Annotated in this window: 61 protein-coding genes, 1 tRNA gene and 1 other annotated feature (2 of these 63 only partly in view); of the genes, 24 read left to right on the top strand and 38 right to left on the bottom strand. The window is 58.8% G+C overall.

All coding sequences use genetic code 11. The annotated features are described in order from the left end of the window. From ACTG2J_RS04895 to dinB, 5 genes are all read right to left on the bottom strand, one after another. A protein-coding gene (locus ACTG2J_RS04895; protein ID WP_058052208.1) for a DUF423 domain-containing protein crosses the window boundary here: on the bottom strand, positions 1-231 show its 5' portion. It extends 156 nt beyond the left edge of the window; only the first 231 of its 387 coding nucleotides appear in the window; it begins with the start codon at positions 229-231; its stop codon lies beyond the left edge, outside the window. Between the two features lie 51 nt (positions 232-282). Continuing rightward, positions 283-912, bottom strand: a complete 630-nt coding sequence (locus ACTG2J_RS04890; RefSeq protein WP_204420409.1) for an alpha/beta family hydrolase — start codon at positions 910-912, stop codon at positions 283-285. Further along, positions 905-1,825 (bottom strand): transcriptional regulator GcvA, encoded by a 921-nt coding sequence (locus tag ACTG2J_RS04885; RefSeq protein ID WP_005338622.1) that lies wholly within the window; start codon positions 1,823-1,825, stop codon positions 905-907. The genes ACTG2J_RS04890 and ACTG2J_RS04885 overlap by 8 nt, the downstream gene beginning before the upstream one ends. A 284-nt stretch (positions 1,826-2,109) precedes the next feature. Beyond that, complete coding sequence (locus ACTG2J_RS04880) at positions 2,110-4,251, bottom strand: methyl-accepting chemotaxis protein (protein ID WP_204385168.1); 2,142 nt, start codon at positions 4,249-4,251, stop codon at positions 2,110-2,112. 66 nt (positions 4,252-4,317) lie between these two features. Beyond that, positions 4,318-5,373, bottom strand: a complete 1,056-nt coding sequence (gene dinB, locus ACTG2J_RS04875; RefSeq protein WP_113739002.1) for a DNA polymerase IV — start codon at positions 5,371-5,373, stop codon at positions 4,318-4,320. 131 nt (positions 5,374-5,504) lie between these two features. Between dinB and ACTG2J_RS04870 the strand changes: the two genes are divergently transcribed. After that, entirely contained in the window at positions 5,505-5,711 is a 207-nt protein-coding gene (locus ACTG2J_RS04870; protein ID WP_019445898.1) for a hypothetical protein, read from the top strand. Between the two features lie 110 nt (positions 5,712-5,821). Here the strand turns inward: ACTG2J_RS04870 and ACTG2J_RS04865 are convergent, their stop codons facing one another. Further along, positions 5,822-6,382, bottom strand: a complete 561-nt coding sequence (locus tag ACTG2J_RS04865; RefSeq protein WP_113739003.1) for a DJ-1 family glyoxalase III — start codon at positions 6,380-6,382, stop codon at positions 5,822-5,824. A gap of 37 nt (positions 6,383-6,419) precedes the next feature. After that, positions 6,420-7,373, bottom strand: coding sequence for a ketopantoate reductase family protein (locus ACTG2J_RS04860; RefSeq protein ID WP_113739004.1), 954 nt, complete (start codon positions 7,371-7,373; stop codon positions 6,420-6,422). A gap of 200 nt (positions 7,374-7,573) precedes the next feature. Between ACTG2J_RS04860 and ACTG2J_RS04855 the strand changes: the two genes are divergently transcribed. Continuing rightward, positions 7,574-8,056 (top strand): YajQ family cyclic di-GMP-binding protein, encoded by a 483-nt coding sequence (locus ACTG2J_RS04855; protein ID WP_047435500.1) that lies wholly within the window; start codon positions 7,574-7,576, stop codon positions 8,054-8,056. 107 nt (positions 8,057-8,163) lie between these two features. Here the strand turns inward: ACTG2J_RS04855 and ACTG2J_RS04850 are convergent, their stop codons facing one another. The 5 genes from ACTG2J_RS04850 to ACTG2J_RS04830 all read right to left on the bottom strand — a co-directional run bounded on the left by ACTG2J_RS04850 (position 8,164) and on the right by ACTG2J_RS04830 (position 13,028). After that, positions 8,164-8,994, bottom strand: a complete 831-nt coding sequence (locus ACTG2J_RS04850; protein WP_047435495.1) for a nucleoside-specific channel-forming Tsx family protein — start codon at positions 8,992-8,994, stop codon at positions 8,164-8,166. A 156-nt stretch (positions 8,995-9,150) separates the two neighbouring features. Further along, positions 9,151-10,530 carry an AmpG family muropeptide MFS transporter gene (locus ACTG2J_RS04845; protein WP_040068511.1) on the bottom strand — a complete coding sequence of 460 codons (1,380 nt, stop codon included), beginning with the start codon at positions 10,528-10,530 and terminating at the stop codon, positions 9,151-9,153. A gap of 172 nt (positions 10,531-10,702) precedes the next feature. Continuing rightward, a complete protein-coding gene (locus ACTG2J_RS04840; RefSeq protein WP_050547831.1) occupies positions 10,703-11,290 on the bottom strand; it encodes a peptidylprolyl isomerase in 588 nt (195 codons plus the stop codon). 2 nt (positions 11,291-11,292) lie between these two features. Beyond that, on the bottom strand, positions 11,293-11,877 hold the full coding sequence (locus ACTG2J_RS04835) for a YajG family lipoprotein (RefSeq protein WP_005349692.1): 585 nt from the start codon (positions 11,875-11,877) through the stop codon (positions 11,293-11,295). A 17-nt stretch (positions 11,878-11,894) separates the two neighbouring features. Beyond that, positions 11,895-13,028: a methyltransferase gene (locus ACTG2J_RS04830; protein ID WP_021230323.1), complete on the bottom strand. Its 1,134-nt coding sequence runs from the start codon at positions 13,026-13,028 to the stop codon at positions 11,895-11,897. Positions 13,029-13,232: 204 nt separating this feature from the next. Between ACTG2J_RS04830 and ACTG2J_RS04825 the strand changes: the two genes are divergently transcribed. The 9 genes from ACTG2J_RS04825 to nqrM all read left to right on the top strand — a co-directional run bounded on the left by ACTG2J_RS04825 (position 13,233) and on the right by nqrM (position 21,092). Further along, the gene (locus tag ACTG2J_RS04825) at positions 13,233-13,547 is read left to right on the top strand and encodes a BolA family protein (RefSeq protein ID WP_236352937.1); all 315 of its coding nucleotides are present in this window, start codon (positions 13,233-13,235) and stop codon (positions 13,545-13,547) included. 434 nt (positions 13,548-13,981) lie between these two features. Beyond that, positions 13,982-15,325 carry a Na(+)-translocating NADH-quinone reductase subunit A gene (locus ACTG2J_RS04820; RefSeq protein ID WP_041202293.1) on the top strand — a complete coding sequence of 448 codons (1,344 nt, stop codon included), beginning with the start codon at positions 13,982-13,984 and terminating at the stop codon, positions 15,323-15,325. Between the two features lie 3 nt (positions 15,326-15,328). Further along, positions 15,329-16,558 carry an NADH:ubiquinone reductase (Na(+)-transporting) subunit B gene (locus ACTG2J_RS04815; protein ID WP_005338642.1) on the top strand — a complete coding sequence of 410 codons (1,230 nt, stop codon included), beginning with the start codon at positions 15,329-15,331 and terminating at the stop codon, positions 16,556-16,558. After that, positions 16,548-17,336 (top strand): Na(+)-translocating NADH-quinone reductase subunit C, encoded by a 789-nt coding sequence (locus ACTG2J_RS04810; RefSeq protein ID WP_005338643.1) that lies wholly within the window; start codon positions 16,548-16,550, stop codon positions 17,334-17,336. The genes ACTG2J_RS04815 and ACTG2J_RS04810 overlap by 11 nt, the downstream gene beginning before the upstream one ends. Then, the gene (locus ACTG2J_RS04805) at positions 17,329-17,961 is read left to right on the top strand and encodes an NADH:ubiquinone reductase (Na(+)-transporting) subunit D (RefSeq protein ID WP_005338644.1); all 633 of its coding nucleotides are present in this window, start codon (positions 17,329-17,331) and stop codon (positions 17,959-17,961) included. Before ACTG2J_RS04810 ends, ACTG2J_RS04805 begins: the two co-directional genes overlap by 8 nt. Before the next feature lie 3 nt (positions 17,962-17,964). Further along, on the top strand, positions 17,965-18,561 hold the full coding sequence (gene nqrE, locus ACTG2J_RS04800) for an NADH:ubiquinone reductase (Na(+)-transporting) subunit E (protein ID WP_005338645.1): 597 nt from the start codon (positions 17,965-17,967) through the stop codon (positions 18,559-18,561). Between the two features lie 32 nt (positions 18,562-18,593). Continuing rightward, positions 18,594-19,817, top strand: a complete 1,224-nt coding sequence (gene nqrF, locus ACTG2J_RS04795; RefSeq protein WP_005338656.1) for an NADH:ubiquinone reductase (Na(+)-transporting) subunit F — start codon at positions 18,594-18,596, stop codon at positions 19,815-19,817. Positions 19,818-19,820: 3 nt separating this feature from the next. Next, positions 19,821-20,858 (top strand): FAD:protein FMN transferase ApbE, encoded by a 1,038-nt coding sequence (locus ACTG2J_RS04790; RefSeq protein ID WP_005338666.1) that lies wholly within the window; start codon positions 19,821-19,823, stop codon positions 20,856-20,858. Between the two features lie 9 nt (positions 20,859-20,867). Next, entirely contained in the window at positions 20,868-21,092 is a 225-nt protein-coding gene (gene nqrM / locus ACTG2J_RS04785; RefSeq protein ID WP_005338668.1) for a (Na+)-NQR maturation NqrM, read from the top strand. Positions 21,093-21,165: 73 nt separating this feature from the next. Here the strand turns inward: nqrM and ACTG2J_RS04780 are convergent, their stop codons facing one another. From ACTG2J_RS04780 to ACTG2J_RS04700, 17 genes are all read right to left on the bottom strand, one after another. Further along, the gene (locus ACTG2J_RS04780) at positions 21,166-21,705 is read right to left on the bottom strand and encodes a DUF3833 domain-containing protein (protein WP_439988941.1); all 540 of its coding nucleotides are present in this window, start codon (positions 21,703-21,705) and stop codon (positions 21,166-21,168) included. 14 nt (positions 21,706-21,719) lie between these two features. Then, complete coding sequence (locus tag ACTG2J_RS04775) at positions 21,720-22,262, bottom strand: chalcone isomerase family protein (RefSeq protein WP_439988942.1); 543 nt, start codon at positions 22,260-22,262, stop codon at positions 21,720-21,722. Beyond that, positions 22,219-22,440 carry a TIGR02450 family Trp-rich protein gene (locus tag ACTG2J_RS04770; protein WP_005338671.1) on the bottom strand — a complete coding sequence of 74 codons (222 nt, stop codon included), beginning with the start codon at positions 22,438-22,440 and terminating at the stop codon, positions 22,219-22,221. The genes ACTG2J_RS04775 and ACTG2J_RS04770 overlap by 44 nt, the downstream gene beginning before the upstream one ends. Continuing rightward, positions 22,437-22,913, bottom strand: a complete 477-nt coding sequence (locus ACTG2J_RS04765; RefSeq protein WP_159163039.1) for a DUF2878 domain-containing protein — start codon at positions 22,911-22,913, stop codon at positions 22,437-22,439. The genes ACTG2J_RS04770 and ACTG2J_RS04765 overlap by 4 nt, the downstream gene beginning before the upstream one ends. A 2-nt stretch (positions 22,914-22,915) precedes the next feature. After that, complete coding sequence (locus tag ACTG2J_RS04760) at positions 22,916-24,172, bottom strand: class I SAM-dependent methyltransferase (protein WP_439988943.1); 1,257 nt, start codon at positions 24,170-24,172, stop codon at positions 22,916-22,918. Continuing rightward, entirely contained in the window at positions 24,172-24,954 is a 783-nt protein-coding gene (locus ACTG2J_RS04755) for a DUF1365 domain-containing protein (RefSeq protein WP_113739010.1), read from the bottom strand. Before ACTG2J_RS04755 ends, ACTG2J_RS04760 begins: the two co-directional genes overlap by 1 nt. Further along, positions 24,951-26,210: an NAD(P)/FAD-dependent oxidoreductase gene (locus tag ACTG2J_RS04750; protein ID WP_252656038.1), complete on the bottom strand. Its 1,260-nt coding sequence runs from the start codon at positions 26,208-26,210 to the stop codon at positions 24,951-24,953. Before ACTG2J_RS04750 ends, ACTG2J_RS04755 begins: the two co-directional genes overlap by 4 nt. Then, complete coding sequence (locus ACTG2J_RS04745; RefSeq protein WP_252656040.1) at positions 26,207-26,941, bottom strand: SDR family NAD(P)-dependent oxidoreductase; 735 nt, start codon at positions 26,939-26,941, stop codon at positions 26,207-26,209. The genes ACTG2J_RS04750 and ACTG2J_RS04745 overlap by 4 nt, the downstream gene beginning before the upstream one ends. Then, on the bottom strand, positions 26,938-27,366 hold the full coding sequence (locus ACTG2J_RS04740) for a nuclear transport factor 2 family protein (RefSeq protein ID WP_005343652.1): 429 nt from the start codon (positions 27,364-27,366) through the stop codon (positions 26,938-26,940). The genes ACTG2J_RS04745 and ACTG2J_RS04740 overlap by 4 nt, the downstream gene beginning before the upstream one ends. Before the next feature lies 1 nt (position 27,367). Continuing rightward, the gene (phrB, locus tag ACTG2J_RS04735; RefSeq protein ID WP_252656042.1) at positions 27,368-28,789 is read right to left on the bottom strand and encodes a deoxyribodipyrimidine photo-lyase; all 1,422 of its coding nucleotides are present in this window, start codon (positions 28,787-28,789) and stop codon (positions 27,368-27,370) included. Next, positions 28,786-29,673: a MerR family transcriptional regulator gene (locus ACTG2J_RS04730; protein ID WP_252656044.1), complete on the bottom strand. Its 888-nt coding sequence runs from the start codon at positions 29,671-29,673 to the stop codon at positions 28,786-28,788. The genes phrB and ACTG2J_RS04730 overlap by 4 nt, the downstream gene beginning before the upstream one ends. Positions 29,674-29,742: 69 nt before the next feature. Continuing rightward, positions 29,743-30,690, bottom strand: a complete 948-nt coding sequence (locus tag ACTG2J_RS04725; protein WP_005343644.1) for a YbgA family protein — start codon at positions 30,688-30,690, stop codon at positions 29,743-29,745. Between the two features lie 180 nt (positions 30,691-30,870). After that, on the bottom strand, positions 30,871-31,512 hold the full coding sequence (locus tag ACTG2J_RS04720) for an autotransporter (protein ID WP_042080712.1): 642 nt from the start codon (positions 31,510-31,512) through the stop codon (positions 30,871-30,873). A 189-nt stretch (positions 31,513-31,701) separates the two neighbouring features. Next, positions 31,702-32,274, bottom strand: a complete 573-nt coding sequence (locus tag ACTG2J_RS04715) for a DUF3157 family protein (protein ID WP_252656046.1) — start codon at positions 32,272-32,274, stop codon at positions 31,702-31,704. A 106-nt stretch (positions 32,275-32,380) separates the two neighbouring features. After that, positions 32,381-33,217: a hypothetical protein gene (locus ACTG2J_RS04710; protein WP_042080710.1), complete on the bottom strand. Its 837-nt coding sequence runs from the start codon at positions 33,215-33,217 to the stop codon at positions 32,381-32,383. Between the two features lie 79 nt (positions 33,218-33,296). Next, a complete protein-coding gene (locus ACTG2J_RS04705) occupies positions 33,297-33,575 on the bottom strand; it encodes a DUF6482 family protein (RefSeq protein WP_005338699.1) in 279 nt (92 codons plus the stop codon). 18 nt (positions 33,576-33,593) lie between these two features. Next, complete coding sequence (locus ACTG2J_RS04700) at positions 33,594-34,205, bottom strand: HAD family hydrolase (RefSeq protein WP_252656048.1); 612 nt, start codon at positions 34,203-34,205, stop codon at positions 33,594-33,596. Between the two features lie 170 nt (positions 34,206-34,375). After that, positions 34,376-34,497, top strand: a sequence feature (Phe leader region). 38 nt (positions 34,498-34,535) lie between these two features. Here ACTG2J_RS04700 and pheA point away from each other — a divergent pair. After that, positions 34,536-35,708, top strand: a complete 1,173-nt coding sequence (pheA, locus tag ACTG2J_RS04695) for a prephenate dehydratase (protein ID WP_005338715.1) — start codon at positions 34,536-34,538, stop codon at positions 35,706-35,708. A gap of 77 nt (positions 35,709-35,785) precedes the next feature. On the opposite strand, the gene ACTG2J_RS04690 is transcribed toward pheA, so the two are convergent. Beyond that, positions 35,786-36,211: an LPP20 family lipoprotein gene (locus ACTG2J_RS04690; protein ID WP_005338717.1), complete on the bottom strand. Its 426-nt coding sequence runs from the start codon at positions 36,209-36,211 to the stop codon at positions 35,786-35,788. A 10-nt stretch (positions 36,212-36,221) separates the two neighbouring features. Next, positions 36,222-36,842 carry a FlgO family outer membrane protein gene (locus ACTG2J_RS04685; RefSeq protein ID WP_005338718.1) on the bottom strand — a complete coding sequence of 207 codons (621 nt, stop codon included), beginning with the start codon at positions 36,840-36,842 and terminating at the stop codon, positions 36,222-36,224. A gap of 201 nt (positions 36,843-37,043) precedes the next feature. On the opposite strand from ACTG2J_RS04685, the gene ACTG2J_RS04680 reads away from it, so the two are divergent. The 7 genes from ACTG2J_RS04680 to ACTG2J_RS04650 all read left to right on the top strand — a co-directional run bounded on the left by ACTG2J_RS04680 (position 37,044) and on the right by ACTG2J_RS04650 (position 44,785). Continuing rightward, on the top strand, positions 37,044-38,198 hold the full coding sequence (locus tag ACTG2J_RS04680) for a flagellar assembly protein FlgT (RefSeq protein ID WP_113739022.1): 1,155 nt from the start codon (positions 37,044-37,046) through the stop codon (positions 38,196-38,198). A gap of 50 nt (positions 38,199-38,248) precedes the next feature. Further along, positions 38,249-38,325 (top strand) — tRNA-Arg (locus tag ACTG2J_RS04675). A gap of 187 nt (positions 38,326-38,512) precedes the next feature. Further along, complete coding sequence (locus ACTG2J_RS04670) at positions 38,513-39,397, top strand: DMT family transporter (protein ID WP_439997248.1); 885 nt, start codon at positions 38,513-38,515, stop codon at positions 39,395-39,397. Positions 39,398-39,502: 105 nt separating this feature from the next. Then, positions 39,503-41,440, top strand: coding sequence for a methyl-accepting chemotaxis protein (locus ACTG2J_RS04665; protein WP_439997247.1), 1,938 nt, complete (start codon positions 39,503-39,505; stop codon positions 41,438-41,440). 500 nt (positions 41,441-41,940) lie between these two features. Then, on the top strand, positions 41,941-43,083 hold the full coding sequence (locus ACTG2J_RS04660; RefSeq protein WP_167564719.1) for a porin: 1,143 nt from the start codon (positions 41,941-41,943) through the stop codon (positions 43,081-43,083). 95 nt (positions 43,084-43,178) lie between these two features. Further along, positions 43,179-43,868 carry a YccT family protein gene (locus ACTG2J_RS04655; protein WP_167564720.1) on the top strand — a complete coding sequence of 230 codons (690 nt, stop codon included), beginning with the start codon at positions 43,179-43,181 and terminating at the stop codon, positions 43,866-43,868. Between the two features lie 89 nt (positions 43,869-43,957). Next, positions 43,958-44,785 carry an SDR family oxidoreductase gene (locus ACTG2J_RS04650; RefSeq protein ID WP_439997246.1) on the top strand — a complete coding sequence of 276 codons (828 nt, stop codon included), beginning with the start codon at positions 43,958-43,960 and terminating at the stop codon, positions 44,783-44,785. Between the two features lie 91 nt (positions 44,786-44,876). Here the strand turns inward: ACTG2J_RS04650 and ACTG2J_RS04645 are convergent, their stop codons facing one another. After that, positions 44,877-45,209: a DUF1904 family protein gene (locus ACTG2J_RS04645; RefSeq protein ID WP_439997245.1), complete on the bottom strand. Its 333-nt coding sequence runs from the start codon at positions 45,207-45,209 to the stop codon at positions 44,877-44,879. 87 nt (positions 45,210-45,296) lie between these two features. On the opposite strand from ACTG2J_RS04645, the gene ACTG2J_RS04640 reads away from it, so the two are divergent. The 4 genes from ACTG2J_RS04640 (at position 45,297) to ACTG2J_RS04625 (ending at position 48,886) form a co-directional block, all read left to right on the top strand. Further along, on the top strand, positions 45,297-46,184 hold the full coding sequence (locus ACTG2J_RS04640) for a TraB/GumN family protein (RefSeq protein ID WP_439997244.1): 888 nt from the start codon (positions 45,297-45,299) through the stop codon (positions 46,182-46,184). Positions 46,185-46,320: 136 nt separating this feature from the next. Further along, positions 46,321-46,500, top strand: coding sequence for a DUF3149 domain-containing protein (locus ACTG2J_RS04635; RefSeq protein ID WP_005338733.1), 180 nt, complete (start codon positions 46,321-46,323; stop codon positions 46,498-46,500). Positions 46,501-46,687: 187 nt separating this feature from the next. After that, complete coding sequence (gene smrA / locus ACTG2J_RS04630; protein ID WP_005338734.1) at positions 46,688-47,269, top strand: DNA endonuclease SmrA; 582 nt, start codon at positions 46,688-46,690, stop codon at positions 47,267-47,269. Positions 47,270-47,407: 138 nt separating this feature from the next. After that, complete coding sequence (locus tag ACTG2J_RS04625; protein WP_439988955.1) at positions 47,408-48,886, top strand: carboxypeptidase M32; 1,479 nt, start codon at positions 47,408-47,410, stop codon at positions 48,884-48,886. Positions 48,887-49,005: 119 nt separating this feature from the next. Here the strand turns inward: ACTG2J_RS04625 and ACTG2J_RS04620 are convergent, their stop codons facing one another. From ACTG2J_RS04620 to ACTG2J_RS04595, 6 genes are all read right to left on the bottom strand, one after another. After that, complete coding sequence (locus ACTG2J_RS04620; RefSeq protein ID WP_005338740.1) at positions 49,006-49,407, bottom strand: VOC family protein; 402 nt, start codon at positions 49,405-49,407, stop codon at positions 49,006-49,008. 94 nt (positions 49,408-49,501) lie between these two features. Continuing rightward, positions 49,502-51,133, bottom strand: a complete 1,632-nt coding sequence (locus ACTG2J_RS04615; RefSeq protein WP_439997243.1) for a DUF7305 domain-containing protein — start codon at positions 51,131-51,133, stop codon at positions 49,502-49,504. Continuing rightward, positions 51,130-51,690: a PilW family protein gene (locus tag ACTG2J_RS04610; protein ID WP_257687644.1), complete on the bottom strand. Its 561-nt coding sequence runs from the start codon at positions 51,688-51,690 to the stop codon at positions 51,130-51,132. Before ACTG2J_RS04610 ends, ACTG2J_RS04615 begins: the two co-directional genes overlap by 4 nt. Beyond that, entirely contained in the window at positions 51,684-52,076 is a 393-nt protein-coding gene (locus ACTG2J_RS04605) for a type IV pilus modification PilV family protein (RefSeq protein ID WP_005358533.1), read from the bottom strand. The genes ACTG2J_RS04610 and ACTG2J_RS04605 overlap by 7 nt, the downstream gene beginning before the upstream one ends. Beyond that, positions 52,073-52,492, bottom strand: a complete 420-nt coding sequence (locus ACTG2J_RS04600) for a GspH/FimT family pseudopilin (protein WP_005338751.1) — start codon at positions 52,490-52,492, stop codon at positions 52,073-52,075. The genes ACTG2J_RS04605 and ACTG2J_RS04600 overlap by 4 nt, the downstream gene beginning before the upstream one ends. Position 52,493: 1 nt before the next feature. After that, positions 52,494-52,883: a type IV pilin protein gene (locus ACTG2J_RS04595; protein ID WP_064341052.1), complete on the bottom strand. Its 390-nt coding sequence runs from the start codon at positions 52,881-52,883 to the stop codon at positions 52,494-52,496. Between the two features lie 411 nt (positions 52,884-53,294). On the opposite strand from ACTG2J_RS04595, the gene ACTG2J_RS04590 reads away from it, so the two are divergent. Then, positions 53,295-54,034, top strand: partial view of an AlkA N-terminal domain-containing protein gene (locus tag ACTG2J_RS04590; RefSeq protein ID WP_439997242.1) — the 5' portion only. It continues 799 nt past the right edge of the window; 740 of the gene's 1,539 nt are visible here — the first part of the coding sequence; it begins with the start codon at positions 53,295-53,297; its stop codon lies beyond the right edge, outside the window.

The raw sequence follows: 54,034 nt of genomic DNA, 5'->3' as shown, positions 1-54,034 counted from the left end.
CACAAAAGCGGTGCCAGCCAGGTGGATCACCTTGCTGCGCACACCACACCAGCCCAGAACCAGCAGGGCCAATGCGTGAAAAAACTGATATTGCACGGCGGTATTGAATGCCGCCAGACGCTCGGGCGTAATGCCGGTCGCCGCCAATCCATGGGCGCCATAAGCCCCCAGCATGGTGGCCGTCAACCCGAAGAGACCGGCCAGTATCAGCCAATGTCGATGGATCTGCATCCTCACTCTCCCTCTCTCATCGAGGCTGGCAATAAAGCCAACCCTCTCGTGCTATCCATGCCGGGCCACAAAATGGCTGATGGCCGCCGCTGCATGCTGCATATTATCCTGCTCACTCACGCCACTGGCTTTACGCGGTTTGAAACCATGATCACCATCGGTCAACCAATGGACCGATACGGCGGGTGAGAAGGGGAAATCGGCCAGTTCGGCGCGACTACCGAAGGTATCGCGCTCCCCCTGCAACAGCAGGGTTGGTACTGCAATATGCTTGAGTACCTCGCCTCGCCAGCTGTCGGGCTTGGCCGGAGGGTGGAAAGGATACCCGAGAATGAGCAATCCTGCAGCATTCATCTCACCCTCGCCTTCACGATAGAGTTCCGCCGCCATCCGCCCCCCCATCGACTTGCCCGCCAGAAACAGCCGTGGATGGGCAAACTCGCGGATCATGTCGCGCCAATGGGCGAGCAGCACAGGCGCCCTGTCAGGCGGGCGGCGCTTGCCATCCTGTACTCGCCTAGTCATGTAGGGAAAGTTGAAGCGCACCACTTCGATGTCGGGGCCAGCCAGCAGGCGTGACAACTCGGCAAGAAAAACATGATCCATCCCCGCGCCTGCCCCGTGGGCCAGCAAAATGCGAACGGGGGCATCAATTGCCCCCTCGCGGATCACATCAGGCATCGGCGAGCCTTGCCCTGCGACGCGCCTCTTCCTGCTCCACCAGCTCCAGCATCCAGTCGCGGAAGGCAACGATCTTGCCCTGATCCGACTGTTGCTCCTGGCACACCAGATAGAAAGCATTTTTGCTCACCAGCACCTGTTCGAACGGGCAGATAAGGCGGCCGGCCTCAATCTCGGGTTGTGCCAGCACGCTGTGGCCAAGCGCCACCCCCTGGCCGTGGATCGCCGCCTGGATCACCATGGTGGAGTGGCTGAAGATGGGCCCCTGATTGACGTTGGGTGCATCGATATCGAGCTGGCGGAACCAGGCCTTCCAGTCGCGGCGGGAGGTATCGTGCAGCAGGGTATGAAGAGTCAAATCTTGCGGCGTACGCAGTGGCTTGGGCCCGGTCAGCAGCAAGGGGGAGCAGACCGGGATCAGGTATTCGGTATGCAGCTTGTCCGAGCGCAGACCCGGCCAGTTGCCGCGCCCGTAGTAGATCGCCACATCCACATCGTCGGTAAGCGACCCTTCATCGAGGTCGACCGCCTTGATCCGTACATCGATATCGGGGTGGCGCTCGCTGAACTTGACCAGCCGCGGCACCAGCCACTGGATGGCGAAACTCGGCTGCAAACTGACAGTCAACGCCCCCTTGGCACTACGGGCCAGCAGCTTATCGGTCGCCTCAGAGATGGAGGCAAAGATGTCCTTGATATCCAGGAAATAGCCCTGCCCCTCTTCGGTCAGCAACAAGGAGCGGTTTTTGCGGCGGAACAGCTTGATGCCAAGATACTCCTCCAGCGCCTTGATCTGGTGACTGATGGCAGCCTGAGTCACAAACAACTCTTCTGCTGCGCGGGTAAAGCTTAAGTGACGAGCCGCTGCTTCAAAGGCCTTGAGGGCATTGAGCGGGGGTAAACGACGAGACATGACACCAGCCGACGATGAGTTTTTCTAATGGGGCGCATTATAATTTGTCGGTTGCGGGCCGACCAGTGAATAAACATAATTCGCCCAGCAATCAGTCGTCATATGGCTCACATTTTCTACTACGTGTTGGTTTACATGTGTTTTTAGTGAGTCTTTCGACTGCGATTGTGGTGTTGTGTTTCTTCCTCTGCGGGAAGAGGGGCTCAAATCTCACCGGTTTGACCCAGTCTGTCATCTGAATGTGTTTGGCGCCTCCAGCTGGATGGCGCCTTTTTTCATCCCTTCTATACCTTGAACTGCCCCACCAGCTGCTGCTGTTTGTCCGCCAGCGCAGAGAGCTCGCGACCATTTTCGGCGGAGGTCGCCGCCTCGGCCCGGATGGTGTGGCTCACATCGCGAATGTTGCTGACGTTGCGGTTGATCTCATCCGCCACCCGGCTCTGCTCCTGTGCCGCCCGGGCAATCTGCTCGTTCATCTGATGGATGGTGGAGACCGACTGGATAATCTGCTCCAGCACCTGCACCGAGAGATCCACCTTGGCGAGGGTCTCGTCAGCCTGTCCATGACCATCGCGAATCGCCTTGACCACGGCGCCGGTACCGGATTGCAGTTGGCTGATCAGAGTCTGGATCTCGACGATGGCATTCTGGGTGCGACCCGCCAGATTGCGCACCTCATCAGCCACCACGGCAAAGCCACGGCCCTGCTCACCGGCCCGCGCCGCTTCAATAGCCGCATTCAGCGCAAGCAAGTTGGTCTGCTCGGCAATTCCCTGGATCACGATGAGGATGTCATTAATGTTGTCGCTGTTGGCGGAGAGTCGCTCCACCACCGGCTGGGCATCGTTGATGATGGTCATCAGCTTGCGCATCGCCTCCTGGGTATCGGCAACGACATATTTACCCTCTTGCGCCGCGGCATCAGTGGTGTTGGCGGCAGCCACCGCCGAGCCGGCATTACCGGAGACCTGCAACGCCGTGGCGCTCAGCTCCTCAAATGCCGTCGCCACCAGATCGATCTCCTGATACTGGGCCTGCATGCCACTGCTGGTGCGCTCGGCCACTTGCGCGGCTCGCTCGGCACTGTTGCGCGTACCGGAGACGGTATCAATCACCTGACTGATGGTGGATTGCAACTTGTTGAGGAAGCTGTTGAACCACTTGGCCAGCTCGCCGATCTCGTCTTGCCGCTGGATCTCGATACGCTGGGTCAAATCCCCCTCACCACTGGCGATATCCTTGAGGCGGGCAACTACAGCGCGGATGGGTGCCACAATCTGGCGCGCCATCAACCAGATAAAACTCAGGGCAACCAGCGAGATCAGCACTCCGATCGACAGCTGCGAGACCACGCTGCGATTGGCTTCACTGGCCAGCTCATCTTGCAATTGCTGGGCCGAGGCCAGCACTACGGCCCGTGGCAATTCAATGTAGATGCCCCATTTACGGTCGGTGCCACGCATGGATACCGGGACAAAGGTCTGCAACAGGGTGCCATCGCTGCTCCAACGAGTCAGCTCCTGACCCTGACTGAGCCAGCCTTTCAGCTCGCTGGCCAGCCCCTGATACTTCTGATCCAGCCCACGCCCCATGGTCACATCGAACTCATCGGCTCCCGCCACGCGCCCCTCGTGACTGACCAGCAAGATTCTGCCCTTGCCCTCATAGAGCTCCTTGTCCATGGTGCTGACCAGACTCTGCAAAGTGGCCAGCGAGATATCGACCCCGACCATCCCCAGCAAGGTCTCCTGCTCCAGCAGCGGGACCGTCACCGAGGTCATCAATATCTGTTTATCGCCCACATCGTCCAGATAGGGCTCCAGCAGGCAGAGGGCACGGGTGCGAATGCTGCAGCGATACCACTCGTTTTCGATTCCACCTGCCTCGGTCGGGCTCTCATCGGCCAGTACATCCTCATTCTGCACTTCCGGTTCTATCTTGCCGTTGTCATAGGCCCAGTAACTGGAAAAACGCCCCTTGTCGTTGGAACCCAGCGCCGTTGAGCCCTGATAATTGCTGTCTTCCCCATCCAGCTGGTCAGGCTCGAACACCGCATAGACACCAAGCAGATTGGTCGATGAGGCAACGGCATCGTGCAGCTGCTGATTGACGGCGCTGCGCAGCGCCTCCGAATGGACAAAGTTCTCGGCCGCATTCTTGCGCTGGAACAACACGCTCTCTGCCAGCAAACTGGCGCGGAAATAGGCCTCATCGAGATAGCTGGTTACCTTGGCCGCCTGCTCCGAGCCCATCGCCTTCATCCAGTTTTCGGCAGACTGCTGCGCCTCGTGCATGGTGGCTTGCCGCACCTGCTGTTGCATCTTGTTCGCGTTGTAAATCGAAGAGGCAACCAGAGCGGCGGCTGTCACCAACAGACAGCAACCGGCGATCAGGGTAATCCGACCCTGGACAGAAAGAGCGCTCATGCCAATATTCCTACGTCATACAGATATGGATAGATTATCGACTTTATAAACAAAAACTTAACTCTCTCACAGCAAATCCAGCGAGAGTTGATTAACTTCACCCTCTCTTGGCAAACCCACCACCAAGCCCAGCAGGCGAACCGAACGCCCTTGCGCCCGCTGTAACCCCTCTTTGAGCAGGGGAACGAACAAGGCTGGCTGATAGCCACCCTGACTGCGATAGACGGTGGTCTGGTGGAAGTCGGCAAACTTGAGTTTAATCCCCTGCCCCATCACTTGCTCGGCAGGGCACGCCAGCTGAAATCGCCGCTCCAGCTCCGGCAGCAGTTGCTGCAATACCGTCAGGCAGGCGGCTTCGTCACAAACATCGCTCGCCAAAGTGGTCTCCACCCCGATGGTTTTGCGGATCCGGTGCGCCTGCACCGGCTGTTCATCCAGCCCCCAGATCCGGGTCGTCAGCATCTCCCCCAGCTTGCCAAAACGGCTGCACAGCTCTTGTGCCGACAAGGCCCGCGCATCCTCACAGGTGTAGAGCCCCTGCGCCTCCAGCCGCTCGGCAGTCTTGCGCCCCACCCCGGGCAGTTTGCCGAGGGGCAACTGGCAGACAAATTCGGCCACTTCGTCGGGACGAATGACAAACAGACCATCAGGCTTGCGCTGCTCCGAGGCGAGCTTGGCGAGAAACTTGTTGGGGGCCACTCCGGCCGAGGCGGTCAATCCCAGTTCGGAGACGATGGCTTGCCGGATCTCTTGTGCCATCAGGGTGGCGCTACCGCCACAACAGCGACTGTGGGTCACGTCGAGGTAAGCCTCGTCCAGTGACAGCGGTTCAACCTGATCGGTATAGCGCAGGAAAATGGCCCTGAGCTGACGGGAGATATCCTTGTACACCGCCATTCGCCCAGGGATCAGTACCAACGGCGGGCAGAGTTTTTTCGCCAGCGCGCTCGGCATGGCGGAGCGCACCCCGAACCGGCGCGCCACATAGTTGCAGGTCGAGATGACGCCGCGCCGCTCGGAGGCCCCACCGATGGCGAGCGGCACCTCCCGCAACGCCGGATTGTCCCGCATCTCCACCGCGGCAAAAAAGCAGTCCATGTCGATATGGATGATCTTGCGCATACCACTGTATAAATAAACAGACATGGCATCATCTTACCCCAAGGATAACCGCAGCTCTATCTCTCTCGTTGCGGCTAAAATAGTAGACTCCAAGGAGACCTTTACTACCACAATGACAAGGAGCGTTCGGGATGAAATATCTTTGGCTGGGACTCTGTTTGCTGCCGTTGACCGGCATCGGCAAGAACAACCCGACGGCAGAGTGCCGCTGGCTGTACGACCGGATTGAGATACTGGAACAGGCCATCAAGAAAGGGGACACACTCGGCACAGAGCAAGAGTTGTCACGCTGGCGTGAAGAGTTTCGCAAGAAGAAGTGCAAACAGTACGACTACTGAGCCGGACAAGATGGCGTGACCGACAACGGCAGATAACAAGCGGGCCCCGATCAAGATGACCGGGGCCCGTTTTCAAAGCATGACCAGCTTAATTCTGCAGCAGAGTGCGCTCAAGGCAGCACCATAGGGCCAGCGACAGTGGCCGCCACCTCATCCCCACGCAGCATCCGGATCAGTTCAAGCGCAAACTCGATTGCACTGCCCGGCCCCTGACTGGTGATAAGGCGATGAGCCTCATCCCTGACTACCCGCTCACTTGACAGCTGCGATGTCGGTAGTCGGGACTGAAAGCCGGGATGACAGGTGACGATGGCATCACCCAGCAGAGCATGATGTTGCAACACCACCACAGGGGCGGCGCAGATGGCAGCGCGCCAGCGACCAAGAGCGGCCTGCTCTTTGAGCAGATCAATGGCCAGCGGGGTATCGCGGATCACTTCGCTGCCGGGCAGACCACCGGGTACCACGATGGCTTCAAAGTCCCGACGGGTCAGTTCGTCGATATGACAATCGGCCACCAGCTGTACCCCGCGTGACGCTTTTACCTGCCGGGATCCGGCAGGGCAGCAAGAGGCCAGCACCACCTCAATACTTGCGCGCATCAGGGTATCGACAATCGCGACCGTCTCTATCTCTTCCGACCCGGGGGCCACCAGCACCAGTACACTCACGTTCGCCTCCTTGCTGCTTGCTCTACCATGTAAAAGATCAGACGGCCTGACTCTTCTCTTTGATCGCCTGATAGAGACCCTGATTGACCGGTACGGCAATGCCATGCCGGGCAGCCTTGGCCAGCAGGAAGCCGGTGATGGCCTCAATCTCGGTCTCGCGTCCCAGCTCCATATCCTGATGCATGGAGGAGTAATTGTCAGCGGTCAGCTCCACCACTGTCAGCACCCGACGCTGCAACTCCTCTGCCGCGGTCGCAATCCCTTCGGCGCACATCACATCCGCCACTTCCACGCAGATCTGCTGCAGGGCATCGGCAAAACGGGGGCCCGCCAGCTCGCCATTTTTCAGCTTGTAGAGGGCCGTCAGGGGATTGATGGCACAGTTGATGGCCAGCTTTTGCCACTGGCGCGTCAATACCTGTTCATCCCAACCAGCCTGACCCAGTGCCAGCGCCAGCTCGTCCGCGAGCGCGGCATGGGCCTTGGCGGCATCGTTGATCGGGCCAAGCCAGGTTTCACCCTTGCCAGTATGACGGAAGACAAAATGGCCGCACTGCATGGCACCATGGCTGGTGACACCGGCAATCACCGGATTGTGCGGGAACATCTCGACCACCTGCTCGGCAATGCCCATCCCGTTGTGCAGCAGCACGATCGGCACGCCGGCATCCAGCTTACCCACCAGCGGCGTCAGTGCGGCAATCACCTGACTGGCCTTGGTCATCACCAGCAGACGCTGGATCTTGCCGGGTTTGCTGACAAATCCGCGCTCGATATTGAGCAACTGAACATGCCCCTCCAGCGAGGTGAAATCGATCCCCGGATGGAGCGTGGACTTATGATGTTCGCGCAACAAGACACGGGTGGATTGACCACTCTGGGTCAGCAGGGAGGCAAAAACGCCGCCGAGGGCGCCACAACCCAACAGTGACCACTTCGGAGTAACGGGTGGAATAACGGGCTGTCGGGAATTTTTTAATCCGCTTGGCATGGTGTGACTCTGTCAGGGTAAGGGTTGCAATCCTCTCAACCTGTTACCGGGGATAAGTGAAGATGTCGCTGGTGGACACTAACGGGTCCACCCGTCCTGTGCGCAGGGGATTCTAGCAGAGCAACCCCATCAAAATCAGCAAATTTGCCCGTTTTCTGGTAGATTTGCCCCCCGATAACGCAACATGAGGAGCTCCGGCTATGCCGTCATTCGATATTATCTCTGAAGTCAAAATGAACGAGGTGTTGAACGCAGTCGACAACGCCAATCGTGAACTGGCCACCCGTTTCGATTTTCGTGGGGTAGAAGCCAGCTTCGAGTTGAACAAGGAAGAGGTAAAGCTGGAAGCCGATGCTGATTTCCAGCTCAAGCAGATGGTCGAAATCCTGCGCGGCGCCCTGCTCAAGCGCAACATCGAAAACAGCTCCATGGAAGTGGGTGACTCCGTTCACTCCGGCAAGCGTTTCCACCTGACCGTCAAATTCAAGCAGGGGATCGAGAAAGAGATCGCCAAGAAGCTGGTCAAGCTGATCAAGGACTCCAAAATCAAGGTACAGGTCGCCATCCAGGGTGATGAAGTACGTGTCACCGGCAAGAAGCGTGACGATCTGCAAGAGACCATGGCACTGGTCCGTGGCGCCGAACTGGGTCAACCGATGCAGTTCCAGAACTTCCGCGACTGATTTATCCACTCAGCCGTGGCGCACTTGATGACTCGCGCCACGCTATCTAAATCGCGGCCATAAAAAAACCGGAGCAGATGCTCCGGTTTTTTGTACCCCAAGTTTTATTAGAACTTGTAGGTAACGTCGAAGTAGTGACCGAAGCCTGTAGTTTTCAGGTGCAAATCAGGCTTGTCTGTCGGGTCAGGCTGGTAACCATTTTTGATGCCGTACACATCATGGAAGTATTTCAGACCATAGCCAACAGCAAAGCGGTCATTGTGCCAGTAGATACCGTTAAACATGTTGGTACCAGTACTGGAGCTGTCTTTGGCATCAAACAGGTGATCCAAGTAACCCTGATAGGCAACAAAGCTGCCGTTGGAGAAGGTGTAGAAAGGCTTGAACCAGTTCACGGAGAACTGATAGCCATTCCAGCCTTGCTCACCGCTACCTTCATTAACATGACGAGCGTAAAGGTTCATGCCCATCTTGCCGAACCAAGGTACCATCACATCAGCGCCCAGACCGGTCATAGCTTCAAACTGGCCATCTGCACCGCCAACGTTAATAAGGTTAGCTACGTACAACTCTTGAACCGGACCAAACGAGAGATCTTTACCAGTCATACCATCGATAGAGATACGCGGAGCGAACTTGATAAACATGTTTTCGCCGTTGTGCTTATCGCTATGGCTGCTCTGGAAAATATCGAATACATCGACATAACCATACAGATCAAAAATACCGGAACGACCACCAAACTCCATTTCAAAATAAGTGTCGTTGAAATCTTGTCCATCAGCATGCGGCATCTGATCGATGGTATGCATGACGTTGAACTGGAACCATTTGAAGTCATTCTTGTGGATATCACCGCTGTAGTCAGCAGCGAAGGCCGGGGTAGCGGCAGCAGCCAGCAGACCGGCAGCGATCAGAGTCTTGGTAAATTTGGCCATTTTATTGGTCTCTTGTGCGTTAGTTGAGGTTTTCCGTAGCCTGCCCACAAGGAGCGAGAGGGATTCTAATCAAATAAAATTGGGGGTGAAACAACTTCTCGGGAACTTTATCCGGAAGTGTGAATCTAATCACCCCCGATTCTACGCAAACGCTTGCTATTTGTCAGCCGTTGAGAGCAACTCACTCCCTTTTCTGGCGACCAGCACAATCAACAACAACACGGGCAAGCCCAATAAACTGGTTCCGACAAAGAAGGCACTGTAGCCAATCTGCTCCACAACCTGTCCGGAAAAACCGGCCAGCAACTTGGGTAGCAGCAACATTACCGAGCTGAACAGGGCGTACTGAGTGGCCGAAAATGCCACATTGGTCAGGCTGGAGAGATAGGTCACGAAGGCCGCGGTCGCGATACCGGCACTGAGGTTGTCGAGGGAAATGATCAGGGTCAGCAGCTCCAGGTTGTGACCAACCTGATTGAGCAGGGCAAACAGCAGGTTGGTGCTGGCAGTGAGCAGCGCCCCCAAGAACAGGATGCGCAGCGTACCGAAGCGCATCACCAGCACGCCCCCCAGCGCCGCCCCCACTAGCGTCATGATGACGCCAAACACCTTGGTAATGGTCGCAACCTCGGTCTTGCTGAACTGCATATCCACATAGAAGCTGTTGGACATCACCCCCATCACCACATCGGCAACCCGATAGCAGGCGATCAGAGCCAGGATCAGCAGCGCCGAGCTGCCATAGCGACGAAAGAAGTCGGCAAACGGACACCAGACCGCCTCATAGCCCCAGGCCCCCGCACTCGCCAGCAGCGCAGGCCACCCTTTTTCCAGGAGCTGCGCCTTGCGTTCGGCCTGTTGTTTGCCCTGCTCGGCCAGATCGATTTCCGGCTCGTGGCAAAACAGCGTGGTGATGACCCCGAGTGACATCAGACCCGCCATCACCAGATAGGTAATCTGCCAGCCACGATAGTCATAGCCACTATTGCTGCCAAACCAGGCTGCCAGCGCCAGCGCACCGGCCCCCGCCATGATCATCGCCAGTCGGTAGCCGGTCATGTAAGAAGCAGCCATCGCCGCCTGTAGCCGCTCGGGAGCGGATTCGATGCGATAGGCGTCGATGACGATATCCTGCGTGGCCGAGGCAAAGGCCACCAGCAGGGCAAACATCGCCAGCTGGGCCAGCTCGGTCTTGGGATCGCAGAACGCCATGCCGACCAGCGCGGCGGCAATCAACAGCTGGGAGAAGAACATCCAGCTGCGGCGACGCCCCAGCAGCGTGGAGAGCAACGGCAGCGGCATGCGATCCACCAACGGTGACCACAGCCATTTAAAGCCATAGGCGAGCGCCACCCAGCTCATATAGCCGATATCGGTCAGGCTGACATCGGCCTCGCGCAACCAGAATGAGAGGGTACCGAACACCAGCAGCAGCGGCAGACCCGATGAAAAACCCATGGCAAAGAGAATAAATACCCGAAATTCGAGATAAACGGCGAGGGACTCTCTCCAGCTTGGTTTGCGGATCATGTTCAACTACCTGACGACTTTGGAAAAGTGCGTCATTTTGGCAGGTTGATGGCAGATAGCCAAGGCAAGCAAAGAGATAGGCAAAAGAAGCCCGGATAGAGAAAAGGCCCATCCCGAACGGGATGAGCCTTGTATTGTGACCTGACGAGGCGAGGTGACGAACCGGGTCCGGCGAGAGTTACTTGCCCGCTTTCTTGTCGACTTTCTTGTCTGCCGGAGTTTCTGCCAACAAGACCACCTTCTTCAGAATGATGGGACTGGTCGGCACATCGTTGGCGCGCAGAATGGGGCTGTAACCGGTCTGTACCTGAGCCAGCTTGTCCAACACTTCCATCCCCTGAACCACCTGACCGAACACGGTATAACCCGCGGCGCCACCGGCGTTGAGGTTATTGTTGTCGACCAGATTGAAGTAGAACTGGCGAGTAGCGCTGTCGACCGCCTGGGTGCGGGCCATGGCGATGGAGCCACGTTTGTTGGGCAGACCGCCGCGCGACTCGTTGACCACAGGCTCATAAGTCGGCAGTTGCTGGAACTGCTGGTTGTAGCCCCCACCCTGCACCACGAAATCCTGGATCACCCGGTGGAAGATACTGCCGTCATAGCTGCCATCAGCCACGTAACGCAGGAAGTTCTTCACCGTCTGGGGCGCCTGCTTGGACGCCAGCTCCACCACGATATTGCCGTGGTTGGTCTCCATTCTGACTTTCGGGCCCGCGAACGCCAGCGGGGCGATCAGCATGGCCAGCAACCAGAGTTTTTTCATCATCAGACCCCTGCACCGTTCGGTTGACCTTTCAGGTAACCGCGCAGCGCATCATCCGCCATGATCTGCTGCAGCACGCTACCCAGTTGCAGGTTCAGTGTAGACTCCAGATCGGCCATGCTTGGCTCGCTCGGGCTCTCCTTGCTGGAGGACATGTTGAACTGCTTGGTCAGACGGTTGCCCTGGAAATCGGCGATCACCTGCAGGCTGACGCGGGACTTGGTGACATAGGTAAAGGTCTTCTCTTCCACATTGACTGCGGCGTTGGAGATCACCAGCGTCAGGTTGGTGGTGCCACTGTTGCCCACTTCGAGACCCTGGCTGCGCAGCCCTTCGGCCAGCCGCTCGGCCATCAGCAGGTTGAGCGGACGCTCGCTGTTGACCAGCACGGGGGCTTTCTCTTTATGTTTGATGGAGAAGACGTAGGCAGCCTCACGCTTGTCTACCCCTTCCATGGTGATGCGATTGCCAGAGTAGTATTGCTGGTTGGCGGGGATCACCTGCGGATTGAGCAGCGCCGTCTCCGGCCAATGAGTGGCACACCCGCCCAGCATCAGGGCGGCCAGCAGCAAGAGTGACTTTTTCATCATGGTTTCCTTTGGCTTTAGCGTTTGATGGCTTTCAAAATAACGAATTTGCTGTTCGACGCAACGACTTGTGCGTTGGCAAACAAGCGCTTGAGTTTGTTGTGATAGTCCAGATGACGGTTGCCTACTATCCAGAGTTCACCCCCTTGAGGCAACACCCGGTGCGCATCGCTGAACATCTGCCAGGCGATATGATCGGTGATCGCCTGCAGCTGATGGAAAGGAGGGTTGCAGAGGATCCGATCCGCCGAGCCGACCGCCACCCCGTCGAGACAGTTATTGACCATAAAGTGGGCGCGCGGCAGTGCATCGGGCAGATTGTGCTCGACGTTGAGCTGTGCCGAGGCAACCGCCATATAGGATTCATCGATAAAGGTCACCTCCACCTCGCTGTCTTTGGCGAGCAGCGACAGACCCAGCACCCCGTTGCCGCAGCCCAGATCGATCACCTTGCGGGCACTGTGGATGGGCAGGTTGTCCAGCATAAAACGGGCACCAATATCGAGACTGGTGCGCGAGAAGACGTTGGCATGGTTATGGATGAGCATGCCACTCCCCTCCAGCGGCCAGACAGTCGGGAAGGGGTTGGCCAGCGCGGGTTGCCCGGCCTGCGGCTCGCAGTGAATGAGACGCGCCTTTTTCCAGGCCAGCGAGGTACGGGTAGGCCCCAGATACTTCTCGAACAACTTGAGGGTGGAGGTATGAATATCCTTCGCCTTGCCGGCAGCGATAACGCGGGTTGCCGGTGTTACCACCTCCCGCAACGCCAGCAGTTGCTGCTCCAATAGAGCCTGATATTTGGAGACCTTGATCACTACCAGCGCAGGGGCATCGGGCAGCGGCGCCAGCGCATCCTGCAAGCAGATCCCGCCTGCATCCAGTCCGTTTTCGGCCAGATTGGCCAGGGTCGCCCGCTCACTGATGTAAGAGTCGGTGACGCAGCAGGGGGAGTGCGGATGCAGATAGGCGGCCAGCGCGCCAAAGCCATCATTCATGATGATGACGGGGCCCGTCTGCTCGAGGGGAGACTCCGCCAGGGTGTTGATCAGGTATTCGTCAGCCGCATCCCAGGCTTGCAGGGTCTCCTGACTCTGGCGCGGATAGCGGTAGAGCGTGAGCTGGCAATGGGGAGTGTCGAGAAGGGTTTGCATAGGAAGAGTCCAACCTCGGCTTGATTCGTGTATACAGGCGCCAGGGGCGACGCAAAGTGGCGCTATTCTAGCGAGGAGCAGGAATTTCACCAGTTCGATGCGCATCAAGGGGGCAACTGACGGGTGATTTCCCTCTTACGGGGGCTTATTCCATCCCGCGACTGCCGATAGAATGGCCCGACATTCACTCTGGAAGCCGATCCGATGACCATCCAACAACTGATTGAAGCCAAGCTGACCGTAGCCCTCTCCCCCTCCGTGCTGGAGGTAATCAACGAGAGCCACATGCACCGTGTGGAACCGGGATCTGAGAGCCACTTCAAGGTGGTGATCGTCAGCGAGCAATTTGCAGGGCTGCGGCTGCTGGCACGACATCGTCAGGTCAACGCGGTGCTGGCCGACGAGCTGGCCGGTGCCGTTCATGCACTGGCGCTGCATACCTACACAGAGACCGAGTGGCAGGAAAAAGGCCACGCCCCGCGCACCCCGAGCTGCGTTGGCAAACCGTCACTCTCCTGAAAGCGGTTGTACCACAGGATTCCCCTCGAGAACCTGCCAACAAAAATTAAACATATTTCCCCCATTGGCCCCGAAAAGGCTACATCCAAGGGGGTATATTTCGGCATCAAGGCTTTTTGCTGATAGTGGAGACAACGGTAAATACCCCCATCGAGGTATCAAAATAAAAAAACCTTTAAAACCACTACTTACAAGGTGTCGGGGGCTTATTCATTGCAGGTTAATTTTGTGATGGCACGGGGATTTTGCCCATTTGGCATGGCAGAAAATGCACCTTAAGTGGTAAACTCAAGCGCTTTTGAGTGAGCCTGTATGTTGAATAATTGTTGAGCCTGCCCACCTGGCACAACCACAACATCGACTCATTCAACCACCCGTCGTGATGTATTTCTCGGCGCTAACCAACCTCTCCCGTAACGGTAGTGCAAGTAAGTATGATTACAATCAAAAGAGGACTGGACATCCCCGTGCTGGGTGCGCCAGAGCAAGTAATCTACGATGGCCCCGCCATCACCCGTGTTGCGACACTGGGCGAGGAGTTTGTGGGGATGCGACCTACTATGTTCGTCAAAGTAGGTGATCGCGTCATCAAAGGTCAGGATCTTTTTGAAGACAAGAAGAATCCGGGCGTTAAATTCACAGCTCCTGCCACCGGTGTGGTTTCAGAGATCAACCGTGGTGCCAAACGTGTTCTCCAGTCTGTGGTCATCGACCTGGACGGTTCCGATGAACAGGTGACGTTTGAGCATTTTGCCTCTGCCGAGCTGGCCAAGCTCGAGCGCAGCAAGGTGCAAGAGATCCTGGTCGCATCAGGTCAGTGGACTGCGTTGCGTACCCGTCCGTTCAGCAAAGTCCCCGCGGTAGCGTCTGCCCCGCGCGCTATCTTTGTGACTGCAATGGACACCAACCCGCTGGCTGCCGATGCCGAGCTGATTATCAAGGAACAGCCGCAGGCCTTCCTCGATGGTCTGGCTGTATTGACCCGCCTGACCGACGGCGCCGTCTACGTCTGTAAAGGCGAAGGCAGTCTGCCCCACTCTCCGCTGGCTCAGGTCAAGGAAGAGATCTTCGTTGGTCCGCATCCTGCCGGTCTGCCGGGTACCCATATCCACTTCCTGGATCCGGTCAGCAGCACCAAGGTGCAGTGGCACATCAACTATCAGGATGTGATTGCATTCGGCAAGCTGTTCACCACCGGTCAGATCTGCACTGACAAGGTGATCGCGCTGGCTGGCCCGAACGTGCTCAAGCCGCGTCTGCTGCGTACCCGTCTGGGCGCCTGCATCAGCCAGCTCACCAATAATGAGCTGCGTGCCGACGAAAACCGTATCATCTCCGGTTCTATCCTGAGTGGTGCCAAAGCCGAAGGTGTTCACGACTACCTGGGCCGCTACCACAATCAGGTTTGCGTGCTGGGTGAAGGTCGCGAGAAAGAGTTCCTGGGCTGGATCAACCCCAGCGCCAACAAGTTCTCTATCACCCGTACCACCCTCTCTCATCTGATGAAGGGCAAGCTGATCAACTTCACCACCACTACCAACGGTAGTGACCGTTCCATGGTGCCTATCGGCAACTATGAGCGGGTGATGCCACTCGACATCCTGCCGACCCTGCTGCTGCGGGACATGGTCTCCGGCGATACCGACGGTGCACAAGCACTGGGCTGCCTGGAGCTGGATGAGGAAGATTTGGCGCTCTGTACCTTTGTCTGCCCTGGCAAGACAGAGTACGGCCCGATCTTGCGTGAGTGCCTGACCAAGATTGAACTGGAAGGTTAAGCGATGAGTTTCAAGCAACTTCTTGAAAATATGGAACACCACTTCGAACCGGGTGGAAAGTACGCCAAGTACTATGCCCTGTTCGAAGCGGCGTACACCCTGTTCTACACCCCGGGTAGCGTTACCCGCAACGCCTCCCACGTTCGTGATGCGCTCGATCTGAAGCGCATGATGATCATGGTGTGGCTGGCCGTGTTCCCGGCCATGTTCTGGGGCATGTACAACGTTGGTAACCAGGCGATTGCCGCCATTGCCCACATGGGCTCGGCTGCTGGTGCCAGCAGCTGGCAATATGCCCTGGCTACCATGCTGGGCGCCTCCCTCGATCCGGCTGTTGCCGGTATCGGCAGCAAGATGCTGATTGGCGCCACCCACTTCTTCCCAATCTATATCACCGTCTTCTTTGTCGGTGGTTTCTGGGAAGTGCTGTTCGCCATGGTGCGCAAACACGAGATCAACGAAGGCTTCTTCGTGACCTCCATCCTGTTTGCCCTGATCGTGCCGCCCGAGCTGCCCCTGTGGCAAGCTGCGCTGGGTATCACCTTCGGTGTGGTGATGGCCAAAGAGGTGTTCGGTGGTACCGGCAAGAACTTCCTGAACCCGGCGCTCGCTGGTCGTGCGTTCCTGTTCTTCGCCTACCCGGGCCAGATCTCCGGTGACGCCGTGTGGGTTGCCGTTGACGGTTTCTCCGGCGCGACTGCCCTGAGCCAGTGGGCCCAAGGCGGCCAAATGGCGCTGATCAACGGTGCAACCGGCCAGGCTATCAGCTGGATGGACGCTTTCCTGGGTAACCTGCCGGGTTCCATCGGTGAAGTCTCTACCCTGATGATCCTGCTGGGTGCCGCCATGATCGTCTACATGCGCATCGCCTCCTGGCGCATCATCGCCGGCGTGATGATCGGTATGATCGCCACCTCCCTGCTGTTCAACGTCATCGGTTCCGATACCAACCCCATGTTCAACATGCCGTGGCACTGGCATCTGGTACTGGGTGGCTTCGCCTTCGGTATGGCCTTCATGGCAACCGACCCTGTCTCCGCAGCCTTTACCAACAAAGGCAAGTGGTGGTATGGCGCCCTGATCGGCGTAATGGTCGTGCTGGTTCGCGTGGTCAACCCTGCGTTCCCGGAAGGCATGATGCTGGCCATTCTGTTTGCGAACCTGTTTGCTCCCCTGTTTGACCACTTCGTCGCTCAGGCAAACATCAAGCGGAGGATTGCTCGTGGCGTTTAATAAAGATTCAACCCTCGGCACCGTCAGCGTGGTCACCGGCCTCTGTCTGGCCTGTTCCATCGTGGTATCCGTTGCCGCTGTGGGCCTGCGTTCTACCCAGCAGGAAAACAAGGCGCTGGACAAGCAGAGCAACATTCTCGCCGTAGCCGGTGTGGATGTGAGCGAAGTGGCCAAGCGCGACCTGGCCAAACTGTACGGCGAGAAGATCGAAGCCCGTCTGGTGGATCTGGCGACCGGTGACTTTGTTGACGGTGATGCCGACAACTTCGACACCAAGCAGGCTGCCAAAGATCCGGCCCGCAGCATCCGTCTTGCCGCCGCTGACGACAAGGCCAGCCTGCGTCAGATCTCCAAGCAGATCCCGGTATTCTTCGCCAAGGATGCCGAAGGCAAGATCGACAGCATCATCCTGCCCATCTATGGTCAGGGTCTGTGGTCGACCATGTATGCTTTCGTCGCCGTTGCCGCTGATGGCCAGACTATCAAAGGCATCACCTACTACGACCACGGTGAAACCCCGGGTCTGGGTGGCGAGATCGAAAACCCGGCCTGGCAGGCGCTGTTCAAGGACAAGAAACTGTTCGACCAGAATGGCATGCCGGCGCTGCGCGTCATCAAGGGCCATGCTCCGGCGGGCTCCGAGCACGAGATCGATGGTCTCTCCGGTGCCACTCTGACCGGTAACGGCGTACAGCATACCTTCGACTTCTGGATGGGTCCCAAGGGCTTCGGTCCTTTCCTGGCCAAGGTTCGTGCAGGAGAAATCAACAATGGCTGACAAGAGCGAAATGAAGAAGTTGCTGTTGACGCCTGTGCTGGGCAACAACCCCATCGCCTTGCAGGTGCTGGGTGTCTGTTCTGCACTGGCGGTTACCAGCCAGATGAAAACTGCGTTTGTAATGACCCTCGCGGTCATGGCGGTCACCGCCTTCTCAAACCTGTTCATCTCCCTGATCCGCAACCAGATCCCGAACAGCGTCCGGATCATCGTGCAGATGGCGATCATCGCCTCACTGGTTATCGTGGTTGACCAGGTGCTCAAGGCGTATGCCTATGACATCTCCAAGCAACTGTCGGTCTTCGTGGGTCTGATCATCACCAACTGTATCGTAATGGGCCGCGCTGAAGCGTACGCCATGAAGAGTGCCCCGCTGCCCTCCTTCCTGGATGGTATCGGCAACGGTCTGGGCTATGGTGCCATTCTGCTGAGTGTCGCGACCGTGCGTGAACTGCTGGGCTCCGGCACCTGGTTCGGCATCGAGCTGCTGCCGCTGGTGAATAACGGTGGCTGGTATGTGCCCAACGGCCTGCTGCTGCTGCCGCCGAGTGCATTCTTCATCATTGGTCTGATCATTTGGGGCGTGCGCACCAAGGATCCCAAGCAGGTGGAGGCGAAGGATTAAGGTATGGAACACTATCTGAGTCTGTTAATTAAATCGATCTTCATCGAAAACCTGGCACTCTCCTTCTTCCTGGGGATGTGTACCTTCCTGGCGGTGTCCAAGAAGGTAAAGACCTCCATGGGTCTGGGTATTGCCGTTATTGTGGTGCAGACCATCGCGGTTCCTGCCAACAACCTGATCTACAACTACGTGCTTAAAGATGGCGCTCTGGTATCCGGTCTGGATCTGAGCTTCCTGAGCTTCATCACCTTCATCGGTGTGATTGCAGCACTGGTACAGATCCTGGAGATGGCGCTGGACAAGTACTTCCCGGCACTCTACAACGCGCTGGGTATCTTCCTGCCGCTCATCACCGTGAACTGCGCCATCTTCGGTGGCGTCTCCTTCATGGTGCAGCGTGACTACAACTTCATGGAGTCTGTGGTCTACGGTGTGGGTTCAGGGGCAGGCTGGATGCTGGCGATCGTTGCGCTGGCGGGTATCCGCGAGAAGATGAAGTACTCCGATGTTCCGGAAGGCCTGCGCGGTCTGGGCATCACCTTCATCACCGCCGGTCTGATGGCGCTGGGCTTCATGTCCTTCTCTGGTATCTCCCTGTAATCGGCTTTCCTGCAATCAGAAAGGAACGATAGATGGAAATTATTTTGGGTGTGGTCATGTTTACCGTGATCCTGCTGGCTCTGGTGGCAGTCATTCTGTTCGCCAAGTCCAAGCTGGTGACCGCGGGCGACGTGACAATCAGCATCAATGGTGACCCGGCCAAGGCTGTGACCAGCCCGGCCGGTGGCAAGCTGCTCGGCGTGCTGGCTGGCAGCGGTATCTTCGTCTCCTCCGCCTGTGGCGGCGGTGGCTCCTGCGGCCAGTGCAAGGTACGGGTGAAATCCGGTGGCGGCGACATTCTGCCGACCGAACTGGATCACATCAGCAAGGGCGAAGCCCGTCATGGCGAGCGTCTGGCCTGTCAGGTTACCGTTCGCTCCGACATGGATATCGAACTGCCGGAAGAGATCTTCGGGGTGAAGAAGTGGGAATGTACTGTTATCTCCAACGATAACAAGGCCACCTTCATCAAGGAGCTCAAGCTGCAGATCCCCGATGGCGAGAGCGTACCGTTCCGCGCCGGTGGTTATATCCAGATTGAAGCCCCGGCTCACCACGTGCACTACAAGAACTTCGATATTCCCGAGGAGTATCGCGGTGACTGGGATCGCTTCAAGATCTTTGAGCTGGAGTCCAAGGTCGATGAGCCAATCATCCGTGCCTACTCCATGGCCAACTATCCGGAAGAGTTCGGCATCATCATGCTGAACGTGCGTATCGCAACCCCGCCGCCCAGCAACTGGACTGCCCCTCCGGGACAGATGTCCTCCTATATCTTCAGCCTGAAGGCTGGCGACAAAGTGACTATCTCCGGCCCGTTCGGTGAGTTCTTCGCCAAGGACACCGATGCCGAAATGGTATTCATCGGTGGTGGTGCGGGTATGGCGCCGATGCGTTCCCATATCTTCGACCAGCTGCGTCGCCTGAAGTCCAAGCGCAAGATGAGCTTCTGGTACGGTGCCCGTTCCAAGCGCGAAATGTTCTATGTCGAAGACTTTGACATGCTCGCCGCCGAGAACGAGAACTTCACCTGGAACGTCGCCCTGTCTGATCCGCAACCGGAAGACAACTGGGACGGCTACACCGGCTTCATCCACAACGTGCTCTACGAGAACTATCTCAAGAACCACGAAGCACCGGAAGATTGCGAGTTCTACATGTGTGGACCTCCGGTGATGAACGCTGCCGTCATCAACATGCTCAAAGACTTGGGCGTTGAAGACGAAAACATCCTGTTGGATGACTTTGGTGGTTAATCCATGCACAGTGTTGTAAAGACCTGGCTAGCCTTCGGGCTAGCCTTTTTCTTGACTGGGTGCGGTCAGGAGACGGTCCAATCCAAACCGGAGATCCACATCACCGGCAGCACCATGGGCACTTATTACTCCATCAAGGTGGCGGACAGCGCCATCAGCGATCCGGCCAAACTTCAAGCTGAGGTGGATGTGTTGCTGGAGCGGGTCAACGACCAGATGTCGACCTATCGCCCCGATTCCGAACTGTCGCGCTTCAACCAGAGCCGTGACAACAAACCGGTAGTGGTCTCCCGCGATACCGCACGGGTCGTCACAGAGGCCATTCACATTGGCCGTGAGAGCCAGGGGGCGCTGGACGTCACCGTTGGCCCCTTGGTCAATCTGTGGGGCTTTGGCCCGGACAAGAAGCCGACCAAGGTCCCTTCCGACGAGCTGATCACCCAGACTCGCCAGAAGACCGGTCTGGGCAACCTGCACGTCATCACCTCGGTGGATGCCGACACCCTGCAAAAAGACATTCCGGATCTTTACGTCGATCTCTCCGCCATCGCCAAGGGCTTTGGTGTGGACAAGGTAGCCGAGTATCTGGAGTCACTGGGTGCGCGTAACTATCTGGTGGAGATTGGCGGCGAGCTGCGGATCAATGGCGTCAACGGCAAGGGTCACCCCTGGCGCGTGGCCATCGAGAAGCCCACCGCAGGCACCGGCACGGTGCAAGAGGTGATCGTGCCCGGTGACAACGGGGTGGCCACCTCTGGCGATTACCGCAACTACTATGAACTGGATGGTCAGCGCTTCTCCCACACCATAGATCCGCGCAGCGGCAAGCCGATCCAGCACCGTCTGGTGTCGGTCACCGTGATCCATCCCTCCTGCATGACTGCAGACGGGTTGGCCACCGTGTTTATGGTGATGGGGACCGAGAAAAGCCTGGCCTATGCCAACGAGCGCGGCCTGGCGATCTTCGTGATCACCAAGACGGACAACGGCTTTGAAGAGGCTTACTCCGATGCCTTCAAGCCCTATCTGGTCAAGAAGTAAGAGGTAGAGATGCAGATTTTTCTGATCACCTTCGGGGTATTCATGCTGGTGATAGCCGCCATGGCTATCGGTTACATCTTCCAGAAGAAGACCATCTCCGGCTCCTGTGGCGGTCTGGGTAGCGTCGGCATCGAGAAAGAGTGCGATTGCCCGGAACCCTGCGACAACCGCAAGAAGAAGATGGCCAAGGAAGAGGCCCGTCGCAAGATGCTAGAAGAGAACCGCATCATCTGATGACTCTGGTTTTTCGGTAAACAAAAGCGCGCCATCGGCGCGCTTTTTACTGGCCGTTATCTTGCGTTAACGGTCAGGGCTGACGTTCGATATAGAGGATCACTTCACCCAGATGGATACCGAACTTGCTGATCTCGGCACGATTGATCAGACGATCTTCGTCCAGCAGGTACATCCAGTCATCGAAGCTCACCCGCACAACCTCGCCATCCGGTAGCGCCAGATCAAGCTGATAGCGCCAGTTGAGGGCAAACCCTTGGCTTTTACCGATCGCCTCGCCCACCACATCGGAAGCAGTACCGCGCCAATGACCATAATCGCCCTTGCTCAGATACCAGGTACGGGTCTGCTGGCGGCCATCGTCAAAGTAGAACAGCTCGAACAGCTCTCCCTTGCCATCTTTCCAACTACCCACCATCTCAACCCGAAAGCGACTGGTCACTTCGCCGCTGCGGTCGGTCACCAGGCCGTGAGCCACCAATTTGCCGTTGAAGAAACGAGCGAGATCCCAGTTTGGCCCCTGCCCACGATAGTCATCGAGACTGGCACCACAGCCACTCAGCAGCAAAAAGGGGAGCAACAGCAACCAGCGGTATGCACGATAGAAAGGCATCAGAGACTCCATGTTCAGGGTTGGCCACGCAGGCGGCGGGTCAGGGCAGGATCGCGGCTGTTGTCAGCCAGCCAGATGGCGAGAAAAGCGGCCGAGAATTGTGGATCGGCCAGGGTACCTAGGGGCTTCTCCTGCCACCAGAAGTGGCCTACCCCGCCCTTGTCGACATAGAAGGTGAGCTTGTCGCCTGCCTGCACATCGGGCCAGAGTGCAGCGAGCTGGCCGAGCCAGCGCTGACGTTCGGCGTCGGAGCCAAGACCGAGCCGCTGCCACTCCGCGGCAGTAGCGCTCAGCAGATCTTCCCGCTCGATGGCTCTGGCATAGGTGAGGGTCAGGGCCTGCGGATAGTGACCGGGCTGATAGCGCCCGCTCGCACTGTAGAGGGTGGCATCGTAGAGCTTGAACCAGAGCCAGTTCATCTCCCCCTGCCCGACCGGGCGCAACTGCTGCCAGGGGGCGGCAGAAGCCTGCACTGCGGTTGCAGCCAAGAGCGTAAACGCCAGCAGTAGCGGGTTAATTCCACCCCATATGCCAGTGGTTGGGGTCTTCCAGTTCATGCCAGTCCATCTCCTGTTCCTGCAGGGTGTTGATATCCTGCATCACCACCTGCACCAGCTGCCCCTGCGCATCCCGCTGGCAGGCAACCACCAGATAGAAGCGATCAGTGAGCTCATGCTGGCTCTCTTTGGTCCATTTGGAAAAAAGCAACGAGTCGGTCGAAAAGGTGTTTGTCATGACTCACCCTCCAGCTTGACCATTACCCACAGGAGTACGGGTAACCACCACATCCAGATCACAGCCAGCAGCGCCGTGCTGATCCAGATGCCCCAGGGTAAGTTTACTGCCCCCATGGCAGCCCCCGCCACATAGGAGGAAGCACCGCCAAACACGCCAAACAGCGCCTGCTGCCAGCGAGGCAAGCGCAGCAGCCAGCGCATACCGTGGGCCAGCGTCAGGGCAAAACCGAGCCAGAGCAGCACCAGCCAGAGGGGAAAACCGGACGGGAACCGGAACAGGCCGAGCTGCCAGAGCAGGGCATCCAGCAGACAGCCGACGACCGCGATGGGAAGCAGCCGCCAGTCACGCTGACGGCTGGGTGAGAAGAGAAAGTGCAGCAGCAACATTGCCAGCAGCGGGCCCGGCTGCTGCCACTTCACCGCCAGCAACCAGTAGAGGTTAAACCCCAGCAGGTGAGCCCACTGCCACATTGTTAGTGACCGCTTACTGGCACATCACCCGACCAGCCAGCGGGCCCCGGCTTGGCGGCCTCCAGCTGCACCAGACTGATGCTGCGCTCCCAGAATCCCCCTTCGCAATAGGCAAAGTAGAAGTGCCACAACCGGATGAAATCTTGGCTGTAACCGAGCTTGGGCAGCTCGGGCGCCAGCGCCAGAAAACGCTCGCACCAGTGAGCCAGGGTGCGCGCATAGTGATGACCATGATCGTGCAACCGCACCAGCTGCATGTCGGTCTCCCGCGCCAGCAGCCCCGCCATCTGGGAGACGCTCGGCAGGCAGCCACCGGGGAAGATGTAGCGCTGGATGAAATCGACTCCGCGCAGATACTGGGCATGGCGCTGATCGGCGATGGTGATGGCCTGGATGAGCAGGCGACCACCGGGTTTGAGCAGCCGCGACAGCTGGCGGAAATAGTCGGGCAGGAAGGCATGCCCCACCGCCTCGATCATCTCGATGGAGACCAGCTTGTCATAGGTGCCCTCCAGCTTGCGGTAATCCTCCAGCAGCAAGGTGATGCGATCCCCCAGCCCCTCCCGCGCAATCCACTCCTTGGCATAATCATGCTGGGCCCGGGAGATGGTAGTGGTCGTCACCCGGCAGCCATAGTGGCGGGCGGCATAGACGGCGAGGCCGCCCCAGCCGGTGCCGATCTCCAACAGATGATCGTCAGGCCCCAGCGCCAGCCGCTCGCAGATGGTGCGCAGCTTGGCCTGCTGTCCCTCTTCCAGCGTGGCCTCGGCACTCGGATAGATGGCGCTCGAGTACTGCATATGGCTGTCGAGAAACCCCTGATAGAGGGTATTGCCGAGATCGTAGTGGGCGGCGATGTTGGAGCGCGAACCTGTCAGGGTATTGCGGTTGAGCCAGTGGCGCACCTTGTTGAACGGGAAACTGAGCCAGCCAAGGCGCCGCTCGAGGGAGTCGAGCAGGGTCAGATTCCGGGCCAGCAGCCGCACCAGCGCCACCGGGTCCGGGCTGGTCCAGAGCCCCTCCACCCAGGTTTCCCCGGCGGCAATGCTGCCCCCCAGCAACAGGCGACGATAGAAGGCAGGATCTTGCACCACCAGTTCGGCATGCAGATCGGTACCCGCGACGCCAAAGCTGTGGCGCTCACCGCCATCCCGCAGCAGCAGCTGGCCATGTTCGAGGCGACCCAGCAGATTGAGCAGCATTTGTCTTGCCCCCTTGTCGATGAAAGAGGCAGAGAGGGTTGATTGAGCAAGTTCCATTAGCGGCTCTCCGGATGGGTAAAAATCGGGGTTCGTTTGATAAATAGACGCAGGGCCTGCCAGTAGATCCCGAGCAGCACCTTCATGGTCATCCATGGCCAGCGGGCCAGCAGGGCCACCAACCCCTTGCGCGACAAGGGTTCGCGAGTGAGCGCCAGGGTGGCGTCAAACAGCTTGGCTTCACCGGATACGGGATGGCTCTCGATATGGATCAGAGTCTCCTGCGCGGGCGGCCTGATGCGCCAGTGATAACGCATCGCCAGCCCCATAAAGGGGGAGACGTGAAAATCCTTGTCATGGGGTGCCAGCGCCGCCAGATCGAGCAGGTAGTAGTGACGCTCGTTCCAGGGGGTGTTCGACACCTCTGCCAGCAGATAGCGCGCCTCGCCCTGCCGGTAGCAGAAGTAGAAGTTGACCGGGCTGAAGTAGAACCCCAGACAGCGCACATTGCCGAGCAGCAGTACCCGCCCCTCGGGCTCGGCATCGCCACCCAGCTCGCTCACCTTCTGCCACACCGCCTGCTTGAGGCTTCCCTCACTCCCCTTGAGATAGTCATGGCGGTGAAACGAGAGCAGCCCAGCCCGCTCAACCCCGAACCAGCGCCCCTGATCGAGCTGTGGCAGCTCGTCGAGATCCAGTCCCAGCATAAAGAGGCTGTAGGAGAAGGTGTGAGCCCGCGGTGCAAAACGGCGGTGGCGCACCGAGCCCTGCCAGATGGCGCTGATGACGCCAGCCAGTTCGTCTGTACGCTCATGTTCGGTGGCCACGGTGGCGCCGTTCATAGCTCGGCTCCGAAGCGCCTGGCGACATCCAGCGCGCTGCGCACCCCATCCTCATGGAAGCCGTTGTACCAGTAGGCACCACAGAAGTGGGTGTGCTGCTGGCCGCAGATCTCCGCGCGCCGCTGCTGGGCGGCGATGGAGGCCTGATTGAACACTGGATGGTGGTAGACGAAGCGGCGCAGTACCTTGCTCTCATCCACCTTGCCCTTGGGATTGAGGCTGACGCAGAAGGGCTCCGGCGAGTTCACCCCCTGCAGGATGTTCATGTTGTAGCTCACCAGCGGCCGCGCCTCATCGTTGCCATCGAGCTGATAGTTCCAGCTGGCCCATGCCTTGCGGCGGGTGGGCAGGCAGCGAGCATCGGTATGGAGCCAGACATCGTTGGCCTGATAGGGCATGTCGCCTAGGATGGCCTGCTCCCGCTCGCCGGGATCCGCCAGCAGCGCCAGCGCCTGATCGCTGTGGCAGGCGAATATCACCTCATCAAACCGCTCCTCGCCGTAACTGCTCTGGATCACCACGCCGTCCGCGTCCCGCCGTACGCTCTGCACCGGACAGGCGAGTCGGATCTGCGACTGCCAACCCGCGGTAAGGGGGCCGATATATTCCCGCGAGCCACCCGGGATCACATACCACTGGGGGCGATTGGCCACATCGAGCAGGCCGTGGTTGGCAAAAAAACGCAGGAAGAAGCCAAGGGGGAAGGCACGCATATCGGCCAGGGTCGATGACCAGATCGCAGCTCCCATCGGCAAGATGTAGTGGCGGGCGAAGTAGTCGCTAAACTCCCCCGCCAGCAGAAAGTCTCCCAGCGTCAGCTCGGGGCCAGCACCCTGATGTTGACTATTCGCCAGCCAGGCCCGCGCCTCCCGGTTGAAGCGCAAAATCTCCGCGACAAAACCGTAGAAACGGGGGCTCAACAGATTGCTGCGCTGGGCAAACAGTGTGTCGAGGTTGTGACCGTTATACTCCAGCCCCTCCGGGCTCTTCACCGAGAAGCTCATCTCGGCCGGTTGCCGTGCCATGCCGATCCGCGCCAGCAACTTCAAGAAGTTGGGATAGGTGCGATCATTGAAGACGATAAAACCGGTGTCGATGGCATAGCTGCGGCCAGCCTGATTCACATCAACGGTCGCAGTATGCCCCCCCAGAGTCGGCGCCGCCTCAAACAGGGTAATGTCATGGAGTTTGTGGAGCAGAAAACCGGCGGTGAGCCCCGAGATCCCTGAACCGACGATGGCGATCTTTTTCTTCATGAATGGCTTCCTTTCGATACGAGTGCGCGGCCAAGGCGCAGCCAGAGCCCCACCGGCAGCGCACCAAGCAGGCGCAGCAACCAGATGAAACGGCGGGGAAAGTGGATCTGGTGACGACCAGCGGTCAGCCCGTCCATGATGGCGCGGGAGGCCTGCTCCACCGTCACCAGACAGGGCATGGGAAAATCATTTTTGGCGGTGAGCGGCGTCTGGACAAAGCCGGGGCGGATCAGGGTCACCCCGATCCCTTTGCTGGCCAAATCGAGGCGCAAGGTATCCGCCAGATAGTCGAGGGCCGCCTTTGAGGCGCCATAGGCCTCGGCTCGTGGCAACGGCAGCCAGCTCACCGACGAGCTGACGATGGCCAGCCGTGACCCAGCCCCGAGCAACGGCAAGAAGGCGGCCAGCGCATGGCCGGTAGCGGTCAGATTTGTGTCGATGACACGGGCAAACAGCTCGCCGTCAAACCCCTCAGCCACATCCATGTACTCGCAGTTGCCTGCGTTGAGGATCAGCAGATCGAGGGATGGCAGCGTAGCAGCCACCCCGCTCATAGCGGCCAGTTCCCGGGCATCGAACTGCAGCGGTGTGACGCCATCCAGCCCCAGCGCCTGCAGCCGTTCGCCATCGCGGCCACAACCCCAAACCTGCCAGCCTGCCCGCCGGTAATCCAGCGCCAACTGGCGACCGATACCGGAAGTCGCGCCTGTAATAAGCACCCGGCCGCTCATGCGCCAAGCCTCATCTTGATAGTGCGCACCACGGGCCCGAGCAGCGGCAACTGCTCGTAGAGCATGGCGCCCAGGTCAAAATAGTCCCTGTGCTGGCACACCTTGCCCGCCTCGTCGAATTCGAGGCGGGTGGCCCCTTCCACCGTCACCGGCTCACCACCACGCAATCTGGGGTGAGAGAAGGTCATGGTCCAGCCGAGCCAGGCCTGCTGCCCTTGCTGCTGCTGACTAGTGATGACGAAACGGCAGTAGGCGAGGCGCTGATAGAGGGCGGCAAAATAGTCGCCAAGGGCCGCCAGCCCCTCAATACGGTGGGCCGGATCGGTAAAGACCACCTGTTCGGCATAGACCTCGGGCAAGCGGTGCAACTGCTGTTTGTCCAGTTGCTGATAGAGGCCAATAAAGCGGGCCAGCGGCTCGTTCATCCTATTTCTCCAGAGAGCGAAACATCTCGATGGCTCTCACCCGGGCAACGGCGTGATCCACCATGGGTGCCGGATAATCCTGTCGTCCCTTGAGCCGCAGCCAGTCGTGGGGCTGATGCACATAAGCGGCGGGAATATCGGCAAGTTCAGTTACCCAGGTACGGATAAACTCCCCTTGTGGATCAAATCGTTGCCCCTGAGTGGTGGGGTTGAAGACCCGAAAGTAGGGGGCCGCATCGGCGCCGGTACCCGCTGCCCACTGCCAGCCGCCGTTGTTGGCCGCCAGATCCCCATCGATGAGCCGACTCATAAAGTAATCCTCCCCGAGCCGCCAGTGGATATGGAGATCCTTGGTGAGAAAGCTCGCCACTATCATCCGCAGCCGGTTGTGCATCCAGCCGGTGGCGTTGAGGCAGCGCATCGCTGCATCGACGATGGGGTAGCCGGTCCGCCCCTCGCTCCAGGCGGCGAAGGCATCCGGATCCCAGCTCCACGGCAAGGCCGCCGTCTCGGGTTTGAAGGGGCGATTCATCGAAAGAGTCGGGATCAGCACCAACAGGTGGCGATAGAACTCGCGCCAGACCAGCTCATTGAGCCAGACAAAGCCGGGCTGGGCCTTGGACTGGGGCCGATAGCCAAGCCGCTGCTGGATCGCCGCCACGCACTGACGGGGGCTGATGATGCCCGCCGCCAGATAGGGGGAGAGCACGGACGTGCCCGCTATGGCAGGAAAATCCCGGGTCTCGCCATAGTCGAGCACCGCCTGCTCCAGAAAAATGTTCAAACGACGCAGAGCTTCTGCCTCCCCCACTGGCCAACGCGGATCAACCGTCAGCTCGCCGAGCGCTTCATCAACCCACGCCCGCTCAGCCAGCGGCTGCCAAGGCAAAGGCTCGCCACGCGGTGTTGGCGCCCGATGAATGACAAACCCCTCCTCGTCGAGTGCCTTGAGCCAGGCGCGGCTGAAAGGGGTGAACACCTTGAACATCTCACCCGAGCCGGTCAGCACCCGCCCCGGCGGCAATACGCAACAGCCGTTGAGCCAGTGACAGCTCACCGCCTGCTCTGCCAGTGCGGCGCTGACGGCGTGATCGCGGCGCTGCTCATCAATCTCGATAGCCTGATTGGCATAGAGCTGGGTCACGCCCTGCTCGTGGCAGAGGTTTGCCAACGCAACGGGCACCTCGGCAAAAGTCTCCACTCGCAGCAGATGGAGCGGGATGCCGAGCGCTGCCAGCTCGCGGCCCAATTCATCTACCTGCGCCAACATAAAGCGCTGACGAATGGGGGCCATTTTGTGCTGCCGCCACTGGGTGGGGGAGATGATAAAGAGCGCGGCCACCGGTTCATCACCGGCGCAGGCATGCCGCAGTGCCGGGTTGTCGGCAAGGCGCAGATCATTGCGAAACCAGACCAGTTTCATGATTTTTTCCTCCCGCGTCCGCTGGTGCCAGCAGCATCTGGGGCATCCGCAATCAGCTCGGCAAGGCTCGCCTGCCAGCCATAGGCTTTAAGCCACTCATCGTCGTAGAGGCGCCCCAGCTCACCAAACAGGCGTGTGCCTGCGGGCCACCCGGCGGCCAGCTCCTGCTTGCCGAGCCCGGCACCCAGCAGTACCAGCCAGGGGGTAACGGCACGCCCCTCCAGCAAGCTGGCATGGCTCGTCTCGACCGCCCCCAGCAGTTGCACCTCATAGCCCTGACCGATCAACTCGTAGGCGGCCCAGACCAGATCGAGGGGGCCGACTTGTCCCCAGCTCGCCAAGGTGATCGGCACGCCTTTCTCCTGCTCGATCAGGTGACGGGCGAAGCGGGTATGGAGCCAGCCCAGCCACACCTGTTGCAGCAGCTCGCCATCGGGCCGCTCGCGCCACAGCCCCAGCAGCTGCTCCACCAGCGGTTGCAGTATCCGGCTGCGCACCAGCTCGAACGGGTAGCTCGCCAGCAGATCGTTGAGTTCAGCCTCCGCCTTGCGCTGGTTGAAGGCGAGCAGCGCCTGACTGAACTGCTCCAGGGTTTGCTGCCAGTGATCGCTCACCGGCGCGGAATGAGGTTCGCTCAAGAGCCCCTTCACCTGCCCGATACTCACTCCCCGCTCCAGCCAGCTCAGGATCTCGCCGATCTGGCGAATATCCTGCTCGCTGTAGAGGCGGTGGCCCTTTTCGGTGCGGGCCGGTTGCACCAGACCATAGCGGCGCTGCCAGGCGCGCAGGGTCACGGCGTTGACACCGGTGAGACGGGAGACCTCGCGAATGGGGTAGATCCCCTCATCAGCCAGAGGAGCAACTTCTTGCGATAAATCAGACATGACAACGTCCATCAAACAAAGGAGTAAGGCTACCCGGCGCAAACCATGCGCCGGGGCAACAGAACGGATTCAGAGCCCGTAACGCAATTTGAGCGTATCGGGGTGCGGATTGAGATAAACCTGCTCGGCGAGGTAGGGATTGGGGTACTCGCGCAGGTAGTGACGGATCAGGGTGAGCGGCACCAGCAAGGGGAATATGCCGGTGCGGTACTTGTCGATGGTATCGGCAAGCTCCTGCTTCTGGGCCGGGGTCAGCACCCGCTTGAAGTAGCCCTGCAGGTGCATCAGCACATTGGTGTGACTGCGGCGGTTGGCTCGCAGTGTCAGCGCCGTCATCAATCCCTTGATGTAGTTGTCGGCCACCTCCTGCAAGTTGGTGGACTTGCCCAGATTGCCGAGCAGCTTGCCAAGCGCCCGATAGTGGGTGGTGGCGTGGGAGAGCACCAGATACTTGTAACGGGAGTGGAAGCGGATCAGCGCAGAGGCGGTAATGCCGCGGGCGCAGAGCTGCTGCCAGTCGTGGTAGGCGAAGACCCGCAGCACGAAGTTCTCCCGCAGGATGGGGTCGCACAGGCGACCATCCTCTTCCACCGGCAGCAGGGGGTTGGCCTCCATCAACGCCTTGGCAAACAAGCCAATCCCCTCCTTGGCACTCCCCTCGTTGTTGGCGCCATAGACCTTGACCCGCTCCATGCCACAGCTGGGTGATTTGGCACAGAGGATATAGCCGGAGATAAAGTCGAGCTGGCGCGCTTTCTGCTCGCTAAAGGCAATCAGCTTTTCGGTGACATCGAAGCTACCGTTGCTCGCCTCGGCGCGGATCTCGCCGTTGCGCTTGACCAGCCGGATGGCGGCGCGAGGCGCCCCTAAACCAATGGCCATCTCGGGACAGACGGGGTGGTAGTCAAAGTGAGCGCCAAGATCTCGTTCACAGAAGCTGGAGCGCTTGTGGCCCCCATCGAAACGTACCTCTTGTCCCAGCAGGCAGGCACTGATACCGACTTTAATCTTGTACATGATGACGCTCCTTGTATAAGCATTGATTCAGTTATAGCAGTTATACAAAAAAATGAAAGTTGTATAACTATTTGCGACTGATACGACACAAGGAGAAAAAAGGGATCACCGGAAAAAGAAAAAACCCATGGCAAACGCCATGGGTAAAAAACAAGACACTACGGACTACGGGAAGGGGGATTAGAAGCTGTACTTCACACCCAGGCTGGAGATGGAACCTTTTTGCAGATCCCAATTGCGATAGGTGTAATCGGCAGTCAGCGCCCAGTTCTGGTTGAGCTTGTAGGCACCGCCCACCTTGAAGTCGTGCATATCGTCGGTCATGTTGGCGTAGCGGTAGGCAGTGGAGAGCTCGACATTGCCGATGTCGTAGCGCAGACCGACTTCACCGTACATGCTGCCGCTATCTTTGCGAGCAACAGCATCCCACCCTTTGTTAGCGATATCGCTGGCAAGTTCACGCTCCAGCATGTAGCCGGTCACACCGGTTTCACCGTAGAGGTTCAGACCTGTGCTGAGCGGGGTAAAGACACCGACACCAATGCTGGAGATCGACATGCTGTCGTTGCCGTTGCTGCGAGAGGTGTATTCAGTGCTGCCGCGACCATAGAAATTGGAGCCGAAGCTCTTGGAGAGATCCAGGCTCAGACCGCCAAAATCACGGGTTCCTTTGCTGTCATTGCTGAAGGTACCGCTGAGATAGTCGGATTTGGTGTGCGCCCAGGTGGCGGAACCCTTGGCGTAGCTGAAGGCATCCTGCGCCATGACGGAAGTAGAGGCAAACCCGGCCAGAACCAGAAGAGAGACAGTTGCTTTTTTCATGATGATAACTCCATGTGATTGGGCCCGTTGCTAGCGAGCTGGTATGGAGTCATTGTGCGATCAGGTTCCCGGCTTGCCGAGCTGCAAGCTGTTGCAGAACCATGTCAGATGTAAGCAGATATTGCAGGGGGTGTCAGCGGCAACAAGTTGCCGGCCCACACGGTTTGCATGGGCCGGAACAACGCCAAATCAGCGGAAGACCACCTCGTCAATTTCAACCCGCACCAGCGGCTGACCGGTCAATCCGGCAGGACGGGGGATCTCGAGGGCCAGTGACGGACGGGCTTGCCCCTTGCGCAGATAGGTTTCCGGCAGGCGGTTCTCGGCAACCCAGAAGCGGGCCTCCTGACGGCTCAGCTGCACCCCGTCAGCACTGAACAGGGTCACCATGCCACGCACCCCGACTACATTGCGGGTGCCGGTATTGCTCACCATAAAGGTCAGCACCAGCGGGTCAGATCCCGCGATCTTGTCCAGCTTGACCACCACACCGTCACGCGCCATCTGGGCAAGCAGTTCCGGATTGGCCTTGGCCTGATCGGTCAGCACCGGAGCAGCGACGGCAACCACGGCCCCAGCCTTCCCATCAGCAGCCACGCCCTTTACGGACTCGGCCGGTTTGACCACCAGATACTCCCAGGTGAAGTCGTCGTTGAGCTGAACCTGCCGACCATCGGGCAGCGTCACCTGAGAAAGAGGGGCAGCCTGCGCCAATACGGGGGAGAGGCACAGGGCAATCAGCAGACGGGAGAAGGGTTTCATTGGGCGAAGCTCGGTAACGGGTGAAAGGGCGACAGTATAAACAGTCCCGTCGCCCCTTGCCTATGACGGCACTCACGTTCTGGCACCCGCATCGCTTGCCCGCAGGCTAGATGGCGAGATCGTGCCGCTCTTTCTGTGCCATATCCAGGGTCACCAGATCGAACTTGCTCCCCTTGAGGGCGGACAAAATATCCGATTGCATATCAAAGGCCTGCGCACGCTGATGCTCCGGCAGACGCACCCGGGCCAGGGTGGTGGAGCAGTCGCACAGGGTATGGAAAAAGACCTGTGCCTCGTCCAGCCCCATGTCGGCCAGCATCTGCTCTGCCTGATCCACCATTCGCAGATAACGCTGCTCAAGCTGCCGTGGATTGGTGAAGCGATTGCTGAGGCAACCGTTGCTCCCCTTGCCCCAACGACCGAGCTGACGCTTGTTGAAGCCGTAACGATAATCGCGGCGCATCAATCCGTTGTCGGCAAAAAACCAGATGGAGTTGGCAGGCAGAGACCCGAACTGGGCAAGATAATCATCACGCTCCTCCACCGCTGCCGGAACCAGTAACGGCAGATGAGTCCATTCCGGACGAGTCTGCACATACTCACCAATGCGGCGAACCGGGTCGATCAGCCCTTCAATATTTGGCAGGCGATCGCAAAAGACGATCTCGTCACTCTTGATGACCCAGTGATCGATGCCATAACGCTGGCAATAACGGCGGGCTCGGGCCACTTCACTGCGACTGCGGGTCGGATTATCGAGGGTAATTGCGTGGATTTTCACACCGGCAGCGCGGCACAACTCGATGCTGTAGCAGGATTCCAACCGTCCCGAAAAAGAGACAACCAGCTCGTCAAAACTTGCCAGTCGCTCAATCAGCAGCTGTTCCCTGGCTTGAAAAGAGTGATCATATCCCTGATTCAGTACAACTACATTGGCACCCATTAAACAGCTCCGGATGATGAACAGGTGCAGTATTGTGCGGCAAACAAACTGAATAGACCCTTAAAGAGTCTGGTTAAAATTAAAACTTGATGATTATTTCCTGTGATTCTGCTGCTAAATCTTCATTTTGGGCGTCATAAATTCGTAATCTTGCTTGGTGAACCCGATGGGCTCGCAAGAAACCCTGCGCCTGATCCAGCGAGGTGAAGGTCAGGCGCCCTCCCTCACTGTCGGTCAGGCAGAGGCACTCCCCTTCTGCCTCAACACAGAGCTGATAACCGCTGCCATCCTTGCAGGCGATGATCAGGGTCGCCTCGGGATAGTGACTGAGCCAATTGCGAAACCGGCCATGCTCCATAGTGCTCCTAAAGGGGCATCACCCCCTGCCGGTGGCGGGCAAACAGCCCAGCTCACCCAGTTGCTGACGACAACTCGCCGCGTCGGTAAAGACGATCCCCCTGATACCGAGGGCCTCGGCGGCCGCAATGTTGGCGGGACTGTCATCGATGAAGAGACACTCTGCCGGTTTCAGATCGAACGACACCAGCAGATAGCGGTAGATATCCGGCTCCGGCTTCATCATCCGCACCCGCGCCGAGACCACCTTGCCGCTGAAGAAGCGCCAGAAATCCTGATGCTGCTCCAACCAGTCGATGCTGGCATGACCCATGTTGGAGAGGGCATACAGAGTGTGCCCCGCCCCGTGCAGCTCGGCTATCAGGGTTAGCATAGCGGGATCTGGCAGCAGGGAGGCGGGAACTGCCTGTAAAATGGCCAGATTCTGTGCCGCCGAAAGGCCGGTGCGCGCTTGCGCTTCCCGGGCCATGGTGTGGAGCGACATGGTGCCTCTGTCCACCTCCAGCCAATCCGAGTGGTTAAAGAGCTGCTCGGCCAACTGTTCAGCCCCTTGCGGGCCACGCACCGAACGCACTATGCCTACCGGATCCCAGCTCACCACCACCCGTCCCAGATCGAAAATGATCGCCATCGTCTTTACCTCCCCCACTGGGTTTCAGTCATCAAAACAGAGTCTATAGAACATCGCTCATACGCCATTTTCTTAACCGGATACCCTGCCCCCATCCCCGCCTGCGGGCAAGTTTTACTTGCATCAGACCGGCAAATCCCTTAATGGTTATGACGTTACTTCAAGGACACACCTATGCACGCACCATTCTTCTTTGCTTTCTCGTTTATCCGGCCCGCTTGAGGGAAGGCCTGTCGTCGTGTGAACAGAAAGCAAAGACGAATCTAGCCTCCCCTAGCGGAGGCTTTTTTTTGCATTAATATCAATCGATTACTTGGATAGGGAACAATCATGGCAACGCTCGACGAGATCAGACAAGACATCACCCGGTTGGATCAGGAGCTGCTTGCCCTGCTGGCGAAACGCAAGACCCTCAGCATCGAGGTCGCCCGTGCCAAGCAAGCCAACCCGCGCCCCATTCGTGACCACCAGCGGGAGCAGGAGCTGCTGGTCGCCCTGATCCAGAAAGGGCGCGTGCTTGGGTTGGATGCCCAGTACATCACTCGCATCTATCACACCATCATCGAAGACTCTGTGCTCTCCCAGCAGGCCTATCTGCAGAGCCTGCTCAACCCGGAGCAGCAGGAGCCGATGACCAGCGTCGCCTATCTGGGGCCGCGCGGTTCCTACTCCAGCCTGGCCGCCCGCAAATATCTGGCGCGCTACAAGGATCAGGTGATCGAGGTGAACTGCCAGAACTTCCGCGAAGTGCTGGATGCGGTGGAGTCAGGCCGCGCCGCCTTCGGTGTGCTGCCCATCGAGAACACCAGCTCGGGCTCCATCAACGAAGTCTATGACGTGATGCAGCACACCAGCCTCTCCATCGTCGGCGAGCTCACCTACCCCATCGAGCACTGCATCCTCACCGCCGTACCGACCGAGCTTGGCCGCATCAAGACCTTCTATGCCCACCCGCAGGTGTTCCAGCAGTGCTCCCACTATCTGAGCAAGCTGGAAGGGGCGCGTCACGAGATCTGCGACTCCTCCTCCAGCGCCATGATGAAGGTGAAAGAGCTGGCCAGCCCGGAGGCCGCCGCCATCGGCAGCGCCGCCGGTGGCGAACTGTATGGCTTGGACGTGCTGGCAGAGCAGCTCGCCAACCAGAAAGAGAACTACAGCCGCTTCATCGTGGTGGCGCGCAAACCCATCGACGTGGCACCGCAGATCCCGGCCAAGACCACCCTCATCATGTCCACCTCCCAGAAGCCGGGTTCGCTGGTCGAGGCGCTGCTGGTACTACGCAGCCACGAGATCAACATGACTAAGCTGGAGTCCCGTCCGGTGCAGGGCAACCCGTGGGAAGAGATGTTCTACCTCGATGTCTCCGCCAACCTGCAGACCCCGGCGATGCAGGCCGCACTGGTGGAACTGACCAAGATCACCCGCTATATCAAGGTGCTGGGCTGCTACCCGAGCGAGGATGTGAAACCTACCGCAGTGCCGCCGGTGCTGATGGGGAGCTAACCAGCCCACGACGACAAAAGGCGAGCACCCTGCTCGCCTTTTGTTTTGATGCCGGTTTTCACGGCAAGCCCATCAACTCAGAACTGACCGGCCATCAGCTGGTTGATGTTGTAGAGGGCACGGGTATCGAGCTCCATCTCGGTGGCATAGGTATTGCCGCGCGGATAGGAGGCAACCACCCGGGCACCACGCACCACACCGGCGACCGACACATCCAGCGAGTTGGAGGTCTGGGTCAGGTCACGATAGCTGCTCTGGCCGCGCACCTGCTGACCATTGAGCTGCTCGGCCAGCTCGCGATATGCATCCATCTTGGAAGCGCGAATGGCTTGCAGCATCTTCTCCGACTGGGAGGGGCCGGGCTGGATGTCGATCACCGCATACCCCACCGCCTTGAGCACCGGAAAATCATCGGGTTTGCCACCCTGGGTGTAATCCACCACCCGGTTGCCGCTGCAACCGGTGAGCAAGAGTGCCAACAGGCAACCAAACAGGATCTTCATGACTCGCTCCTCACGGGGTCAGGTTGACCAGATGACCACCCGGCCGGGCCTGACTGTCACGCATCAGATAACCGCGATTGATCGATGCCCGACCAAACGAGTTGTTGGCACCGAACAGATATTTTTGCGGGATCAGGCTCTGGGCCGTGGTCTCCACCATCTTGGTGCGCATGTCGATAACGCGGGCATTGACCAGGATCCCCTTGCTATTGCGGCTGAAGGTGCCGACCAGAATGCGGGAGATCGGCAAACGGGAAGAGAGCTCCTTATAGTTGCGGCTCAGCACGAAGTCCCCCTGCGGCGTCACCTTGATGCTACCGGTCAGCTTGAAGTCCACCACCACCTCGCCGCGGCGGTTGAGCTCGTAGATAAAGCTCTCCTCAATCTGCTGCCCCATCCAGTTGGTATCCTGCAGGGTGTCGAGATCAACGAAAGAGGCCACCGCGATGGGCTCGGTCAGGGTGGTCAGCGATTTGCGCTCCATCAGCTGGTCGGTCATACGCGCCACCAGCCAGTTGAGCTCCATCCCCTGCGCCGCCTGGCGGGGGTCACCCTGATCCCGATTGATAGGGTCGGAGCCGCACCCGGTCAATGCCAGGGCGAGCGCCAACGCCGTGATGAGTTTGTTCATGGATACCTTTCCTGTATCTGCACCTGACTTATTATCGGACGCGCCGGACAAAGCTTGAGCCGGGAATGAGGCATGATTCTTGCTTTTTTAATGGTCAGCGCCAACGTGCGCTACCACTTGGAACGTGTTGTGATCCATGTCGGTCAGCAGGCGCCATTTCCTCAACATGGCTCGGCTGCCCGCCAACTCAAGGTATCTGCTATGAAATTACCGCTGCTGTTGACCCTGCTGCTGGCCAGCCTGAGCGCCCGAGCCGAGCTTATCGAAGCGCAGGGCAGCGCCGCCATTCTGGGGGGTGATGAGGTCTATGCCCGCGAGCAGGCGACCCGCGACGCCCTACGTCAAGCCTTGCTAGCCAGCGGCGCGGCCGTTTCCAGCGTGCAGCGTCTGGAAAATGGCAGCCTGCGATCCGAGCAGATCCAGATCCGCTCCGGCGGCGACATTCGCCAGTACCGGCTCAAGCGGGAAGAGGTGCGCAACGGCCGCATGTACATCACGCTAGTGGCCGACATTCAGGCCGAACGCCAGATCTGCCAGACCCAGCACTTCGCCAAGGATTTGACACTGGTGAGGCTGCGGATGCGCTATCCAGATCAAGCAAGCTATGGCGCCATGGACGACATGCCTGAGAACCTCTCGCGACGACTGTTCGAAACCCTCGCCAACGCGCCGCAAGGGGTCGCGGTGCGCCAGTGGCTGGATGAAAACCTGCGCATCGACCCGCTGCATCTGCAACAGGGGGATCGCAGTGCCCTCGAAGAGATCAAGGCGCTCAGCCTGCGTACCGACAGCCAGTATCTGGTGCTCGGCAGCATCGACGATCTCTCCATCGAGCCGCAGGGCAACCAGCTGACCAGCTGGTATGAGGATCCCGTACGCAACTTTCGCATGCAGCTCTACCTGTTCGATGGCATCAACGGCAGTCTGGTCAACCGCAAGGCCTACGAAGGGCGCGCCACCTGGACCTTTGGCAAGCGGGAGCAAGTGGGCAGCAGCAGCGGCCAGTTCTGGCAGTCAAGTTATGGCCAGGAGGTCAACTACCAGTTGCAACAGGCGGCTCAGGATCTGGTAGCCCAGCTCACCTGTGCCCCGGTCACCGCAAGAGTGGTCGGCCAGAACGAACGCGGCCCCTACATCAATCTGGGACGGCGCAACGGTGTCAAGCTCGGCGACCAGTTCCGCATCCAGCACAACGCCGACTTCATCGACCCCTACGGCAAGTCGCGCATGATGCGCAACCCGGCCGACGGCCTGTTCGAAGTGGTGCAGGTATTCGACGATGGCGCCATCATCAGCAGCCAGAACAAATATTCGCCGTTTAACATCCAGAATGGGGATTTGGCAGTATTGGAATAAGAATCAAGGGTTTAAAAGGGAGTTGCTTCTTGTATAATGCCCGCCACACAGCTCCCGTAGCTCAGCAGGATAGAGCGGTCCCCTCCTAAGAGACAGGCCACTGGTTCGACTCCAGTCGGGAGCGCCATACAAAACAAGGGGTTGGCATCTTCACGATGCTAACCTCTTGGTCGTTTTTGGCGACAATGAATCCGACCATCCAACCGTAATGACCCTCTCCTTTCTGCGTTCAGAGCATGCGCTCTCTGATAGACTGCTTCTCTTCGGCTTGTCTTTGAGGCCAAGCCCTGTTTCATCTTGCAAAGGAGTGTTGGATGTCCGGATGTTCTTGGTGGGATAGATCCACCGGTTTTGCACTGCTGACCATTGTGCTATGGGCCTCGCTGGCGGCGCTGACGTCACGGGTCACCAGCGTGTCACCGCTGGTGCTGGTCGGGCTGGTGCTGTTTTTCTGCGGGGTTGGGGCCTTGCCGTTTTGGCGCCAGTGGCGTGCTCGTCCCATTACCTGGCTGGTGACGGTTACGGCATTGCTGCTCTACCATCTGCTGCTCTTTATGAGCTTTCGCCACGCCCCCGTGCTGGAGGCCAACCTCATCAACTACCTCTGGCCGCTCTGCATCATTCTGTTTACCCCGCTGTTGTTGCCCGGCCATCCACTCCATGCCCGTCATCTGCTGGCTGGCGCCTTTGGTCTGGCGGGTTCCATGCTGGTGATGGTCAATGGCGAGCTGCAACTGCAACAGACCTATCTGCCGGGATACCTGTTGGCGCTCGGTGCAGCTATCGTCTGGGGGGCCTATTCGGTGCTATCACGCCGTCTGCCGCCAGCCCCTGCCGTGGTCACTGCGGCAGCCTGCCTGCCCGCAGGTTTGCTGGCGCTGCTGCTTGCCCGTCTGCTGGAGGGGCCCCTGCTGCTCGCGCAGATCCCCACCAGGGACTGGAGCCTCATCATCGGGCTGGCGCTGGGCCCCATGGGGGCGGCCTTTGTGACCTGGTATCTGGCACTGCGAGACGGCGATCCACGCCGGATCGGTGCCCTTGCCTACCTGACACCGCTGCTGAGTACTTTGCTGTTAGTGGCATTGAACGGAGAAGAGCTGACCTCGCGCCATCTGCTGGCCGGTGCACTTATCATGGGAGGCGCCCTGCTCGGTATGCTGGGCCAACGCAACAGCGCTCAGGTATCCCCAACCAGTTAAGCCGGCAAGATAGGGCTACCTGACCGTGCTGTCATAAAAACGCCATCATCCCTGTTTAGGCTCTGGCCACGCTCCCCCATGGTCTGTGCTGACAGGAATTACCCCGTGAAAATCGCCCATTACGCCACCCTATCCTCCCTTGTTTTGTTACTGGTTGCGGGAGGACAGGCGCTGGCCCTCTACCACGGCTGGCAACAGCTTGCCCATACCAATCAGGCCCAGCATCAGCACGAGACGCTGCAACAACTGGTGACGGTGACCCTGCAAAACAGCCTGCGTGACTACCTCAACAGCGGCGATCCGCAACAACTGACAGCAGCGGAGAAGATCCGCCAGCAAGCGCTCTCCTCGCTGGCCGCTCAGGATGATGCCGTGGCAGCCCCGCTCAGACAGCAACTCGAGCAGATGGCGCAGCGCATCGCGCACGACTATCAGGCCGCAGGCAAGCTCTCGGGCAACAGTCAGCTGCTGCTGCAAAATGCGGAGAGTGAGCTGGGCAGCCAGGCCATGGCGCTGATCCGCTATGGGGAGCAAGGCGCCAGCACGGAACAATCTGCCGCAGCACAGCAATATCGCAGCGGCGCAGCCGAGATCCTCGCGAGCCTGCCGCGCCTCGCCCATTTGCGCCAAAGCTATATGGAACAGGGCAATGAGAAGCTGCTCGAAGGGATCCGCTTCGTGCTGGAGGAACTGCAAAAACAGGCCCAAGCGCTGCAAGCCTTGCCGCTGCTCGGCCTGTATGAAGAGGCGCCCGCCGATGAGTTCACGCTGGGGGACCCGGTACGAAAGGAGCTGGGAGATCAACCGCGCAGCGAATTACGCTCGCTGCTGGGCCGCTATCCACAGGAGCTGGCCAACAGCCGCACGGCGCTACAACAGCAACAGGCTGGCCGCCAGACCGTGCAGCAAGACATCATGGCCATGTTGCAAGCGACCAGACAGATGGGGGAACAACTTGCCCGCGAACGGCAAGCCGTCAATCAGGAGCTGGCCACCATCCTCGGCACGCTAGCGCTCTGTCTGGTGATAGTCGCCCTGCTGTTTGCGCTGGTGCAACGACGTTGGCTGCTCACCCCCTTGTTGCGACTGCGCGGAGCTTTTATGCAACTCGATCAGACGGGGCAGGCCGAGCCGTTGCCTACCGGGCGCGATCGCAACGAGCTGGCCGATATTGTTGCCAGCTACAATCGGCTGATCGGTCGCCTGCAACTGGACCAACAACAAAAAGAGGGGCAGCTGTCAGCGGTATCCCTCAGCCTGCAAGGGATGGTCAGTCAGGTTGACGAGATCCACCACAGCACCCGCACCACCGAACAGGTGGTCGACGAGAGCGGCCAGATGATGGATGAGCTGAACCAGCTGGCCGGAGAGGTCCATCAGGTCGCCGCCGACATCGCCCAGCATGCCCACCATAACGAACAGGCGATGAGCCAGAGCGAAGATCTGGTGGGGAGCATGCTGCACGCCACTCATCAGACAGGACTGGCGATTGACGAGAGCGATGAGGCGCTGCAAGCCCTCACCCGCTCGGTTGCCGATGTGACGGCCATTGTCGATGTGATCGGTCATATCGCTCAGCAGACCAACTTGCTGGCCCTCAACGCCGCCATCGAAGCGGCCCGCGCAGGGGAACAGGGACGCGGTTTTGCGGTGGTCGCCGATGAGGTGCGCCACCTCTCGGCCAATACCCAGCAATCCCTCAACCAGATCACCGATATTCTGGGGCGCCTGACCCAATCCGGCGAACAACTTGGCACTGTACTGAACCGGATCACCAGCGAATCAAGCCGCCAGCGGGCGCAGGCGGAACAACTGCGCCAGACTACCCAGGCAGTGAGGGAGATCGCCCGCAACACCGCAGTGATCGCCCTGCAGGGCGCCGACAACGCCAAAAGTCAGGAGCACAAACTGGCCAGTTTTGCCGATCTGATCACCCGTATCCATCAGCATGCCCGTCAGGTGAGTCAGCTCTCGGTCCAGGTCTCCTCCCATATCCACCATCAGGCGCAGCAGATCCCCCGCATCCTCGGCCAGCAAGGCTGAACCCTATTCGCCCCAAATCTTTGCCAGCTCACTTTCCCTCGACCAGAGGGAAAGTTTTTTTGTAGCACAAAATTATCTGTTACCGACTGGTTAACTGGCAGCGCTTCGCCCGTACCGGAGGAAAAACCGCACCAGTGCTGGCGGCGACACCAAGAAAACGCTCTCATCACCGTGATACCTGCCATGAGGCTGTTTACGACCTTGCCCATGATTATTTGCACTCGGTCATACTTTTGAAACGTTGAGGGAACTTTTCATTGATATTTCGCACCGCGAACGTACTCTTGGGGTTGTCCGATAGCCAAGAATCGGAACATAAAAAAACAACATGTGATGATCAGGACTGCCAACTACAGATGTGCCAAGACATCCGGGTTTGCAGGTAGCCAAGACAAGATTTTTTGCCCTTCGGGGTGTTGATTGCAATACCGATAATCGAGCGGAAGGCACACAGCCAACTGCCGAAAAAAAGCTAAGTCCATAAAATCAGGAGCTATCTTATGTTCAATAAATCCGCACTGGCTGTTGTCATTGCTTCAGCTTTCGCACTGCCTGCTCATGCAGATATCAAGAATGTCGACATCTATGGCCAGATCGCAATCTCTGCCTGGACTGGTGCTGACTGGGCAACCGTTGATGCCAATGGCGGATACGAGAACCCCATCAAGATCGAAAATGAATCTCGCATCGGTTTCCGTGGCAGCAAGGATTTTGCCAACGGCCCCAAGTTTATCTGGCAAATCGAATCCGGTAACGTCGGTGAGTCTGGCGGTGACGGCAAGCTGGGGGTGCGCGATACCTTCGGTGGTTTCGAGTGGGAAGGGATAGGTAAAGTTCGCGCAGGCCGTATGCTAACACCGCTCTATGAAGTGCTTGACTGGCCGTACAGCAGTATCTCTACCGGTAAAGTGATGGACTGGCGCGGCGACATCATCGGTGGTGGTAACTACGATCGTCAATCCAACATGATCCGCTTTGACTCCGCCAACCATAGTGGCTTCAGCTACAACCTGGCGCTGGGCCGTGGTAACAATACCAATGATGCCAGCTCCAACTTCTATGGCCTGGGCGCTCACTACAATACCGGCCCGCTGACCCTGCACGCGACCTATGAAAAAGGTACTGACCGCAAAATCGAAGAGGGCCATTTTTATGGAACGCAGAAGACCGCTGAAGCTAAAACTGATGAACTCCTGACGCATAGTAAAGGAACAGGCGACTCAAATGCCTATCTGCTGGGCTTCGAGCTGAACTTTGACAATGGCCTCGGTTTCTATGGTGCCTATAAGCGCCTGACCGCCGATTATACCGACATGGACTTGGATGTTAGCGGTGTAGGCACCTCACAACTGAACGGCATGTCACAAGATAGCTACACCTTGGCCACGATATACAACACAGGTCTGTGGCAGTTCAAACTCGCCTATGCCGCCAACCTGAAGCCTGAATTTGAAACTGCCGCTGGCGACTTTAAGGTGAGCGAGTTCAGCGACTCCATCATCTCCGGTCAGGTCATGTACTTCCTGGATGACTCGGCCGTTGCCTATGTTCGTCCTTACTATCTGCAGCGCCGTGGTCTGTCAGTGGTACAAGATGGTGATAAAGAGTTTGGTCTGGGCATGGGCGTAGAATACTACTTCTAAACCCTGGCTTGTGTTCCCTGTATTTAATGCCTACTTGGCGGGCCCTTACAGGGCCCGCCTTTTTAGTTGTGATGAAGACAAGAGGTAAACCAGAAATGAAAAAGACCATTATGGCAGCATTAATCGCCACACTACCCTCTGTCAGTCAGGCTGCAGTCAATCTGGAAATAGGCAGAGGGGTAGAACTCGTTGCGGTCAATGGTATTCCGGTTGACTCCCCGCTGTTTATTGGCAAGGTAGACAATCAATCTTTGCCCGACGGAGACAATCAAATTGCGATTAAAATCTCTCAATTAGTCAAAGATAAAAACAATACAAAAAAATATAACTCTCATGTACATGTATTGACATTTAATGCTGCAAACCAAGCGATATCGGTAGAAGCACCGAGGTTGCAAACATGGGAACGAGGAGAGGCGTTTGACAAACAACCACAATGGAAACTCTCGTCATCCGGCAACACCGTTTCATACAAACTTGGTGAGCTGGTCTCTATGACCAATATGTCCGTGCTTCGTAATTTTGGCGAAGAGCTTGACGCATTTAACCGTAGCAACCAACCAGCGGCGCTACCTCAACTGGCAGGAGCAATGCAGGGTAATGTGAAAAACGTATATGACTTGCCGACACAAGGCAGCAACGTGATTCCCGCAGCAGTAGCCACAAAACCCATTCAGCCTTCCGATATCAGTGGCTCAGCTTCCCAACAAGCGCGATTCTGGTTTGACAAAATGACCCCAACCGAGAAACGCGATTTTATCTCTTGGGCAGCGCAAAACCTGTAAGAAGTACTGTTTATCACACTTAGCCCGCTTTTATGCGGGCTTTTGTTTCATGTATCCTCAAGCGATACATCGCATAGAGATTTCCCATCATGCCCCGTTTTGTTCTGATCACCGGTTGTTCCAGCGGTATTGGCCTCGCCGCCGCACAGGCGCTGGGGCAGCACGGTTTTACCGTGATCGCCTCGGCGCGCAAGGCGGAAGATGTGGCCCGTTTGCAGCAACAGGGATTGCTGGCAGTTCAGCTGGATCTGGCGGACCCTGCTTCCATCGAGCTGGGTGCCAGTGCGGCGCTCCATCTGGCAGGCGGGCACCTCTATGGCCTGTTCAACAATGGCGCTTATGGCCAACCCGGAGCACTGGAAGATCTGCCCACCGAAGCGCTCAGGGAGCAGTTCAATACCAACCTGTTTGGCTGGCACCATCTGATCCGTCAGGTGCTGCCGCCGATGCTGGAGGCCAAAGAGGGGCGGATAGTGCAGAACAGCTCGGTGCTGGGACTGGTTGTCATGAAGTATCGCGGCGCCTACAACGCCAGCAAATTTGCGCTGGAAGGCTATAGCGATACCCTGCGCCTCGAACTGGCGGGTAGCGGGGTACATATCAGCCTGATTGAACCGGGCCCCATCGATACCCGTTTTCGTGCCAATGCCCGCAGCGCCTTCTTGCGCCACATCGACCCGGCCCAGAGCCGTCATCAATCGGCCTACCGCCAGACCCTGACGCGGCTGGAAAAAGAGGGGGCCACCAGCGGCTTTACCCTCCCAAGCGAAGCCTGCATCCCGCCGCTGCTCCATGCGCTGACCCACGCCCATCCCAAGGCACGCTATCCGGTGACCACTCCGACCCGGCTGTTTGCCTTCTTGCGACGGGTATTGCCCACTCGCTGGCTCGATAAACTGCTGGCCAAATCGGCCTGATCCCGTGATTGGCGACAAGCATCCTGCCGCCCAAGTGGCGTTAGCCGGGTAGCGGCGTCACCCGTCCCGCCAACCTGGTTTGTCCCTCTCTTCAATAGTGCTCGCCATTGCTGTAGTAGGCGCTCTTGACCAGAGGGATCACCTGCACCACCACATAGGTCTGCTCCCCCAGCACCCGTTTCAAATGGCGCGTGATAAGGTGCGCGGCCGCGTCCTGCATCTCTTGTGGCCGCTCGAACCAGTGCAGCTCAACAAACGGAAAACCCGTCTCTGGCTCGCCGTTGCGGATCCAGCAGCTCTCCACCTGCTCCATGGTGACAAACTCCGGCTTGCCGCCGGTCAGCTCGCAAAGCTCGGCCAGCAGCGGGCCGCTCACCTGTTGCAGGGTATCGAGCGTCACGGCGCGAAAACGAAGATGGGGCATGGCAAACCTCTTGGTTATCTGAAATGAGGACTTATCATAGGGGTTATGTCAGCAAGAGAAGTCACCCGGCGCATATTAAGGATCCCCATGAGATTTCATCGCACCCTCTTTGCCTTCCTGCTCTGCCTGCTGCTACCGCTGCACGCCTTTGCCGATCCCGCCTTCTATCGGGTGAGCAAGGGCAACCAGCAACACTGGCTGCTGGGCTCCATCCATGCGGGCAAACCAGCCCTCTATCCTCTGCCCGAGTCAGTGGAGCGTGCCTGGCTGCAGAGTCGCGCACTGGTGATGGAGGTGGACATGAACAGCATCACGCCGGATCAGTGGCAACAGACCGGCTCCCTCACCCGACTGGTGGATGGCAAACCGCTCAAGGATCATCTGCCTGCCGAGCTCTATCAACGCACCCTGATGGCGGGTGCCCGCTATGGCATCGACGAGGCGACCCTCGCCACCCTGCGCCCATGGTTTGCCGCCATTACCCTGACCCAGGCCGCCATGGCCCGCTCCGACTTCAAGAGTGAACTCGGGATAGACCAGCACTTTGCCGTCCGGGCCGCCAAAGAGGGCAAACCGGTGGTGGGCTTTGAAACCCTGCTGGAGCAGCTCGGTTATCTGGCTAGCGTGGGTGACAACCAGACCCTGATGCTCGCCAGCACCCTTGATGAGCTACCGATGCTGGAGAGTGGTTTCGCCGCCGTGATGAAGGCGTGGCAGCAGGGAGATGAGGCGACGCTGATCAATCTGCTCAAGGAGGAGATGGCTCCCCCCGCGCTACAAAGCTGGATGGAGCAGACCCTGCTGGCCGAGCGCAACCATAACTGGCTGAAAAAATGGTCCACCCTGCCCAACGAGAGCTTTATCGTGGTAGGCGCCCTGCACCTTTACGGCGAACAGGGGTTGCTGGCGTTGCTGGAGCAGCAAGGGTGGCGCATTACCCCGCTCACCACACCGGGCCCTGTGCAGGCTCGGTAGCAAGGAGTCCAGTGAGAATGATCACAGAACACACTGGTTATTAAACAACCTGCAAGGGAGTTGATCGGGATCATCCCGGACGGGGCAAAGAGGTATTTATCATGCCTGTCATCAACCGGGTGACAGGAGCAATAAAATGGACTTTTGGCTGGACCTGATGTTTGGCAACAGCGTGGGATTGATGTCGATGCTGGTGATTATCGGCACCTTCTTGCTGATCAGCTCTTACGCGGCCTACTTCATCTACAAGGTGATGCACTCGCAACCGCCTCATTCACAGCAACCCCATTCTCAACAACCCAAAGAGGGCAAATAATCCTCTGACCACAGGCGGCAGCTCACACTGACCGCCTGTGCTGTTTTATGGTTCGCGACTGTGATTCCCGGGCCAGACTGCACCAGTGTCCATGCTGGGCGCCCCTTATCACCTGCCCCTTTCCCCGTTTTCTGTGCCGGTTGCGGCCGTTATAATGGCCCCCACTTTTTCTTATGGGGAGCCTGCCGTGTCTCATAACGACGAACTCTCGCTATTTATGAATGAAGTGGCCGACGTACGGCCCATTCGCAGCGACAACATCCATCCCCATGCGGCCAAATCCGCCCCGACCGAGGCGCAGCTCGCTCGCCGCCAGGCTGCCACTGCCGAACAACTCGCCCTCGACCACCTCACCATGGAGGCCATCGAGATGCGCGATCCGCACGAAATCGTCGGCTTCAAACGCGATGGGGTGCAGGAGGGGGTCTACAAGAAGCTGCGGCTCGGCAAATATGAGCTGCAGGCAAGTCTGGACTTGCACCAGAAAACCCTCAATGAGGCGCGCCAGACGCTGGTGCAGTTCATTGCGGATTGTGAAGTCCGGGATATCCGCTGCCTGCTGATCCTGCACGGCAAGGGGGAGCGCAGCACCCCGCGCGCCCTGCTGAAAAGCTATGTCAGCGCCTGGTTGCCGCAACTGCCCGCCGTCATGGCGATCCACAGTGCCGAGCGTCGCCACGGCGGCAGCGGTGCTCTATACGTGCTGCTGCGTAAAAGCGAACGCAAAAAAGCGGAAAACCGCGAACGGCACCAGAAGCGGCTCGGCTAATCCGCCTCTCGCCACCATACCTTTGGCCCGCCAGCATGAAGGTGGTCAACTATACAGCGGCGGTGTTAGCATCGAACGGCCCCGATCATGCCAGGTACGGGGCGGCATACCATCAGGGACGATAACAAGGACAATCCCATGTCATATCAAAAGCTTGAACAACATCAGCAGCAGATCCACCGCTTTAGCCACCTCGCCGCCATCTGCGGCTGGGATCAGGCAGCCATGATGCCGGAAGGGGGCAACAATGCCCGCGCCGAAGCGATGGCCGAACTCGGTCTGCTGATCCACCAGAAGCGCACCGCTCCCGAGCTGGGCGACTGGATTGCCAGGGCCGAGAGCGAACCGCTCGATGAAGTGCAACGTGCCAACCTCGGCGAGATCAAGCGCCAGTGGCAAGATGCAAGCCTGCTGCCCGGTGAGCTGGTCGAAGCGCTGTCGCTCGCTGGCAGCAAGTGCGAGCACGCCTGGCGCAGCCAGCGCAAGAACAACGACTGGGCCGGTTTTGCCCCCAATCTCGAGGAGGTGGTGAAACTCTCCCGTGAAGTGGCGCAGCTGCGGGCCGATGCGCTTGGCGTGCGCCCCTACGACGCCATGCTGGCGCTCTATGAGCCGGGCATGACCAGCGCGCGGCTCGATCAGATCTTCGGCGATCTGGCCAGCTGGCTGCCGGCTCTTATCCAGACCGTGAGTGAACAGCAGAAGGGCGATGCCCTGCTACTGCCGCAAGGCCCCTTCCCCATCCCGACCCAGCAAGCGCTCGGTCAGGAGGTGATGGGACTGCTCGGCTTTGATTTCGCACACGGCCGCCTCGATGTGAGCAGTCACCCCTTCTGTGGCGGCGTGCCGACCGATGTGCGGATCACCACCCGCTACAACGAGCAGGAGTTTGTCTCCAGCCTGATGGGCATAGTTCACGAGACCGGCCACGCCCGTTACGAGCAGGGGCTGCCGCGCCATCTGCTGGGCCAGCCGGTGGCCGAGGCCCGCTCCATGGCGATCCACGAGAGCCAGAGCCTGTTTTGCGAGATGCAGCTGGGGCATCATCCGACCTTCCTCGCGCTGCTGGCGCCACGTATTCGTCACCACTTCGGCGAGCAGGCGGCATTTGCGCCGGACAATCTGGCCAAGCTCTACAGCCGGGTCGAGCCGGGCTTTATCCGGGTCGATGCCGACGAGGTGACCTATCCGGCCCACGTTATCCTGCGCTACGAGCTGGAGCGCGATCTGGTGGAAGGGAAGATCGAGGTGGCCGACATCCCCGAGCTGTGGGACGCCAAGATGCAGCAGTGGCTGGGGCTCTCCACCAAGGGCAACTACCGCAATGGCTGCATGCAGGATATTCACTGGACCGACGGCTCGTTTGGCTATTTCCCGAGTTACACCCTGGGTGCCATGTATGCCGCCCAGCTGCGTTTTGCCCTCGAAAAAGAGCTGGGCAGCATGGGTGAGGTGATCGCGGCGGGCCGCCTGCCGGAGATCTTCGGCTGGCTCGGACGCAACATCTGGTCACAGGGGAGTCTGCACAGCACCGACGAGCTGGTGCGCCGCGCCACCGGTGAAGCGCTCAACCCACACTGGCTGCGCCAGCATCTGGAACAGCGCTACCTGAAGTAATGAGCGCAGTAAGCTAACAGCAGAGCGGGGCCCTTTTTAGTTGACCACTACAGGGCCCCGTTTTTATGGCGGTGCATGGCACAGCAGGCCGCCACCACCATGCTGTCAAAAGAGAAAATTCAGAGAGGATCAGGGGAACCCAGCAACTCGCGCAGTTGCAGGATATTGCCCTCCGGATCGAAGGCGTTGCGCACCACAAAGCCGGGCCCTGTCCACTGCTGTGGCAGCAAACCGCCGCCGAGATCCGCCGCCTTCGCTTCCGCCCAGGCGAGGCTGGATACGGTGAAGAACAGCTTGATGGCCCCCTCTTCCCGCAGTGCTGGCGGCCGCTTGATAACAACTTGCCCGGCATAAGGCTCGGGAATGGCGTGGATCAGCAGCTGGATATCGCTGTTTTCCAGCACCACCAGCTGCTCATCCTGACTGCAGACCACCATCTGCAGCAATGTACGGTAAAAGTGGGTCAGCAGGCCCGGATCCTTGGCATAGATCAGGGCACCGGCGCGAGCGGGGCCTGGCATGGAGCTCTCCTCAACAGTGAATGGCTGGGTGGACAGATCTCCACCTTCTCACAGTTGCGCGCCCCGTTCGATCCTTTTTAGCGGCTCGCCAGCCTCACTGCACAAAGTGCCACTGCCGCAGCGCCAGTGTCGGCGGCGGCCCCTGATCGTCCCCCAGATCTGCCATGCCCAGCGCCTCGTCATAGTGCACACCGCCCGCGCCACTCTCGGTCAGGTATTTTGCCCGCACCGCCCCGTACAGACCGCCACTTCCGCTGATCTGCATCTCGGTCAGCGGGGCATAGAGGGCGGCATAGAGCGGGGTATTGCCCGACAGCTTGATCCCATCCTTGCCGCTATAGGCGGAATAGATGGAGATAGCAGGCGTACCGCCAGCGGTCAGCCCCTGCTTGGCTGCCGTCACCTCAGCACCGGCCCCAAGATCGACCTTGCCGCTGACGATCAGGGTCAGACTACTGCCCTCGCTCACCGTCAACTTGTTGCTGCCAGTCATGGTGAAATCCTTGTCGATCAGCAGCACCACATCCCCCTTGATGGTGAGACTGGCATCGGCCCCCATATTGAGACTGTCGAGCTTGTAAACGGTCTGCTCCTTGCCAAACAACTCCCCCTTGCCGGGTAGCGGCAGCCCGGGCTTATGCTGGTTGTTGCTGGTGACCGAGCCAGTGGCAGGATCCGTGGTCAGCACCATCTGCTGGGTGGCCCCGAGCGTCAGCGGGCCATTGATGGGCAGCGTTGCAGGAGGGAACGATTTGGGCAGCGCGGCCACATTGAGCGGGTCACACACCTGCCCGGCTACCGGTGGCAGCTTGGGATGAGTGCGGTATTGGGGATCCAGATACTTCTGATGCTTGGCATCAAGGAATGCCCCGTTCCCACCATAGTTCAACTTGTCGCCAGCAATGCTTGTGCCATGACCCATAGAGACATCACCATTGATTGCAACAGCTCCGGCAATATGCCCCCCTTGCAAGGCAAAATTTCCACTCCCGTTTACGCTGCCCTCAACCCTGACGACCCCATCAGAGGGAGAAATGGTGATATCGCCGCCAGCAAGTACATTACCTGCAACAGGTGAAGAGCCGTTCAAGGTCACCGAGCCGGTCGCCCGCACATCACCCCAGATGGGGGAGTGCCCGGCGAGCACTACATTGGCCTTGTCGCTGACAGTCGCCACCTTGGCGTTTTGCCCCTGATTAAGAGTCCCGGAAACAGACTCCTTGTACGCCCCCTTGCGCGAATCGTAGCTGTCGATAAAACCGCTACCGGAGAGGCTTAGCCCTTCACACGCCACCACCGAATCCTGAAAGATGAGATTACCCGGCTCGCGCTTAAGGGCAAACAGCGCGTTGAGGCTGGCATTCCCCTCCAGATAGCGGCCATGGCTCTGCAACGCCAGCTTGCTGCCGGCGGAGGCATCAAGCTGCTCGATGCGAAAGCGGCTGCCCGCCATGGCTCCTTCGCCATTGCTTGGCACCTTCTGCACCAGTTGAGCCCACTCTATCCTAGGTTCGGCGCCAAGGGCCTGATGCAGGGCGCGATAACTGTCGTTCATCCCCTGCTCGGCACTGAGCTGCGCATTGATCTTCTTGTGAAAATTGCCGCTCAGGCGAGTCTGCAACTGGTTCTCCTGAATGCTGGTAAACACCAGCAGACTCGACAGCAGGCTCACCACCAGCACCACCAGCAGTACGGCTCCCCGCTGCCCCTGCAATCCCTTGTTCATCCCGCTCCCCCTGCTGTGGCGTTGGCACCGGATGTGGCCAACGCTGCCTCCCAGACCGCCTTACGGCGGGCCACCTGCACCTCTACTCCCGGTGCCAGATAGCTCGGCAGCCCTTCGGGCAAGATGCGGATATTGACCACTGCCCCCTGCTGGACGAATTCAAGATCCTGAAGATGGGCCAGCAACAGGCGCGGGCCATCTCCGTCATCGCAACTGAGTACTGGCGGCGTGAAGCGGTACTGCTCGGTAAAATCGGCGGTTTTCTGGTTGCCAAGGCAGGATAGCACCGGACTGCCCCCCTCTACCTTGAAGGCCAGCGTCAGGCGCTCAGGGGTCACTGCTATCAGCTGATCCGCCTGCTTGATGCTGTTGGTAAAGGTGAGAGTGGCAAAGCGCAGCACTTCGTTCGCCTGCTCCAACGCCTTGCTCTGCTCGACCGTGCTCTTGATCGGGGCGTAACCGGCAAAAATCGCCAGCATCAGCATCAGACCGAGCACCATGGAGATCATCAGCTCGACGAGACTGACACCTCGTTGCCGTGAGGGGACGCTCAGCATAAGGGCGGAAATCCTGCGTTCAGCTCCACCCGCTTGGCGCCGGAGACCCGCTCATCCTGCCACTCGATAGCGACCACAAAGTTGTCGCTATAACGGTTCGGTAGCACCAACCGGTGGCCATCCTGCAGGGTGAAGCGGGCAAGAAAATCGGCCTGGGTGAACCGCTCGGGCTTGCGCTGCACTTCACACAGCGAGCTCCAGATCTGCTCCACGCTGTTGCTCGCCTCGATCGTGGCCAGCGTGCTCTGCAAGCTGTAATGCGCCTGCTGCAACGAGACCACCTGCCCCTTGGCGAGACCGAGAAACACCATCACCGCCAACACCATGGAGACCATGATCTCCACCAGATTGAAGCCCTGCTGGCGGGCAAGTGCAGCGTGTCTCATGAACAGCTCCCTTGCAGCAGCTGGCCGCTCGGGGCCACGCAGAGCACCCGCTGCTCACCGAGGCGATTGGCCAGAATGATCTCGGCGTGGCTGCTGCTGCCGGTTGGCGCGATCTGGATGGGGTCAAACGGCTTGATCACCACTCCGCCAGCAGGTGCTGCCGCCTGACGCAGCAACTTGCTGTCAGCCATCACCTCCCAGCCACCGTTCTCGGTGCCCTGCAGTACCACCGGCAGGGTCAGCTTGACCGCTTCGCTGCGGGCAAAGCGGTAGGCTGACGCGAGTTCGGTCGCACTGCGATCGAGCCGTTCGGCCGCGAGGCGCTGACTCATGGAGGGCAACCCGACCAATAGCAAAATGGCGGCGATGCCGACCGTGATCATCAACTCAATCAGAGTAAATCCGCGCACGTTCATCTTATGATCCCCAGCAGTCATGGCGATTGGCCGCGCGATAACCGGTTTGATCGAGGGTCAGAGTGCCGCACTCATCCTGTTGTCGCGTCGTTGGAATGGCTTTGAGCAGGTAGTCGCCAGCATCTTGCTGGCTGTAGCTGAACTGGTAGAAATCCGTGTTGGAATGGGTATCAAACGTGTCTGGATAACGGCCCTGTTGGGTATAGATACGTTCAAGGGCGAGCGCCTGCTCCAGCAATTGTTGCTGCGCTTCGTAACGACGTCCCTGTTGCAGATAACCCTGATACGCTGGCAACGCGATGGCCGCGAGAATGCTGACAACCGTCATGGCGATCAACAACTCGATCAGACTAAACCCACGGCAATGGGGCCATGCCTTACAGTCGTTCACTTATCATCCTTGGCAAGTGTTGTTGTTATTGGTCGGCCTAAGGCCGCAGATGTGATGACTTAATAATCATCAAAAATTAACTAACTCGATTGAACAACACAAAATCACCACACTCAATGTAAAAAAGATAGTTATGTGATCTGTTATTAATTTTTAAGCAGTTTTCGCCGCCACTAATCTCGCTAAGCAAATAAAGCTAGGCCAATCGTGCCTACGACCCGTCCGTTATGCCCCCTTCTGTCGAGCCGCGACATATGAATAGCAGCGTGACGAAGAGTGAAACCCGGCCGTGCAATGAAAGAGCAAAAAAACCTTTGGCCAATTTTTGCTATCCCTGTCCGTTTCTGGCTAGTCACAGCCCCCGAGCCCCCTTACTCTCTTGCTATCTATTCCAGCAAAGCCGCCAACACCATGAATGCAAAGCCCAGCCCAGAGTCGTCACCGGATGAGGTGATCAACACCCTCAGCCGCGAGCAGTGTCACGCCGCACGGCTCGCCCGCGATTCTCGCTTCGATGGCCGCTTCTTTACCGGCGTGCTCTCGACCGGCATCTACTGCCGGCCGGTCTGCCCGGCACGGCCACCGCACGAGCACAATGTGCGCTACTTCCAAAGCGCCGCGGCCGCCGAGCAGTATGGGCTGCGACCCTGCCTGCGCTGCCGCCCTGAGCTGGCCCCCGCCGCCCGTGGCGATCTGCCGGTTGAACTGGCACGTCTGCTGGCACGCATCGATCGCGGCGAGCTGGCGGAGGGCACGCTCGCCAAACTGGCCACTGAGGCCGGGATCAGCGAACGCACCCTGCGCCGCCAGTTCGAGCAACATCTCGGCGCCTCACCAAAACAGGTGGAGCAGACGCGCCGCCTGCTGCTCGCAAAAAGGCTGCTGACTGAAACCGGGCTGCCCATCACCGACATCGCGTTTGCCGCCGGCTTTGCCAGCATCCGCCGCTTCAATGACGCCTGGCTCAACGCCTACGGACTGGCCCCGCGCACCCTGCGCCAACAAGAGGATCATGCGCCAGAGCACATGAGCGCGCAGCCCCGCGGCGCCCCCCTGACCCTGCAACTGCCCTATCGCCCCCCATATGACGTGGCGGCCATGCTGGCGTTCTATCGGCTACGGGCGATCCCCGGACTGGAGCGGGTAGATGG

The organism is Aeromonas sp. 6P (assembly GCF_051919525.1).
Classification (GTDB): domain Bacteria; phylum Pseudomonadota; class Gammaproteobacteria; order Enterobacterales; family Aeromonadaceae; genus Aeromonas; species Aeromonas veronii.
This window is presented reverse-complemented; position numbering and strand designations above follow the sequence as displayed.

What these genes read in the sequence shown, in the direction of transcription:
- ACTG2J_RS04890 (WP_204420409.1), bottom strand. Translation starts at nt 912, where the DNA reads ATGCCTGATGTGATCCGCGAGGGGGCAATTGATGCCCCCGTTCGCATT.
- ACTG2J_RS04885 (WP_005338622.1), bottom strand. Translation starts at nt 1,825, where the DNA reads ATGTCTCGTCGTTTACCCCCGCTCAATGCCCTCAAGGCCTTTGAAGCA.
- ACTG2J_RS04880 (WP_204385168.1), bottom strand. Translation starts at nt 4,251, where the DNA reads ATGAGCGCTCTTTCTGTCCAGGGTCGGATTACCCTGATCGCCGGTTGC.
- dinB (WP_113739002.1), bottom strand. Translation starts at nt 5,373, where the DNA reads ATGCGCAAGATCATCCATATCGACATGGACTGCTTTTTTGCCGCGGTG.
- ACTG2J_RS04870 (WP_019445898.1), top strand. Translation starts at nt 5,505, where the DNA reads ATGAAATATCTTTGGCTGGGACTCTGTTTGCTGCCGTTGACCGGCATC.
- ACTG2J_RS04860 (WP_113739004.1), bottom strand. Translation starts at nt 7,373, where the DNA reads ATGCCAAGCGGATTAAAAAATTCCCGACAGCCCGTTATTCCACCCGTT.
- ACTG2J_RS04855 (WP_047435500.1), top strand. Translation starts at nt 7,574, where the DNA reads ATGCCGTCATTCGATATTATCTCTGAAGTCAAAATGAACGAGGTGTTG.
- ACTG2J_RS04850 (WP_047435495.1), bottom strand. Translation starts at nt 8,994, where the DNA reads ATGGCCAAATTTACCAAGACTCTGATCGCTGCCGGTCTGCTGGCTGCT.
- ACTG2J_RS04840 (WP_050547831.1), bottom strand. Translation starts at nt 11,290, where the DNA reads ATGAAAAAACTCTGGTTGCTGGCCATGCTGATCGCCCCGCTGGCGTTC.
- ACTG2J_RS04835 (WP_005349692.1), bottom strand. Translation starts at nt 11,877, where the DNA reads ATGAAAAAGTCACTCTTGCTGCTGGCCGCCCTGATGCTGGGCGGGTGT.
- ACTG2J_RS04830 (WP_021230323.1), bottom strand. Translation starts at nt 13,028, where the DNA reads ATGCAAACCCTTCTCGACACTCCCCATTGCCAGCTCACGCTCTACCGC.
- ACTG2J_RS04825 (WP_236352937.1), top strand. Translation starts at nt 13,233, where the DNA reads ATGACCATCCAACAACTGATTGAAGCCAAGCTGACCGTAGCCCTCTCC.
- ACTG2J_RS04820 (WP_041202293.1), top strand. Translation starts at nt 13,982, where the DNA reads ATGATTACAATCAAAAGAGGACTGGACATCCCCGTGCTGGGTGCGCCA.
- ACTG2J_RS04815 (WP_005338642.1), top strand. Translation starts at nt 15,329, where the DNA reads ATGAGTTTCAAGCAACTTCTTGAAAATATGGAACACCACTTCGAACCG.
- ACTG2J_RS04805 (WP_005338644.1), top strand. Translation starts at nt 17,329, where the DNA reads ATGGCTGACAAGAGCGAAATGAAGAAGTTGCTGTTGACGCCTGTGCTG.
- nqrE (WP_005338645.1), top strand. Translation starts at nt 17,965, where the DNA reads ATGGAACACTATCTGAGTCTGTTAATTAAATCGATCTTCATCGAAAAC.
- nqrF (WP_005338656.1), top strand. Translation starts at nt 18,594, where the DNA reads ATGGAAATTATTTTGGGTGTGGTCATGTTTACCGTGATCCTGCTGGCT.
- ACTG2J_RS04790 (WP_005338666.1), top strand. Translation starts at nt 19,821, where the DNA reads ATGCACAGTGTTGTAAAGACCTGGCTAGCCTTCGGGCTAGCCTTTTTC.
- nqrM (WP_005338668.1), top strand. Translation starts at nt 20,868, where the DNA reads ATGCAGATTTTTCTGATCACCTTCGGGGTATTCATGCTGGTGATAGCC.
- ACTG2J_RS04780 (WP_439988941.1), bottom strand. Translation starts at nt 21,705, where the DNA reads ATGCCTTTCTATCGTGCATACCGCTGGTTGCTGTTGCTCCCCTTTTTG.
- ACTG2J_RS04775 (WP_439988942.1), bottom strand. Translation starts at nt 22,262, where the DNA reads ATGAACTGGAAGACCCCAACCACTGGCATATGGGGTGGAATTAACCCG.
- ACTG2J_RS04770 (WP_005338671.1), bottom strand. Translation starts at nt 22,440, where the DNA reads ATGACAAACACCTTTTCGACCGACTCGTTGCTTTTTTCCAAATGGACC.
- ACTG2J_RS04765 (WP_159163039.1), bottom strand. Translation starts at nt 22,913, where the DNA reads ATGTGGCAGTGGGCTCACCTGCTGGGGTTTAACCTCTACTGGTTGCTG.
- ACTG2J_RS04760 (WP_439988943.1), bottom strand. Translation starts at nt 24,172, where the DNA reads ATGGAACTTGCTCAATCAACCCTCTCTGCCTCTTTCATCGACAAGGGG.
- ACTG2J_RS04755 (WP_113739010.1), bottom strand. Translation starts at nt 24,954, where the DNA reads ATGAACGGCGCCACCGTGGCCACCGAACATGAGCGTACAGACGAACTG.
- ACTG2J_RS04750 (WP_252656038.1), bottom strand. Translation starts at nt 26,210, where the DNA reads ATGAAGAAAAAGATCGCCATCGTCGGTTCAGGGATCTCGGGGCTCACC.
- ACTG2J_RS04745 (WP_252656040.1), bottom strand. Translation starts at nt 26,941, where the DNA reads ATGAGCGGCCGGGTGCTTATTACAGGCGCGACTTCCGGTATCGGTCGC.
- ACTG2J_RS04740 (WP_005343652.1), bottom strand. Translation starts at nt 27,366, where the DNA reads ATGAACGAGCCGCTGGCCCGCTTTATTGGCCTCTATCAGCAACTGGAC.
- phrB (WP_252656042.1), bottom strand. Translation starts at nt 28,789, where the DNA reads ATGAAACTGGTCTGGTTTCGCAATGATCTGCGCCTTGCCGACAACCCG.
- ACTG2J_RS04730 (WP_252656044.1), bottom strand. Translation starts at nt 29,673, where the DNA reads ATGTCTGATTTATCGCAAGAAGTTGCTCCTCTGGCTGATGAGGGGATC.
- ACTG2J_RS04725 (WP_005343644.1), bottom strand. Translation starts at nt 30,690, where the DNA reads ATGTACAAGATTAAAGTCGGTATCAGTGCCTGCCTGCTGGGACAAGAG.
- ACTG2J_RS04720 (WP_042080712.1), bottom strand. Translation starts at nt 31,512, where the DNA reads ATGAAAAAAGCAACTGTCTCTCTTCTGGTTCTGGCCGGGTTTGCCTCT.
- ACTG2J_RS04715 (WP_252656046.1), bottom strand. Translation starts at nt 32,274, where the DNA reads ATGAAACCCTTCTCCCGTCTGCTGATTGCCCTGTGCCTCTCCCCCGTA.
- ACTG2J_RS04710 (WP_042080710.1), bottom strand. Translation starts at nt 33,217, where the DNA reads ATGGGTGCCAATGTAGTTGTACTGAATCAGGGATATGATCACTCTTTT.
- ACTG2J_RS04705 (WP_005338699.1), bottom strand. Translation starts at nt 33,575, where the DNA reads ATGGAGCATGGCCGGTTTCGCAATTGGCTCAGTCACTATCCCGAGGCG.
- ACTG2J_RS04700 (WP_252656048.1), bottom strand. Translation starts at nt 34,205, where the DNA reads ATGGCGATCATTTTCGATCTGGGACGGGTGGTGGTGAGCTGGGATCCG.
- pheA (WP_005338715.1), top strand. Translation starts at nt 34,536, where the DNA reads ATGGCAACGCTCGACGAGATCAGACAAGACATCACCCGGTTGGATCAG.
- ACTG2J_RS04690 (WP_005338717.1), bottom strand. Translation starts at nt 36,211, where the DNA reads ATGAAGATCCTGTTTGGTTGCCTGTTGGCACTCTTGCTCACCGGTTGC.
- ACTG2J_RS04685 (WP_005338718.1), bottom strand. Translation starts at nt 36,842, where the DNA reads ATGAACAAACTCATCACGGCGTTGGCGCTCGCCCTGGCATTGACCGGG.
- ACTG2J_RS04680 (WP_113739022.1), top strand. Translation starts at nt 37,044, where the DNA reads ATGAAATTACCGCTGCTGTTGACCCTGCTGCTGGCCAGCCTGAGCGCC.
- ACTG2J_RS04670 (WP_439997248.1), top strand. Translation starts at nt 38,513, where the DNA reads ATGTCCGGATGTTCTTGGTGGGATAGATCCACCGGTTTTGCACTGCTG.
- ACTG2J_RS04660 (WP_167564719.1), top strand. Translation starts at nt 41,941, where the DNA reads ATGTTCAATAAATCCGCACTGGCTGTTGTCATTGCTTCAGCTTTCGCA.
- ACTG2J_RS04655 (WP_167564720.1), top strand. Translation starts at nt 43,179, where the DNA reads ATGAAAAAGACCATTATGGCAGCATTAATCGCCACACTACCCTCTGTC.
- ACTG2J_RS04650 (WP_439997246.1), top strand. Translation starts at nt 43,958, where the DNA reads ATGCCCCGTTTTGTTCTGATCACCGGTTGTTCCAGCGGTATTGGCCTC.
- ACTG2J_RS04645 (WP_439997245.1), bottom strand. Translation starts at nt 45,209, where the DNA reads ATGCCCCATCTTCGTTTTCGCGCCGTGACGCTCGATACCCTGCAACAG.
- ACTG2J_RS04640 (WP_439997244.1), top strand. Translation starts at nt 45,297, where the DNA reads ATGAGATTTCATCGCACCCTCTTTGCCTTCCTGCTCTGCCTGCTGCTA.
- ACTG2J_RS04635 (WP_005338733.1), top strand. Translation starts at nt 46,321, where the DNA reads ATGGACTTTTGGCTGGACCTGATGTTTGGCAACAGCGTGGGATTGATG.
- ACTG2J_RS04625 (WP_439988955.1), top strand. Translation starts at nt 47,408, where the DNA reads ATGTCATATCAAAAGCTTGAACAACATCAGCAGCAGATCCACCGCTTT.
- ACTG2J_RS04620 (WP_005338740.1), bottom strand. Translation starts at nt 49,407, where the DNA reads ATGCCAGGCCCCGCTCGCGCCGGTGCCCTGATCTATGCCAAGGATCCG.
- ACTG2J_RS04615 (WP_439997243.1), bottom strand. Translation starts at nt 51,133, where the DNA reads ATGAACAAGGGATTGCAGGGGCAGCGGGGAGCCGTACTGCTGGTGGTG.
- ACTG2J_RS04610 (WP_257687644.1), bottom strand. Translation starts at nt 51,690, where the DNA reads ATGCTGAGCGTCCCCTCACGGCAACGAGGTGTCAGTCTCGTCGAGCTG.
- ACTG2J_RS04605 (WP_005358533.1), bottom strand. Translation starts at nt 52,076, where the DNA reads ATGAGACACGCTGCACTTGCCCGCCAGCAGGGCTTCAATCTGGTGGAG.
- ACTG2J_RS04600 (WP_005338751.1), bottom strand. Translation starts at nt 52,492, where the DNA reads ATGAACGTGCGCGGATTTACTCTGATTGAGTTGATGATCACGGTCGGC.